Here is a 57120-nt window from a genome sequence, read left to right as displayed (position 1 = left end):
ACTGCTGCTGCTGATTGCCGCGATTATTGGCTGGATTGCCGCATGGTTAGCGACTGTACAACATTTACGCCGATTTACGCCGCAGTAACCAACAGCAACGTTTTTTGATATACTCTTCCTCTGCTGCCGACGACCTGGGAGCAGAGGAATCTTCCTATTTTCCCCGCCGTCATCTGTGTGTAAAATATTCACTGCTAATATTGAACTTGTGGATAACTTTGTCGTCCAAGTAGCACAGATTGCTTTTGGTTTTTTGGCGACGTTGACATAATGTAACGTCTGCGCCAGGAAACTGTGCAGCAAGTCCATTGAATTTGTGAGGGTTTGAATGACCAAAGAAATGCAAACTTTAGCGATTGCGCCTCTGGGTAACCTGGAATCTTACGTCCGGGCTGCCAACAACTGGCCGGTATTGACGGCAGAAGAGGAGAAGGCATTAGCGGAGAAACTGCATTACCAGGGCGATCTGGATGCAGCTAAGACGCTGATCCTGTCTCACCTGCGCTTTGTTGTTCATATTGCTCGTAACTACTCCGGTTACGGCCTGCCACAGGCGGACCTGATTCAGGAAGGTAACATCGGCCTGATGAAGGCAGTGCGTCGCTTCAACCCTGAAGTTGGCGTGCGTCTGGTGTCATTTGCCGTGCACTGGATTAAAGCAGAAATTCACGAATACGTGCTGCGTAACTGGCGTATCGTGAAAGTCGCGACCACGAAAGCCCAGCGCAAGCTGTTCTTTAATCTGCGTAAAAGCAAACAGCGTCTTGGTTGGTTTAATCAGGATGAAGTGGAGATGGTTGCGCGCGAGTTAGGCGTGAGCAGCAAAGATGTCCTCGAGATGGAATCTCGTATGGCCGCGCAGGATATGACTTTCGACATGTCTTCGGATGACGAAGCTGGCGAAGGTAAGCCGATGGCACCGGTACTCTATCTGCAGGATAAAACCTCAGACTTTGCCGACGGCATTGAAGAGGATAACTGGGATGCGCACGCTGCTGATAAGCTGAGCGATGCCATGCTGAGCCTTGATGAGCGTAGCCAGCACATCATCCGCGCCCGTTGGCTGGATGATGAGAACAAAACCACGTTGCAGGAACTGGCCGACAAATATGGCGTCTCTGCAGAGCGTGTGCGTCAGCTGGAAAAGAACGCCATGAAGAAACTGCGTATGGCGATTGAAGCCTGATAAAGCATCAGGTCAAAACGGGGCGACTTTTATAGTCGCCCTTTTTATTTGCTCAAAATCCGAAGCCGCGCAATTTATGGCGCATCGGTCACCAACCCAGGCGCTTCAGGCCAGCGCGATAAATCGCGCCGCTATGTGTTCGAAATCATTAGCGCACCCAGCCATCGGCCTGCGCGCGAAAACCACAGGCCTGCATAAAGGCGGCGCGCACACTCTGATCGTCGTCGCCGTCATCGGCTACCCACCAATCCGCCAGCGCGCGATTCTGCGCCATGGTCTCTTCCAGCAGATATTGCCCGACGCCGCGCCGCCGCGTCACTTCGCGCACGGTGAGGTGCGAAATCTTCCCCTGCGTGCCACGAATTTCCAGCTGTAACCCACCCAACAGACGATTGTTAAACCTTGCCGCATACAAGCGCTGCGTCTCGCTTAATACAGCTTCAAGTTGCGAAATATCGATCTGCGGCCAGACTTTAGCTAAATCCAAACGATCCTGCGGCGTGAGTGCGGTGATTCGCTGAATAGTGAGCTTCATTACCCTTACCTGTACTGCCAGAAAGGCCATAGTGTAGCGAATTTAGACAGTCAGCGTGCTGTCACTTTTTTGCGATGAAAATAGGTCAAATGCCAGCCAGTTTGCCAGGATTGTGGAGGAAGTCATCAATGTTAGCTGAAATAGCCAGCATAACACGCTGGCATTTTGGCTAAAAACCGGCCATAAAAACCAGATGATTCTGCTGTGCAACGCGACTAATACTGAATATGTCAGTTGATTTACAGAAGAAAGTTCCTGTTTAATAACCTGAAAAATAAAGCCTTATTACCAATAAATGCCAGAAAAGAGCGCTAACTCATTATTCTTGAATCAGTTTTCCTCATTGACTGGCAGAAAATAAACCAAACACAACGACACACGACACAACAGATGGGGAAGTTCGCATGAAAATGAGTAAAGGACGCGCATTACTGGCGGGTTGCGTTGCGCTGGCGCTGAGCCACGCGGCACTGGCGAAAGATATCAAGATTGCCATCGTTGGCGCAGCAACCGGTCCGGTTGCGCAATACGGTGATATGCAGTTTACCGGTGCAGCGCAAGCCATTAAGGACATCAACGCCAAAGGTGGCGTGAACGGTGACAAACTGGTTGGCGTGGAATATGACGACGCCTGTGACCCGAAACAAGCGGTTGCAGTGGCCAACAAAGTAGTTAACGACGGCATCAAGTATGTAATCGGCCACCTGTGCTCCTCTTCTACTCAGCCTGCTTCCGACATTTATAACGATGAAGGTATTCTGATGATCACCCCAGCGGCAACCGCACCAGAGTTGACCGCTCGTGGCTATGCGGATGTGCTGCGTACTACCGGTCTGGATTCCGATCAGGGCCCAACCGCTGCAATTTACATTCTCAATGAGATCAAACCAAAACGTATCGCTGTGGTGCATGACAAGCAGCAGTACGGTCAGGGACTGGCCGAATCGGTGCAGAAAACCCTGAAAGCCAAAGGCGGCAACGTGGTGCTGTTCGAAGGTATCACCGCGGGCGATAAAGATTTCTCTACGCTGATTGCGCGTTTGAAGAAAGAAAACGTCGATTTCGTTTACTACGGTGGCTACTACCCAGAGCTGGGCCAGATTCTGCGTCAGGCAAAAGCAGCCGGTCTGACTGCTGGCTTCATGGGACCAGAAGGTGTGGGCAACGCCTCACTGTCTAACATCGCCGGTGATGCATCTGAAGGCCTGTATGTCACCTTGCCGAAACGTTATGACCAGTTGCCAGAGAACAAGGCGATTGTTGAAGCCATCAAAGCCAATACCGCGTCTAACCGTAAAGACCCAACCGGTCCGTTCGTCTGGACCACCTATGCGGCCATTCAGTCGCTGGTGGCCGGTATCGAACGTAGCAAGAGCGCTGAGCCAGATGCCATTGCTAAAAACCTGAAAGAGGGCGCAGCGGTTCCAACGGTGATGGGCAACCTGAACTGGGATCAGAAAGGCGACCTGAAGGGCTTCGAATTTGGTGTCTTCAAATGGCACAAAGACGGTTCCTCTACCGCTGTTAAGTAATTCCCAACCTTAAATAGATTGGCCCTCTCTTTTGCCGGAGAGGGCTGGGGGAGGGACAGCGCGTACCATCTTGATGAGATCCCGCGCGCCTGTTCCCTCACCCTAACCCTCTGCCAAAAGGGAGAGGGGATTTTTAGTCCACATGCAGGTCCTCACTATGTCCGAGCAGTTTCTCTATTTCATTCAGCAGATGTTCAACGGGGTTACCCTCGGGAGCACTTACGCGCTGATCGCCATTGGTTACACCATGGTTTACGGCATCATCGGCATGATCAACTTCGCCCATGGCGAGGTGTATATGATCGGCAGTTATGTCTCCTTTATTGTGATTGCCGCCCTGATGATGATGGGTATCGATACCACGTGGCTGATGATTGCCGCCGGGTTCGTGATGGCGGTGATCATCTCCAGCGCCTACGGCTGGAGCATTGAGCGCGTGGCGTATAAACCCGTGCGCTCCTCTAAGCGCTTAATCGCGCTGATTTCGGCTATTGGGATGTCGATCTTCCTGCAGAACTACGTCAGTCTGACGCAAGGTTCGCGCGATCTGGCGTTGCCAAGCCTGATCACCGGCCAGTGGACGCTGGGCGAGAGCAACGGCTTTGCTGCCACGCTCTCCACCATGCAGCTGGTGATTTGGGTGGTGACCTTCCTCTCGATGCTCGCCCTGACGCTGTTTATTCGTTATTCACGTATGGGCCGCGCCTGCCGCGCCTGTGCGGAAGACCTGAAAATGGCCAGTCTGCTGGGGATTAACACTGACCGCGTGATTTCACTGACCTTTATCATTGGTGCCGCGATGGCAGCGGTGGCGGGCGTGTTGCTGGGCCAGTTCTACGGCTCGATCAACCCGTTCATCGGCTTTATGGCTGGGATGAAGGCGTTTACCGCTGCGGTATTAGGCGGCATCGGCAGTATTCCGGGCGCGATGATTGGTGGTCTGGTGCTCGGTATCGCTGAAGCGCTGACCTCGGCGTATCTGTCGACCGAATACAAAGATGTGGTGTCTTTCGCGCTGCTGATTGTGGTGCTGCTGGTGATGCCTACCGGCATTCTGGGCCGTCCGGAGGTAGAGAAAGTATGAAACGCCTCGGTCTGGTCAACGCCGTGATTTCAACGGTGATGTTACTGATTCTCGCCACTTTCTTTATGGGCGTCCGTCTCGATCTTGATGGCACCAAACTGGTGGTGGCTAACGCTGGCGCGGCGCGCTGGAACTGGATTTTCATCGGCTGTGCGGTGGTTTTTGTCTTTCAGCTGCTGCGTCCGCTGTTCCATGGCAAGTTCAAACGCAGCGGTAAAGGCTTTGTGCTGCCTGGCTTCGATGGTTCGACGCCAAAGCAAAAGCTGGTGATGGCGCTGTTGATTGTTGCTGCGGTGCTGTGGCCGTTTCTGGTGTCGCGCGGCAGTATCGATATCGCCACATTAACGCTGATCTACGTGATGCTCGGTCTCGGCCTCAACGTGGTGGTCGGCCTGTCTGGTTTGCTGGTGCTGGGTTACGGTGGTTTCTATGCCATCGGCGCTTACACCTTTGCGTTGCTCAATCACTATTACGGTTTTGGTTTCTGGGAAAGCCTGCCGCTGGCGGGGATTGTCGCGGGTGCGTTTGGCCTGATGCTCGGCTTCCCGGTACTGCGCCTGCGCGGTGACTATCTGGCGATTGTGACGCTCGGCTTCGGTGAGATCGTGCGTATTCTGCTGCTGAACAGCACCTCTATTACCGGCGGTCCAAACGGTATCGCGCAGATTCCTAAACCGAGCCTGTTTGGCATTGAGTTTGGACGTCGTGTCAGTGAAGGCGGCTGGACCACTTTCCATGAGCTGACGGGGCTACAATACGATCCGAATCATCGTGTGATTTTCCTCTATCTGGTGGCGCTGCTGCTGGTGGTGCTGACGCTGTTCGTTATCAACCGCTTGCTGCGCATGCCATTGGGCCGTGCGTGGGAAGCGCTGCGTGAAGACGAGATCGCCTGCCGCTCGCTGGGTCTGAGCCCAACGCGTATTAAGCTGACCGCCTTCACGATTAGTGCCGTGTTCGCGGGTTTTGCCGGCACGTTGTTCGCTGCACGTCAGGGCTTTGTCAGCCCGGAATCCTTCACCTTTGTCGAGTCTGCCTTTGTGCTGGCGATTGTGGTGCTGGGCGGCATGGGATCGCAGTTCGCGGTGATCCTCGCGGCGATACTATTGGTGGTGTCGCGCGAATTGATGCGTGATTTGAACGAGTACAGCATGCTGGTGCTCGGTGGTTTGATGGTGCTGATGATGATCTGGCGTCCGCAAGGGCTGCTGCCGATGAAGCGTCCACACCTGAAGTTGAAAAGCAGTAAACAAGGAGAGCAGGCATGAGTCAGCCTTTGTTAGCCGTTGAAGGCTTGATGATGCGCTTTGGCGGGCTGTTGGCCGTCAACAATGTGGCGCTGGAACTGCATCCCCAGGAAATCGTGTCACTGATCGGGCCAAACGGTGCCGGTAAAACCACGGTGTTCAACTGCCTGACCGGTTTTTACAAGCCGACCGGCGGTACCATCAAACTGCGCGATCAAGAGTTGCAGGGGCAGCCTGGCCAGAAAATTGCGCGCATGGGTATCGTGCGTACTTTCCAGCACGTGCGTCTGTTCCGTGAGATGACAGTGATTGAGAACCTGCTGGTGGCGCAGCATCAGCACCTGAAAAGCGGCGTGTTCTCCGGCCTGTTTAAGACCCCGGCATTCCGTCGCGGTGAGAGTGAAGCGCTGGATCGTGCTGCCACCTGGCTGGATCGCATCGGCTTGCTGGAGCTGGCCAACCGCCAGGCGGGTAACCTGGCTTATGGTCAACAGCGCCGTCTGGAGATTGCACGCTGCATGGTGACGCGTCCGGAAATCCTGATGCTGGATGAGCCTGCCGCAGGACTTAACCCGCGCGAAACCCACGAACTGGACGAGCTGATTGCCGAACTGCGCGGTGAGCATAAGGTCTCGGTACTGTTGATCGAACACGATATGAAGTTGGTGATGGGCATTTCTGACCGCATTTATGTGGTGAACCAGGGGACACCGCTGGCTAACGGTACGCCGGAAGAAGTGCGTAACAATCCGGATGTGATCCGTGCTTATTTAGGTGAGGCGTAAGATGGCAAACCCAATTTTAACGTTGCAAGGGGTGAGTGCCCATTACGGCCCGATTCAGGCACTGCACAACATTAATCTGCACATCAGCCAGGGTGAAATCGTCACGTTGATTGGTGCTAACGGCGCAGGTAAAACCACGCTGCTCGGCACTTTGTGCGGAGAACCGCGTGCCACCAGTGGCACAATCGTGTTCGATGGCAAAGAGATAACCGACTGGCAAACCGCCAAAATCATGCGTGAAGCGATTGCGATTGTGCCGGAAGGCCGCCGTGTGTTTTCCCGCATGACGGTGGAAGAGAACCTGGCGATGGGCGGTTTCTTTGCCACGCGTCAGCAGTATCAGGAGCGCATTGAGCGGGTTTATCAGCTGTTCCCGCGTCTGGCTGAACGTAAAGTGCAGCGCGCGGGCACCATGTCCGGTGGTGAACAGCAGATGCTGGCGATCGGTCGTGCGTTAATGAGTCAGCCGCGTTTGCTGTTGCTCGACGAGCCTTCTTTAGGTTTAGCGCCGATTATTATTCAGCAGATTTTCGATACGATTGAACAGCTGCGTAAAGAGGGCATGACCATCTTCCTGGTGGAGCAAAACGCCAACCAGGCGCTGAAGCTGGCCGATCGCGGCTACGTGTTGGAGAACGGTCACGTGGTACTTGAAGACAGTGGTGAAGCGCTGTTATCCAACGAAGCAGTCCGCAGCGCTTACCTCGGTGCCTGATCTGGCTAACTTGCCAGATTGCGGTTGGGCAGTGCTCGCCATCCTCACGTACTAAGAGTACGCTCCGGTGGCTACGCGCTGCCTCGGCGTCTGACCTGTCTAACTTGCCAGCTTGCGGTTGGGCAGTGTCGCCATCCTCACGTACTACGTGTACGTTCCGGTGGCTGTGCGCTGTCCGCCCGCAATCTGACTGCGCCGCCGACGGTCTGATAAAAGGTCATCTTTAACTAATCCGCACCACTTTAAACTTTCTAATACGCGCAATCTCCGTCACATTCCCGTCATAAACCTGTTATTAATCCGTCATTTCCCCGTGTCATGTTACTTCGCGAACAAAAAAATGCGTGATATCGCGCGTACCTAACAGCACAGGAAAAAACTTATGTCCGCTTTTACGCTTCGTCCCCGCCTGATGAGTGTTTTGCTTGGTCTGGCGCTCAGCGGTAATGCGCTGGCTGCCACTGACATTCCTTTCTGGCACTCAATGGAAGGCGAGTTAGGCAAAGAAGTCGATTCTCTGGCACAACGTTTTAACCAGGCTCACCCAGAATACAAAATCGTACCGACTTACAAAGGTAACTATGAGCAGAGCCTGGCAGCGGGTATTGCTGCTGTACGTACCGGTAAAGCACCGGCGATTCTGCAGGTTTACGAAGTGGGTACGGCGACCATGATGGCCTCGAAAGCTATCGTGCCTGTGCATGACGTGTTCAAAGACGCCGGCGTGCAGATGGACCCGAAACAGTTCGTGCCAGCGGTTGCAGGTTACTACAGCGACAGCAAGGGCCAGCTGATTTCTCAGCCGTTCAACAGCTCTACACCTGTGCTGTACTACAACAAAGATGCATTCAAGAAAGCCGGTCTGAACCCAGATCAGCCACCTAAAACCTGGCAGGAGCTGGCGAAAGACGCCGACGCACTGCGTAAAGCGGGCATGACCTGTGGTTACGCCAGCGGCTGGCAGGGTTGGATTCAAATCGAAAACTTCAGCGCCTGGCATGCACTGCCGGTTGCCACCAAAAACAACGGCTTTGACGGTACCGACGCGGTATTGGAATTCAACAAGCCCGTTCAGGTGCGCCACATCCAGATGCTGGAAGACATGAACAAAAAGGGCGATTTCACCTACTTCGGTCGTAAAGATGAATCAACCGCGAAGTTCTACAACGGCGATTGTGGCATCACCACGGCTTCTTCCGGTTCTCTGGCGGATATCAAGCATTACGCTAAATTCAACTTCGGCGTCGGCATGATGCCATACGACTCAACGGTGCCAAACGCACCGCAGAACGCCATCATTGGCGGCGCAAGCCTGTGGGTGATGAAAGGCAAAGATGCTGACACCTACAAAGGCGTAGCGGAGTTCATGAAGTTCCTGGCACAACCAGAAATCGCAGCGGAATGGCACCAGAAGACCGGTTACCTGCCCATCACCACCGCGGCATATGAGCTGACCAAGCAGCAGGGCTTCTATGACAAGAACCCAGGCGCAGACATTGCCACGCGTCAGATGCTGAACAAAGATCCTCTGCCATTCACCAAAGGCATGCGTCTGGGCAATATGCCACAGATTCGTACCATCGTGGACGAAGAGCTGGAAGGCGTGTGGACGGGCAAACAGGCTCCACAGGCTGCACTGGATAACGCTGTGAAGCGCGGAAACGAACTGCTGCGTCGTTTTGAACAGCAAGTGAAGTAATTCCGTTGTCTCGGGGCTGGCGCATGGCGTCAGCCCCGATTTCTCTTTTGGCGAGTCTGCTATGTCCTCATCACGCCCCGTATTTCGCTCCCGATTTTTGCCCTATTTGCTGGTGGCACCGCAACTGGTGATCACCGCCATTTTCTTCTTATGGCCTGCCGGTGAAGCGCTGTGGTATTCGCTGCAAAGCATCGATCCTTTTGGTATTTCCAGCACCTTTGTCGGGTTGGAGAACTTTAAACGTCTGTTCAGCGATGAGTATTACCTCGCTTCGTTCTGGACCACCATTGAGTTCAGCGCACTGGTCACCGTGTGTGGCATGACCTTCTCGCTACTGCTGGCGGCGCTGGTCGATTACGTCATACGGCTAAAAAAACTGTATCAAACCTTGCTGCTGCTGCCTTATGCCGTTGCGCCCGTGATTGCCGCGGTACTGTGGATGTTCCTGTTCAATCCCGGCCTCGGCCTGTTTAGCCATCTGCTGAACCAGATCGGTTACAACTGGAACTACGCACAAAACAGCGGTCAGGCGATGTTCCTGATTGTGCTGGCGTCCATCTGGCAGCAGATGAGTTACAACTTCCTGTTCTTCTTCGCCGCGCTGCAATCGATCCCCAAATCGCTGGTGGAAGCGGCGGCGATTGACGGGGCTGGACCGGTGCGCCGCTTCTTCAATCTGTCACTGCCGCTGATCACCCCGGTGAGTTTCTTCCTGCTGGTGGTCAATCTGGTGTATGCCTTCTTCGATACTTTCCCGGTGATCGATGCCGCGACCGGCGGTGGCCCCGTGCAGGCCACTACCACGCTGATCTACAAAATTTATCGCGAAGGCTTTACCGGTTTGGATCTCTCATCCTCTGCCGCGCAGTCGGTGGTGCTGATGCTGCTGGTGATTGGACTGACGATCCTGCAATTCCGCTTTGTCGAGCGTAAGGTGCAATACCAATGATTGAGAATCGACGCGGGCTGGATATCTTCAGCCATACCCTGCTGGTGCTCGGTGTACTGACCATTCTGTTCCCGCTGTACGTGGCGATAGTCGCCGCGACGCTGGATAACGAAGCGGTGTATCAGGTGCCGATGACCTTAGTGCCCGGCACGCATCTGTGGGACAACATTTCACGCATCTGGACCCAGGGCGTCAACGGCAGTGGCCCGGCATTCGGCATGATGATGATGAACAGCCTGATCATGGCGCTGGGCATCACGGTGGGCAAAATCGCGGTATCGATGCTCTCCGCGTTTGCACTGGTGTGGTTCCGCTTCCCGTTGCGCTCACTGTTCTTCTGGCTGATCTTCATCACCCTGATGCTGCCGGTGGAAGTGCGTATCTTCCCGACGGTGGAAGTGATTTCAAACCTGAACATGCTCGACAGCTACAGTGGCTTAACCCTGCCGCTAATGGCTTCGGCAACCGCAACTTTCCTGTTCCGACAGTTCTTTATGTCGCTGCCGGATGAGCTGATTGAAGCGGCGCGTATTGATGGTGCCAGCCCGATGCGTTTCTTCTGGGATATCGTCTTACCTTTGTCAAAAACCAACCTTGCCGCACTGTTCGTGATCACCTTTATCTACGGCTGGAACCAGTATTTATGGCCGCTGTTGATCATTAACGATCCGATTCTGAGCACGGCGGTTGCCGGGGTGAAAAGTATGATCAACACCAGCGGCGGCCCGACGCAGTGGAACGAAGTGATGGCGGCAATGTTATTAACCCTGATCCCACCGGTGGTGGTGGTACTCGTGATGCAACGTGCCTTTGTGCGTGGCCTGGTGGAGAGTGATAAATAAATGGCAGGCGTAACCCTTCAGACCGTCACCAAATCGTATGACGGCAAAAATCAGATCATTCAGCCGCTGAATATCACCATCAACGATGGCGAGTTTATGGTGATGGTCGGCCCTTCGGGCTGTGGTAAATCGACACTGCTGCGCATGGTTGCAGGCCTGGAACGTGTGACCTCGGGCGATATCTACATCGACGATAAGCGTGTCACTAACATGGAACCGAAAGATCGTGGCATCGCCATGGTGTTCCAGAACTATGCGCTTTACCCGCACATGACCGTGGGCGAAAACATGGCTTATGGCCTGAAAATTCGCGGTATGGGCAAAGAGCAGATCGATCAACGCGTAATGGAAGCCGCGCGCAGCCTGGAACTGGATCACCTGCTGGCTCGTCGTCCACGTGAGCTGTCGGGCGGTCAACGTCAGCGTGTGGCGATGGGCCGTGCGATTGTACGTGAACCGGCGGTATTCCTGTTTGATGAGCCATTATCGAACCTCGATGCGCGTCTGCGTGTGCAGATGCGTCTTGAACTGCAACAACTGCACCGCCGCCTGAAAACCACCAGTCTGTATGTGACACACGATCAGGTGGAAGCGATGACGTTGGCCCAGCGTGTGATGGTGATGAACAAAGGGGTGGTCGAGCAAGTGGGCACCCCGGTGGAAGTTTATGAGCGTCCGGCAAGCCAGTTTGTGGCATCGTTTATCGGTGCGCCCGCAATGAACCTGCTGCCAGGCCAAATCAACAGCGACGGCACGCGCTTTACCCTCGATGCGCTTAATAGCCTGCCATTGGGTGAAAGCAAAGCGAAGTGGGCGAATCGTCCCCTTACGTTGGGTATTCGCCCTGAGCATCTGGTGCTCAGCTCGCAAGCCGGGGGCGGCATTCCATTAGTGGTGGATACGCTGGAGATGCTGGGTGCGGATAATCTCGCGCACGGCCGCATCGGCAACACTCGCCTGGTCGTACGTTTGCCGCACAGTGAGCGTCCGCAATCGGGCAGCACCTTGTGGCTGCATCTGCCGCCAGATGCGTTACACTTCTTCGATTCAACCCATGGAAAGCGTCTGGAATGAGTGTAGAAAATTGGCCATACCCACCGATCGTCGCCCATCGCGGCGGCGGTAAGCTGGCACCGGAAAATACCCTGGCGGCGATTGATGTTGGCGCGCAGTACGGTCATACCATGATCGAGTTTGATGCCAAGCTGTCGGATGATAAACAGGTGTTCCTGTTGCATGACGATACGCTGGATCGCACCAGCAACGGCTGGGGTGTGGCGGGCGATCTCTCATGGAGTAAGCTATCGCAGCTGGATGCGGGCGGTTGGTACAGCCGTGAGTATGAAGGCGAGCCGCTGGCGCTGCTGCGTGACGTGGCCGATCGCTGTCGCCAGCATCAGATGATGGCGAACATTGAGATCAAACCGACCACCGGCAAAGAGGTGGAGACCGGACGCGATGTGGCGTTGGCCGCGCGCGAACTGTGGCAAGGCCAAACGGCGCCACTGTTGTCTTCCTTCTCTTATGCAGCATTGGAAGCAGCGATGCAGGCAGCGCCTGAGTTGCCACGCGGATTATTGCTGGATGAGTGGCACGATGACTGGCAGGCGCTGACCCAAGCACTGGGTTGCGTTTCCATCCATCTGAACCATAAATTATTGGATGCTGAACGCACCGCGCAGCTGAAAGCCGCCGGATTGCACATTCTGGTGTACACAGTAAACCAGCCCGCGCGGGCGCGCGAGCTGCTGAATTGGGGCGTCGATGCCATCTGTACTGACCGCATCGACATTATCGGTCCCGACTTCCGTTAATTCTGGTTTTGCTGCTGGCCCGGCTGTTGCTGAATCACGCGCTGCTGGGCGCTATCCCTTCGCTCCTGCATTTTCCGCTGTAATTCCTGATTCTGCTGCTGCTGATCCTGACGCAGTTTTTGCTGCTGCTGTTGCTGCTGGACCTGCATTTGCGTTTGCATGCGCTGCTGGCTCGGGTTATAGCCGGGTTTATTCGGGTCATTTGTGCTGTTCAGCATATTTGCCATGCTGCTTAAGGGTAGCAACGCAGCGATAACGATAAGCCATTTTTTCATGGTCTTCCTCCATTAATGCAGCCTGCTGTGTGCTGTTGTCATCAGTATGGCAACAAGGGCTGCTGTCATAAGTTTATGCGATGTCACAAAGTCCTGAACCAGGAGTGCGCCGAATTTGGCTTACTGCTACGCTTTTTATCGTGTTTGCAAACACTTGCATCAAAAAATAACAAATGTAAATAACCGCAAAGGAAGATCGCAAATGAGACTAAAGGGCAGCGTGCGTCAGGTTGGCTGGGCATTATTGATGAGTTTTACCGTAGTACAGGGGGCGTTTGCCGCGCCTGCCAGCGCGCCACCGGTGTCATACGGCGTGGACAGTGACACCTTCCATCCGGTGAAGGCGCAGCACGGTATGGTGGCGTCGGTGGATGCGATGGCCACCCAGGTTGGCGTCGATATTCTGAAGCAGGGCGGTAATGCCGTGGATGCGGCCGTTGCAGTGGGCTTCGCATTAGCCGTCACTCATCCACAAGCCGGTAATCTCGGCGGTGGTGGCTTTATGATGCTGCGAACCGCATCGGGACGCACCACGGCAATCGATTTTCGTGAAATGGCGCCGGCGCGTGCCTCACGCGATATGTTCCTCGATAAGCAGGGCAATGCTGACCCTAAACTGTCGCTCACATCCCATTTAGCCTCGGGCACGCCGGGTACAGTTGCTGGTTTTGCGCTGGCGGCACAAAAATACGGTACGCTGCCGCTGAGTAAACTGCTGGCTCCAGCGATTAAACTGGCGCGTGAGGGCATCATCGTTAACGATGCGCTGGCGGACGATTTGGCCACCTACGGCAAAGAGACGTTGATCAATCACGACAACAGCCGGGCGATTTTCTACAAGGCAGACGGCAAGCCGTATCAAAAAGGTGAGCGTCTGGTGCAGAAAAACCTCGCGCACAGCCTGCAACTGATTGCTCAACAAGGGCCGGATGCCTTCTACAAAGGCAAGATTGCCGATGAGATCGCCGGAGAAATGGCACAGCATGGCGGATTGATTGGCAAACCGGATTTGGCCGCCTATCGTGCGGTAGAGCGCAAACCGGTCAGCGGCACCTATCGCGGCTATGAAGTATTCTCAATGCCGCCACCGTCTTCAGGTGGGATTCACATCGTGCAGATCCTCAACATCCTGGAGAACTTCGATCTGGCGAAGTGGGGCTTTGGCAGCGCCGATGCGATGCAGGTGATGGCGGAAGCGGAAAAATACGCTTATGCCGATCGTTCGGAATACCTTGGCGATCCGGATTTCGTCAAAGTGCCGCAGCAAGCATTGACCAGCAAAGCCTACGCCAAAACCCTGGCGCAGCAGATTGACGTCAACAAAGCGCGTCCTTCCAGCGAAATCAAACCGGGTAAGCTTGAGCCGTACGAAAGCAACCAGACTACGCACTTCTCGGTGGTGGATAAAGACGGTAATGCGGTCGCCGTGACCTACACGCTGAACACCTATTTCGGTAGCGGTATTGTGGCTGGACAGAGCGGTATCCTGATGAACAACGAAATGGATGATTTCTCCGCTAAGCCGGGCACACCAAACGTGTATGGTTTAGTGGGCGGTGAGGCGAATGCAGTGCAACCGGCTAAACGTCCATTGTCATCGATGTCACCGACTATCATCGCCAAAGACGGCAAAACCTGGCTGGTGACAGGCAGCCCAGGTGGCAGCCGTATTATCACCACTGTGCTGCAAATGGTGGTGAACAGCATCGATTTTGGTATGAATGTAGCGGAAGCGGCCAATGCGCCGCGTTTCCACCATCAATGGTTACCGGATCAGCTGCGTGTGGAGAAAGGCTTTAGCCCGGATACGCTGCGTTTGCTGGAAGCCAAAGGTCAGCATGTGAAAGTGATGCCCGCAATGGGCAGCACGCAGAGCATTATGATTGGGCCGGATGGCATGCGTTATGGCGCTTCGGATCCGCGTTCGGTGGATGATTTGAGTGCTGGGTATTAAGTTCGAATAAAAAGGCGCCGCGACGAGTCTTATTGTCCGTCGTGGCGCTTTAATATGCTTGAGGGCGCTTCTACTGATTAGCGGTTATTTCAGTCGCGCCATGTAGTGCGTATCAATCATCTCGCCGTCGCGCATCGCAAAACGCTTCGCGGTGCCTTCAATCTCAAAGCCAAACTTCTGATACAGCCCAATCGCTTTATGGTTATCGGCAAACACAGTCAGCTCAATACGCGTCACCTGTAGCCAGTTGTCGCACAGATCAATCATCGCGGCCATGAGCGCCGAGCCTACGCCGCGACGGTGAAAGGCGGGATCGACGCCCATGCCAAAGGTAGCGGCGTGGCGACGTCGTGCGACAGATTGCACTTCTAGCGTGATTTGCCCAGCCAGTTGATCGTCAATCATTGCCACTAGCATATGCACACCCGGACGCGTATTACTAAGGCGCTCCTGCCATAGCTTTGGCGATTGATGTGGTAGCTGTAACGTGTTCGCCTGCGTCTCTGGTTGGCTATAGAGACGTGTTAGTGCCGCAGCATCTTCAGGGATTACGTGGCGAATGATGATCTGACTCATAAAGCGACTCCTTGTGCAAAGTGAATAAAATCCCCTTTAACATCAAGGAATTCTCACGAATCGTCAATGGAAAATAATTCTCAAAAGGGGTTTACAGACGCGAATGATAATGATTATTATTGTCATGCGGACCGGGAACGTCTCCTGACATACCGGGTAAGCACGACATTGCTCACATTGCTTCCAGTGTTTCTTAGCCAGCTCGGGTGCTGGCTTTTTTTTTTGTCTACGATTTACCTCCTTCATCTCTCCTGTGCAATCCTCCTTAAAACATTCAGTTTTTTTGAAAAGAGGCGTGAAGTTTTTCAGCTATCAATAGATCTACCTCAGGTCCACACTGTAAAAAACATTGAGGAGAATTGAACATGATCTACGTACGCAAAGCTGAAGAACGCGGTCACGCCAATCACGGTTGGCTCGATAGCTGGCACACCTTTTCCTTCGCGGATTATTACGATGCCAACTTTATGGGCTTCTCCGCGTTGCGCGTTATCAATGAAGATGTGATTGATGGCGGCCAGGGTTTTGGTACCCATCCGCATAAAGACATGGAAATCCTGACCTATGTGCTGTCTGGCACCGTGGAACATCAGGACAGCATGGGCAACAAAGAGCAGATCCCAGCAGGCGAGTTCCAGATTATGAGCGCCGGTACCGGTGTGCGCCATTCGGAATACAACGCCAGTGACAAAGATCCGCTGCATCTGTATCAGATCTGGATCATTCCAGAGCGCAAAGGCATTGAGCCACGCTATGCGCAGCGCCGCTTCGAAGATGTGAAAGGTCGCCAGTTTGTTCTGTCACCGGATGAGCGTGAAGGATCGCTGAAAGTGTTCCAGGACATGACTTTGTCGCGCTGGGTGTTTGCCGAAGGTGAATCCGACGCGGTGACTGTCGAAGCGGGCCGTCGTGTGTGGATTCAGGTGGTGAAAGGCCTGGTGAGCGTCAATGGCGAACAGGTTGGGACCAGCGATGCGCTGGCGATCTGGGATGAGAGTGCGCTGACCATCAACGCTGACAGCGATGCAGAGATTCTGCTGTTTGATCTGCCGCCGGTGTAACAGCTTGTCAATAAAACGTGCAAGGTTGCCCTCTATGGCGACCTTGCATTTTTTTGCCCACTTTTTCGTCAGGTGCGTATCGATGTGCACAAAGTCAGAGCGAGAATCCATGGTTTTCCGCAAAGCCTGAAATTGACAAAAAAATGATAGACTCATCGTATCTCTGACCTCAGGCGCATACGATGAAGAAGAAAAGGCCGGTACTACAGGACGTTGCCGATCGCGTCGGCATTACAAAAATGACCGTCAGTCGCTACCTGCGAAACCCCGATCAGGTCTCTGCGGCGCTGCGCGATAAGATCGCCGTAGCACTGGATGAACTCGGTTATATCCCCAATCGTGCCCCCGATATGCTCTCTAATGCGACCAGTCGCGCTATCGGCGTACTGTTGCCCTCGCTCACCAACCAGGTGTTCGCCGATGTGTTACGCGGCATTGAAACCGTGACGGATGAGGCCGGTTATCAAACGTTGGTGGCGCACTTTGGCTATAACGCGGACAAAGAAGAGCTACAGCTGCGATCGCTGCTCGGCTGGAACATCGATGGCGTCATTCTCACCGAACGCACCCACACGCCCGGCACGCTGCGCATGCTGGAAGTGGCCGGTATTCCGGTGATTGAGATGATGGATTCGGTGACGCCGTGCCTCGATATGGCGGTGGGCTTCGATAACGTCGAAGCGGCGCGCCAGATGACGCATGCTATTCTGAAAAAAGGCCACCGCCACACCGTTTACCTTGGCGCGCGTCTTGATGAGCGTACCCTGCAAAAACAGCAGGGCTACGAAAAGGCGATGCGTGAAGCCGGGCTCACCCCGCACAGTGTGATGATGGAAGATGCTTCCTCCTTCAGTGCCGGCGCGCAGCTGCTGCGTGAGGCGCAGAAACGCTATCCCGAAACCGACAGCCTGTTTTGTACCAACGATGACCTGGCGGTCGGCGCGATGTTTGAGTGTCAGCGTCAGGGCTTACATGTCCCTGCACAGATGGCGATTGCCGGATTTCACGGCCACGACATTACGCAAGTGGTCACGCCGCGTCTGGCCACAGTGCTTACGCCGCGTGAGCGCATGGGACGTGAATCAGCCGCGATGCTGCTGGCGCGTATCGGTGGTGATCGCAGCGTGATTAAGCCGCTGGATGTCGGGTTTGAAATTGCTGAAGGTGGCAGCATCTGATTTTGGCGATTATTTGAGTCAGTTCACACTTTCGTGCTTTTCCACCTAACAAGGGTTGCCAGTCCCGCAGTGGGCTCCGACAATGATAATCAAATTTGTTATCGGTAACATTGGCAGGCAAACTGCCGGAGCGCAAAACCATGACCACGCCATCTCCATCGCACCACGTCTTTATCCTGATGGGCGTTTCCGGCAGCGGAAAGTCTGCCGTCGCTAATCAGGTTTCTCATCAGTTGAGCACGGCATTTCTGGATGGCGATTTCCTCCATCCGCGCAGCAACATCATGAAAATGGCCGACGGTCATCCGCTGGATGATAACGATCGCCAGCCGTGGCTGCAGGCGCTGAATGATGCCGCGTTCGCCATGCAGCGCACCCAGGCTATTTCGATTATCGTCTGCTCGGCGCTGAAAAAGTCCTACCGCGACATCCTGCGTCAGGGCAACCAAAACCTGAAATTCATCTATCTGAAGGGCGATTTCGAAACCATCGAATCGCGTCTGAAAGCACGTAAAGGTCACTTCTTTAAGCCGCAGATGCTGGTGACGCAGTTTGAGACCTTGCAAGAGCCTGGGGCTGACGAGCCCGATGTACTGGTGGTTGATATTAATCATTCACTGGATGAAGTCGTTGCGGCCACGGTTGCGACCATCGAGGAAGCAATCAACAAGGGTTAGTGATGAGTACCGCAACGCTGGTGTTAACTGCAGCAGGCTCCGTCCTGCTGCTGCTGTTTTTGGTGATGAAGGCGCGTATGCACGCCTTTGTCGCCCTGATGTTAGTCTCAATTGGTGCCGGTCTGTTCTCTGGCATGCCGCTGGATAAAATTGCTGACACCATGCAAAAAGGCATGGGCGGAACGCTCGGATTTCTCGCCATCGTGGTGGCATTGGGCGCGATGTTCGGCAAAATCCTGCATGAAACCGGCGCAGTCGATCAAATCGCTATCCGCATGCTGAAAGCCTTTGGTGAAAACCGGGCGCACTACGCGATGGGGATTGCCGGATTGATCTGCGCGCTGCCGCTGTTCTTTGAAGTGGCGGTGGTCTTGCTGATTAGCATCGCTTTTGCCGTGGCGCGTCGCACCCATGGCAACTTAGTGAAGTTGGTCATTCCACTGTTTGCCGGTGTGGCGGCCTCAGCGGCGTTTCTGCTGCCGGGACCGGCCCCGATGCTGCTGGCTTCCCAGATGCACGCTGATTTTGGCTGGATGATCCTGCTTGGCCTGTGTGCGGCGATTCCCGGTATGCTGATTGCGGGACCGCTGTTTGGTAACTTTATTGCCCGTCACGTCAGCTTCAGTGCGCCGCCAGAAGACCATCAGCCTGAAATTGAAGAGGGTAAACTGCCATCGTTTGGCTTCAGCCTGGCGTTGATCCTGTTCCCGCTGCTGCTGGTGGGTCTGAAAACCATCGGTGCGCGCTTCACCACACCGGATTCACGCCTCTACGAGTGGCTGGAGTTTATCGGCCATCCGTTTACGGCGATCCTGCTGGCGTGTCTGGTGGCGATTTACGGTCTGGCCTATCGCCAGGGGATGGACAAAGAGAAGGTGATGCAAGTGTGCGGCAGCGCACTGCAACCGGCCGGCATTATTTTGCTGGTGATCGGTGCGGGCGGTGTGTTCAAGCAGGTGCTGGTGGATTCTGGCGTCGGTCCGGTATTGGGCCATGCGCTCACTGGCGCCGGGATGCCGATTGCGCTGGCGTGCTTTATCCTCTCTGGTGCGATCCGTGTGATTCAGGGCTCGGCGACCGTGGCCTGTCTGACGACTGTGGGCCTGGTCATGCCGGTGATTGAACCGCTGCACTACAGCGGCGCGCAGCTGGCGGCGCTGTCGATCTGCATCGGGGGTGGCTCCATCATTATTAGTCACGTCAACGATGCCGGTTTCTGGCTGTTTGGCCGTTTCACGGGCGCCACTGAAGGTGAAACGCTGAAAACCTGGACGCTGATGGAAACCATTCTTGGTACCACCGGTGCCATTGTCGGGATGATCGCGTTCACTTTGCTGTCGTAAGATTTTTCAGGTGCGCCGCAATGCGCACCCTATTAAATCCCCCTATCCGCACGGAAGGTTGCCATTGATGGCGACCTGACCGAATAGCACAGCCGGTTGGTCGCGCCTGTATGACGATGTGGCTGAATCCCGCAGCCGTTGATCATCGCAGTCATGCCAGGCTGTTGGTTAATCCTCATCCCGCTCATCATCCGGCTGATCCAGCACCGTATACGCCACCGCACAGAATAGCGAGTTCAGACGCTTCATATCCCCCAGCAGCCCTAAATGCAGGGAACTGGTTTCGATGCTCTGCACGTTCTGTTGATGTAAGCGCTCAACGTGTGCATGAGAGAAGCGGCGAATCAGGATGCGGAAGCGGTGTTTGGAACGGCGCAGGCGTTTGGCGCTGGTGAGGTCTTTAGACAAAAATACCGACAGACTCAGGCGTAAATTATTCAGCACCTGCTCCTGCAAAGTATTTAACTCTCCTAATCCTTCGGCGGAGAATGCGCGCCGGGCCTGCAATGACTTATCGGCCACATCGGCGCACATGCGCTCGATGATATCGCCCGCTTGCTCCAGGTTGAGCGCCATCTCAATAATCTCTGCCCAGCGACGTGAATCCTCTTCTGGCAAATCTTCTTTCGGCATGCGTGCCAGATAGAGTTTGATAGCGGTATACAGCACGTCAACATCATCATCCAACCGCCGCACCACACGCTCTTCTCGTAGCTCACCGTGAACCACTTTGTTGAAAGACTCCATCATCTGTTCAACCACATCGCCTATACGGAGCGTTTCCCGCGATGCGTTCGCCAGTGCCAATGCCGGTGTATCCAGTGCGCTGCTATCAAGATGCCTGGGCTTTAAGTGAACCTGGTTTTCTGGGTCATCGGCAATCATGCGTCGGCACAAGCTCGCCATGGGACCGGTAAATGGCACCATCACCAGACAACGAAGCAGGTTGTAAAACACGTGGAAGAAGATCACCAACTCCTCGTCATTCACCGGCAACTTATCGAGCACATCAGCGATGAAATCGACGAAAGGCAAAATAACCAGGCTACCGATCAATTTGAACAGCAAGCTGCCGAGTGCCACGCGTTTACCTGCAGCATTGGAACCGCTGGCATTGATCATCGCCAGTAAACCACTGCCGAGATTGGCGCCAATCACCAGGCACAGCGCGACTTTGAACGAGATGACCCCGGTGGCCGTGAGCGTGGCGGTGATCAGTACAGCAGCAAGACTGGAGTAGCTGATGATCGCGAATACGGCACCCAGCAGTGCATCTAACATGACATCGCCAGTCAGCGTGGAGAATAAAACCTGCACACCTGCCGCTTGAGTGATGGGTTTGGCGGCGGCGACAATCAGTTGCAAGGCCAGCAGAATCAATCCAAGGCCAATCGCGGCGCGCCCCATTTGTCCGGCCCGCGTCTGCTTACGGCTGAGGAAGAACACCACACCAAAGAAGATGAAGAGCGGCGATAGCCAGGAGAGGTCGAAGGTCAGGATACGCGCCATGATGGCGGTACCGACATCGGCACCGAGCACCACCACCAGCGCAGGCGTCAGGCTCACCAGATTCTGTGCGACAAACGAGGTGACGAGCAGGGTGGTGGCATTGCTGCTCTGCACCAGCGCGGTGACGCCAATCCCGGCGAGAAACGCCATCGGCTTCTTTTCCACGCTGCGGCTGAGCACCCGCCGCAAATCGGCGCCGTACACGCGCATGATGCCGGTGCGCACAATGTGCGTGCCCCACACCAGCAGGGCCACGGCAGATAATAGATTGAGCAGGGTCAACACGTCGGGCGGTTCCTTATCCTCAGACTTTCATTGCACCAACTGCAAGCCTGTGGGTGAGCACCGAAGTGGCGGGCGCACCGTAGCGCGACCACGGGCAGCCTACAGGCCGCCTCGACAACGATTAACAGGCTGCGTTAATGCTGAATACTGCCGCGTTGCCTTGCCAATTTTTCGTTAAATTTAAGCAACCTGGCGCAACGTCGACATCTCTAACTGTAGACCAATTTGCATGCCAGATGGGTGCAAATCTGCCACGCTGCGGTTCAGCACATCGACGGATAACTCCACGCTATTCGCCACTACGCGATAGCGAATGACATTACCCAGCAGGCTGTAACTGAGAATAGTGGCTGGAATGCCATCCTGCGGTGCACTCAAGCGGATTGACTCAGGTCGAATCGCTACCTGACCCGTGAATGTCTGGCCGGTGAGCTGCGTTGCCTGCTCCGCACTCAGCAGGTTGTAGTTGCCGATAAACCCGGCGGCAAACAGGTCGGCTGGTTGCGTGTAGAGTGCTTCAGCGTTGCCGTTTTGCACGATCTTGCCACGGTTCATCAGCACGATGCGATCCGACAGCGTCAGCGCCTCTTCCTGATCGTGGGTAACGAAAATCGTGGTGAGCTTTAACTCCTGCTGAATGTTGCGGATCTGTTCGCGCAGATGGCGGCGGATACGCGCATCCAGTGCGGAGAGCGGCTCATCCAGCAACAGCAAACGAGGGCGCGTGACCAGGGAGCGCGCTAAGGCAACACGCTGGCATTGTCCGCCAGAAAGCTGGTGCGGATAACGGCGGGCAAAATCGGTCAGTTCGACCAGTGCCAGCGCTTCCATAACGCGTTTCTGAATATCGCCGCCTGGCAGTTTCTGCATTTTCAGGCCAAACGCCACGTTCTTCTCCACCGTCATGTTGGGGAACAGTGCGTAGCTCTGAAACACCATGCCGATAGTACGTTTTTGCGGTGGCAGCGGCACGATATCCTGACCCTGCAGCAGAATTTTGCCGCTATCGACATCGGTCAAACCGGCGATGCAGCGCAGCAGCGTCGATTTGCCGCAACCGCTCGGGCCGAGCAGGGTGACAAACTCGCCTTCATCGGCGCTGAAATCGATATTTTCAAAGATGCTGGTGGGGCCGTAGCTTTTGTTCAGCTGGGTGACATTCAGATAACTCATGGTCAGCCTCGTTCAGGATTGAGGGCATTCGCCAGCCAGGTGACCAGCAGGACGACAGCAAAATAGGAGATCACCAGCGCACTGGTAAAGTGGCCGCTGCCGTTACGCATATTGTAGAGATACACCTGTAAGGTTTCATAGCGGGTGCCGACTAACAGGTTAGCGAACACAAACTCACCTATCAGGAAAGAGAAAGAGAGCAACACCGCGATAAACACGCCTTTGCGCAGGTTGGGCAATACCACAAACAGTGCTGCCTGCCAGGTGCTGGCACCCAGCAGATGAGACGCATCGATCAGCTCTTTCAGGTTGATCGCCTGCATATTGTTGGCAATGGCGCGGTAGATAAACGGCAGCGCGATGGTGAAATAACAGCCGACCAGAATCCACGGCGTGCCGGTGATCATCAGCGGCGATGACGAGTAAAGCTGCAGCAGGCCAACGGATGACACCACCGGCGGTACGGCAAACGGCATCAGAATCAGCACGTTCATCACCGCGTCCAGCTTCGGATAGTAGTAAGCGATTACAAACATCGCAGGCAGCACCAGCACCAGCGAGAACAACAGCGCACCAAAGCAAATCAGCAGCGAATGGCCGAGCGCGGTCAGAAAACGCGGATCGCTCCACAGTTCAATAAGCCACTTCAGTGTGAAGCCCTGCGGCAGAATAGTGTCACTCCAGTCGGTGGATATGCCGTACAGCAGTGTCGCCAGCAACGGGGCGGCGAGGATGATCAGCAGCAGCCAGATAATCAGGCGATGATAAATTTTTTCCGCGCGAGACACGTTCTACTCCTGTGATTTCGCGTTGAGATAACTGCGGCGCACCAGATACTGCTGCACCACGGTAATCAGCGCCATAATGAACACCAGCAACATTGCCAGCGCACCGCCGGTATTCGGATCGAGCGAGATATCACCCGACACCAGCGCAGCAATTCGCACTGGCACCACGTTAAAGTTACCGGTGGTCAGCGCATAAATGGTGGCGTAAGCGCCCAGGGCATTGGCCAGCAGGATGACGAAAGTCCCTAACAGCGCCGGGAACAGGATGGGCAAACCAATATGCCACCAGTAACGCCAGCGGCTGGCACCGAGCAGCGCGGCTGACTCTTCCCAATCTTTGCGTAAGCCATCAAACGCCGGATAGAGCAGCAGAATGCCAAGTGGGATCTGGAACCAGGTGTAAACCAGCACCATGCCGTCACGCGAGAACAGTTTGAATCCTTCCAGCATGCCGAAGTGGCGCAGCAGCAGCGTCAGACAGCCATTCATGCCCAGCAGAATCACGAAGGCAAACGCCAGCGGCACGCCGGCGAAGTTACTGGTCATGTTGGTGAAGGACATCAGGAAGCGCTGAAAACGACCGCTGCCCAACTGATGCAGGGAATAGCCGGCAAACAGCGAAATCAGCAGGCCGTAAATGCTCGACCAGATGGAGATATCCAGCGACAGGCGAAATGCCTGCAGATAAAACGGCGAAGTGAGGATATCGGTGTAATTGTCGATACCCCAGCGCTCGTTCATGTCGCTCCAGAAGCTGTTAATGGCAATCCACAACAGCGGCGCGAGCTGGAAGGCGACCCAGAAAAAGGCGAACGGCAGCAGTAACAGTGTGGCGAGGGTTTTGCCCTTCATTAACGCGGCCCCGCCAGCAAACCGTGACACACGGGTTTGTCGTGTTCAATGCCGAGCAGCGTGCAGACAATACCGCACAGTTCGATCTGCTGCGGTTCGAGATCGGGCTGACGTGAGAAGCCTGCACCAAACACAAACAGCGGCACCTGCGTCTCTTCCGGTAAAATACCGCCGTGTGAACGGTCATCGTTCATGCCGTGGTCGGCGGTGACGATCACCTGATAGCCCGCGGCGAGCCAGCCGGGCATCCACTGTGACAAATAGCCATCAGCCATTCGTGCGCGGTTGCGGTATTGCGGCGATGACAGGCTATGTTTATGCCCGGCATCGTCAATATTCATCGGGTGGATCAGTAAAAAGTCCGGATCGTGGTTCAGACGCAGGCTCTCAGCATCTTCAAACAAGTGGGAATCCGGATAACTGTCGTCCCAGTAAAAGTGGCCATATTGGATCGGCAAATCGGGGGCGACGGTGTGGCGATCACGCGCATTGTTGAACGGGGATTGGTTATACAGCTCACTGACCCAGTGATAGGCGGCAGCGGCCGTGGTTAAACCGGCGGCGCGGGCGTAATGGAAGATGCTGCGCTGATTGCTCAGGCGATTGACGCCGTTATGTATAATGCCGCTCTCTACCGGCGGAATACCGGTCAAAATGCACTCGTATAGCGGGCGCGATAGCGAAGGCAGCTCGCAGGTGAGCGTGTAGTATTGGCCATTACCCTGTTTGCATTCGGCAAACAGATAGCCCATAGCATGCTGTGCCACCTGATTGCTCAGGCCATCCAGTACCACCAGGATTGTCTTCATTCCCGTTCCTTACATCATTCAAATTGCGAGCACTGTGCATAGCGGCGCAACGTATTGCGTGTCGATGCGCAGCGTTGTCGCTACAGATCGATGCGCGACATCGCGCCGCCAGGGGAGTGCAAATTACTGCTTCATATTGATAATCACGTTCTCTTGCCACAGGCGCGGCAGCATTTTTGACGTCTTATCCCATGCGGCCTGGTCTTTGATTGGGCGGGCATTTTTGTACTCAGACTGCGGCAGCAGTTTGGCCTGTACGTCAGCTGGCAGGGTCAAATGTTCAGCACGAATTGGACGCGCATAACCTTTCGCCAGGTTGATCTGACCTTCATCAGACAGGATGTATTCGCGCGTCAGTTTGGCGGCGTTCGGGTGCTTAGCGTATTTGTTGATAATGGTGGTATAGCCTGAAATCACGGAGCCATCAGACGGGATCACCACTTCATAGCGGTTTTTGTCGATCTGATCGCGGTAATTCAGACCGTTGAAGTCCCATACCACGGCAACCTGAATTTCGCCTTTCTCGATGTTGGCAATCACCGGATCGGTCACGCCCAGACGGCCCTCTTTGGCCAGTTCGCCAAAGAAGTTCAACGCTGGCTTCAGGTTCTTCTCATCACCACCCAGTGCGTAGTTCGCGGCCAGAACGCCGTTAGCAGCCTGAGCAGCCACGCCGACATCACCGATAGTGACCACATACTTACCTTTCTTCAGATCGGCCCAGCTGTGTGGCGCATCTTTCACCTGCTGTTTGTCGATTAGGAAGGCGATGGTGCCGGTGTAAGCCAGCATCCAGTTGCCTTCGCTATCTTTTGCCCAGCTCGGAATCTGATCCCAATGCGTCGGTTTGTACGGTTGTGCCAGACCTTTGGTCACAGCGACCGGACCGAACGCGGCGCCCACATCACCGATATCGGCGCTGGCGTTTTCTTTCTCTGCATCAAATTTAGCCAGCTCCTGCGCCGATGACATATCGGTATCGCTGTGCTTCAGGCCATATTTGCTGTTGATGTCATTCCATGTGTCTTTCCAGTTCGCCCAGCTGTCTGGCATACCGACGCTGTTGACCTGGCCCTCAGCACGCGCGGCTTTTTCCAGCGCGGCAAGGTCGTTATCGGCAGCGTGCGCGGCGGGCAGCGCAAGCAGTACGGCACTGGCTACTACAGAGGAGATAAACGCTTTCATCTCGATTGCTCCGGGTGTAAGTTGTGGGACGTCTTGGTCTAGTCCAGCAAGAACCGAGCCAATGTAGCCCGATCAGATGAAGGTTTTATGACCATGGTGGTGAAATGTGGTGTGACGCGCAGCTCCACATGCGGATACAGCGCGCGAAAGCGTGGGATATGCCTGTCATATTGTAGTCATCGAACTGTCATAGTGCAGAATTGCCCCAAAATGAGGCTAAAAAATGTCGTCAAAAACGGTGGATGTGATTGCTACGGCGCTGAGTGAACGCATTGAAAACGGTGAATTTGCCAGCGGGCGTTTACCGGCAGAACGCAGTTTGAGTGAATTCTATTCCACCACGCGCATTACCTTGCGTGAGGCGCTGGGCTTGCTGGAAGCGCAGGGCATTATTTACCGTGAACTGCGTCGAGGCTGGTTTCTCGCACCGCCAAGGCTGGTGTATAACCCGGCCCATCACAGCCACTTTCATGCCATGGCGGCCGAACAAGGGCGTATCGCCCTCACTGAAGTGATTGAGGCGCGGGAAGTCCCGGCACAGTTGGTGATTGCGCGGCACTTACAGCTATTAGAAAGCGATAGCGTTTTTCGCATTCGCCGCCTGCGACGTATCGATGGCCGCGCGGTGTTGTATGTCGAGCATTACCTCAATCCGGCTTTTTTTCCTGGCCTGCTGGAAGAAGACCTGACCCGCTCGCTCACCGACCTCTACGATCAGCGTTATGGCATTCGTTACGGCGGCGCACGCTTTACCATTCTTCCTGGCCCATTACCGGCGCGCGCTGCACCGGCACTTAATGTCGCCAGCGGCACTCCCGGATTACTGATTACCCGTATCAACCGCGATCAACATAAACGGGTGATCGACTGTGACTGTGAATACTGGCGTTATGACACGCTCTGTGTGGATGTTGATGTGTAGCATATTGTGATTTCGATCACACTACAGCATGATAGCCTCAGAGAGTTTCCGTACTTTGAGGCGCATAAAAATGACAACAAAATCAGCGATGGGGCAGCTTATTGCTTCAGTTTTACAATGGGTTCTGAATATTGGTTTGGTGACGCTGGCTGTCATCCTGGTGGTCTTCCTTGGCAAAGAGACAATCCATTTAGCCAATGTGCTGTTCAGCACCGGTGAGCAGGCGTCGTCCTACCTGCTGATCGAAGGCATTGTGATCTATTTTCTTTATTTTGAATTTATTGCGCTGATCGTGAAGTACTTCCAGTCCGGCTATCACTTTCCGCTGCGTTATTTCATCTATATCGGCATCACCGCAATCATTCGTCTGATAATCGTTGACCACAAAAACCCGTTCGACACGCTCTATTATTCAGCGGCGATTTTAATTCTGGTGGTCACGCTGTGGTTAGCCAATAGCAATCGCTTAAAGCGCGAATAATTCCCCTTCTGTCGGGTGTGGCACAACCAGCAGTGCCACGCCCGATTCTCTGCGTTAAACTAGGGCAACTTTTTCTCCGGAGATGTCCTGATGTCGCATCACGCGCTGCGCCAGTTACTCGCACTGCATTGGCTGCCAGCCACTTCCCCCTTGCTTTCACCCCCTCTGCTTGACTGGTTGCTGGAGGAAGACTCCATGACGCGTCGCTTCGAGCAGCATTGCCAGCAGGTGACGGTGGAACTGATCCGCGAAAGCTTTATTACCGCTGACGAGATGGCGCCAGAAGCGGAATTCCTGCCCGCCGATGAGCGCTTTTGGTTACGTGAAATCGTGCTGTGCGGCGATGGCGAACCCTGGTTGATTGGGCGAACCGTGGTGCCAGAAAGCACGTTGAACGGCCCGGAGCAGATGTTGCAAAATCTTGGCACCCGTCCGCTGGGGCGCTATCTTTTCGCCTCCTCGACACTGAGCCGCGATTTTATCGATCCCGGTCAGGTGGATGATCTGTGGGGACGTCGCTCGCGCCTGCGTTTATCAGGCAAACCGCTGCTGCTAACTGAACTGTTTTTACCAGCGTCGCCGTTGTACCGCGTGCTGAATCAAGGATAAAGGATTGTGGAAAAAACCTTAACCATGACCAAATGGCAGGCTTATCGGCGCCTGATGCGCATTGATAAACCGATTGGCACGCTGTTGCTGCTGTGGCCCACAATGTGGGCACTGTGGTTATCAGGCATGGCGGTGCCGCCTTTGTCTGTGCTGGTGGTATTTGTGCTCGGCGTCATTGTGATGCGTGCCGCGGGTTGCGTGATCAATGATTATGCGGACCGTAAGGTGGATGGTCATGTCAAACGGACCGCATCGCGTCCGCTGGCGAGCGGCGTGGTGACGGAGAAAGAGGCCAAAATCCTGTTTGTCGTGCTCGGGTTACTGGCATTTGCGCTCGTGCTGACCATGAACCGTATGACGATTTTGCTGTCATTTGGTGGCCTGGCACTGGCATGGGTCTATCCGTTTATGAAGCGCTACACCCATTTACCCCAGGTGGTATTGGGAGCGGCATTCGGCTGGGCGATTCCAATGGGTTGGGCGGCAGTTAGTGAGTCCTTACCTCTTGTTTGCTGGCTGGTGTTCTTCGCGAATATCTGCTGGACGGTGGCTTATGACACGCAATACGCGATGGTTGATCGTGATGACGACCTGAAGATTGGCGTGAAATCCACGGCGATTCTGTTCGGTCGTTTCGATAAGTTGATCATCGGCTTATTGCAGTTGGCCACGCTGGGGCTGATGGCGCTAGTTGGATTGATGTTGCATCTGAACGGTGCGTTTTACTGGTCACTGCTGGTGGCGGGCGGCTTCTTTGTGTATCAACAAAAGCTGATTGCTCAACGTGAACGCGATCCTTGCTTCCAGGCCTTTCTGAATAATAACTATGTTGGTCTGGTGCTGTTTATCGGCGTACTTCTCAATACTCAGCCATTTATTGACCTGTTTTAAGTGGTTGATGCCATAAAAAAGGCGACCCGTTGAGGGTCGCCTTTCTGTTTTTTATGCCCGATGTTATTCGTGAGCTACCGCACTTTCAATGGTCAGACGGACATCACTGGTCACCAGCTCTGCCAGCATCTGCCACATAATGTGGGTGCGTTCCGCATCGGCATCGCCTGAATCACTGATGTAGCCTTCATCACGCAGTGACAGCACCAGCGCGGTAAACACCGCTTTGTCGAAGAACTCTGGCGCGTTAATGCCATGCAACACAGACAAACGCTGCGCCAGCGTGCGGCTCTCTTTCTCCAGCGTGCCGCGGTTGATCGTCGGCTTGGCACTCAGAATGGCGAAGGTGATGGCAAAACGCTGCAGCGTTTCACGGATACCGGCAGCCAGCAGTTGTAATGAACGATGGCGGGCCGGATTCATGCGTAACTGCCCATCATGCTCGGTAATCAGGCCTTGTCGTGCCATCTCAGCACAGAGGGCATTCAGCACGCCTGGCAGCTCTGCGTTATCCCAGCGCAGGAACAGCTCACTCTTCAGCATCGGGTAAACCAGACTCACCTGACGCAGCAACTCCGCCTCACTGATCTCACGATGCTGCTGCACAATAGCGGCAATCAGCGATGGCATGACCAGCATGTGGTGAATGTTATTGCGATAATAGGTCATCAGGACGGCCTGCTCGCGCGGCAGAATGATGATGTCACCAATGCTGTCTTTTTCCGTCTCGAACTTATTCATGCCCATGGCGTGATCAAGCAGCGCTTCGGCAGTCATATCCGGCACGGTGGCTTCCGGCGAATAAGGCACGTTACGCAGCAGCTGGGTATAGCATTCCAGTTGCTCAATCAACTGTTCACGCGTCAAAGAGCGCTGACGTGAAGCCAGCAACGCGGTGACGCACAGGTTCATGGCATTGGCGGCACCGGCTTCGTTGATACGCACCATCAGACGTGCCGCGATGTCATTCACAGTCGGCGTCATCCATGCCGGACGCAGTGGCTCAATCGGATCGATCGCATCGCGCCATTCCGGCACGTTTTTGTTCAGGTAGTTCATCAGCGGCAAGGGTTCGCCGAAGTTGACGTAGCCCTGACCAAGATTGCGCAGTTTACGTAAGCCACGCACCATCTGCAGGAAGCTTTCTTTCTCTTTGGCCGCACCACGTAACTCTTTGGCGTAAGTACCCACTTCCATGACGTGTTCATAGCCGATGTAGATTGGAACGAACGTAATCGGGCGGCTACCGCCACGCAGCATGGCTTGCAACGTCATCGACAGCGTGCCGGTTTTAGGATCCAGCAGTCGGCCCGTGCGTGAGCGCCCGCCCTCAACGAAATACTCGACTGAATATCCGCGGCTGAACAACTCGCCCAGGTATTCACGGAACACCGTGGAATAGAGTTTGTTGCCCTTAAAGGTACGGCGGATAAAGAAAGCACCCAAACGACGGAAAATCGGACCTGCTGGCCAGAAGTTCAGGTTGATGCCGGCCGCGATGTGTGGCGGCACCAGGCCCTGATGGTAGAGCACGTAAGAGAGCAATAAATAGTCCATGTGACTGCGATGGCAGGGCACATACACAATTTCGTGACCATCTTGCGCCAGCTGACGCACACGCTCGCCACCGTTGACGTTGATGCCCTGATAAAGACGGCTCCACAGCCAGCCCATCACGCGGTCTGTGACGCGAATGGCCTCATACGAGAAGTTCGCTGCGACCTCTTCCATCATCTCAACGGCATTCTGCTGGGCTTTCTCGTGCGAGATTTTTTTGCTGCGCGCTTCATCTTCAACCGCTTTTTCAATCGCTTTGGATTGCAACAGCTTGTTGAACAGATCCTGACGTGCGGGCAGACGTGGCCCGACTGCAGCCAGACGCTGACGCGCGAAGTGAATGCGTGCCACACGTGCCAGCTTCTGGGCAATCGACTTATCAGTGCCGTGCTCGGTCGCCATCTGGCGCAGGGAAACGGTCGGTGAGAAGCGCACAAAGCTGTCACGTCCATGCCACAAAATGGCGAAGAATTTCTCTACACCATTAAGGATGCGCAGATGCGGCGTATCTTCACCCTGGATTTCACGTCCTGGCGCGCGGCCAAACATGACCGCAACCGGTAACATCTGGACGTCGAGATCCGGATTACTGCGGTGCAAATCGAGGTAGTCGTGGAATAGCTTCACCGACTCAGGATTGGCAACGAAATAGGGGAATACGCGTGGGCCATCGTGAATAAACACGTGACGCGGCAATAGCGTGCCGTCGATCTCCAGCGGAGCCAGCGGATCGGGCAGATCATGTTTCAGGCACTGCGCCCGGAGAGTGAGCAGGTCAGCCTTTGAATCATAAGGCAAAACATACATCACTGGACGCGTCGGATCGATCCCGTGTTCTGAGACAGGATCGGTCGGAATGACCTTACTCTTTACCAAAAAAGAGAGTGGTAAATTCAATAGTTTGTAATAAAGTTTACGCCAACCTGACATAGACAACTTAAAGCCTCTTGTTAGCAAAGCGCGGCAAGCATACCAGAAAGTGCAACGAAGATCTGTGGCTTACACGACCTCAGACAGCCCACATATTGACGCCAAATCACATCAAGGGTTCCAAAGCATGGCAAATAACGTCACCGGTATTCAAAGAATAGTGAATGCAGCCGGTTATTCCTGGCAGGGCTTGCGCGCCGCCTGGCAACATGAAGCCGCATTTCGTCAGGAAGCCATTGCCGCACTGGTGGCGATTGTGGTGGCCTGCTGGCTGGATGTTGATGCGATTTCCCGTGTGCTGATGATTGGCTCCGTGGTGCTGGTGATCATCGTTGAAATCCTGAATAGCGCCATCGAAGCGGTGGTGGATCGCATTGGGCAAGAGCGCCATCCTTTAGCCGGACGAGCAAAAGATATGGGCTCAGCGGCGGTATTGCTGGCTATCTTACTGGCTCTGTTTGTCTGGATCGCGCTGCTCTGGTCGCATTTGCGATAGGTATTCCAGAATCTTCAAACCGCTGATTTTTCCCTCTGTTTTGGTTTTCATTTCGCCAATACCTGTATATACTCACAGCGACTGTATAAACAACCAGGGGGCGGGATGAAAGCGTTAACCACCAGGCAGCAACAGGTCTATGATCTGATTCGCGACCACATTAACCAGACCGGCATGCCGCCAACGCGTGCGGAAATTGCTGCGCAACTGGGTTTTCGCTCGCCCAATGCTGCGGAAGAACACCTAAAAGCACTGGCGCGTAAAGGCGTCATCGAGATTGTATCCGGCGCATCTCGCGGCATCCGCCTGCTAATGGAAGAAGAAGTCTCCGAAGGGTTACCGCTGATCGGTCGCGTGGCCGCCGGTGAGCCGCTGCTGGCGCAAGAGCACATCGAAGCGCACTATCAGGTTGATGCCAATCTGTTTAAACCTACCGCCGATTTTCTGCTGCGCGTGAGTGGTATGTCGATGAAAGATATCGGGATTATGGATGGCGACTTGCTTGCAGTGCATAAAACCCAGGAAGTCCGTAATGGTCAGGTTGTGGTGGCGCGTATTGATGATGAAGTGACCGTCAAGCGCTGGAAAAAGCAGGGTGCCATTGTGCATTTGCTGCCAGAAAACACCGAATTTCAGCCGATTGTGGTCGATACCCGTGAGCAGGCTCTGACCGTTGAAGGTCTGGCTGTGGGCATCGTACGTAACGGCGAATGGCTTTAATCTCTCGTTGAATTCCCCCGCTGCGGTTGGTCACTGTACTGACCGCAGTCTGATACACTGATTTTCCTCCTCAGGCTGATTGCCGGTTAATGGTCCGATTGGCCAGCGCAACAATGGAACGGGCGAATGCGGCTGTTTTCCTCTTCAGATAAAGCATTGTGGCGGCTGGCGCTGCCGATGATTCTCTCCAATATTACCGTTCCGCTGCTCGGTGTCGTCGATACGGCAGTGATTGGCCATCTCGATAGTCCTATTTACCTCGGTGGCGTGGCGGTAGGTGCAACGGCGACCAGTTTCATCTTTATGTTGTTGCTGTTCCTGCGCATGAGCACCACGGGTTTGACTGCGCAGGCGTATGGCGCGAACGATAAAACCGCCCTGGCGCGGGCGTTGACGCAACCTCTGTTGATCGCCCTGGTGGCGGGCGTGCTGTTTTTATTACTGCGCGCGCCCTTCAGTTTGGTCGCAGCCTCATTAATGGGCGGCAGCCCGGAAGTGCAGCACCAGGCACAAATTTTTATCAACATTCGCTGGCTTAGCGCACCGGCGACCTTAGCCAATCTGGTGATTTTAGGCTGGTTGCTCGGCGTGCAATATGCGCGAGCGCCGATGGTGCTGCTCATTGTCGGTAACCTGGTGAATATCCTGCTCGATCTCCTGTTTGTGCTGAAGCTTCACTGGGGCGTTGCGGGTGCGGCGGCGGCAACGGCGGTGGCAGAGTACGTCACGCTGGGAGTGGGGTTATGGATGGTGGTACGTGTGCTTAAGTTGCGTGGCATTTCTTTCAATCTGCTAAAACAGAGTTGGCGTGGTGATGCGGCACGCCTGTTCCGGCTCAACCGCGACATCATGCTGCGTTCGCTTATGGTGCAAATCTGTTTCGCGTCACTCACCTTGCTGGGCGCGCGTTTAGGGCCAGATGTTGTTGCGGTGAATGCCGTACTGCTGATGTTCCTGACGTTTACGGCCTATGCGCTGGATGGTTTTGCCTATGCCGTGGAGGCCTGCTCCGGTGAAGCGGTGGGAGCGCGAGATCGAAGTCGCTTATTACTGATTTGGCATGCTGCCTGCCGTCAGGCCGGTATCGTTGCCCTGGCGTTCGCCGCCATCTATGCGGTAACCGGCCCTCAAATTGTGGCGTTGCTCACCTCGCTTGAGCCACTGCGAGAGATGGCCGATCGTTATCTTGGCTGGCAGGTGATTCTGCCGCTGATCGGTGTCTGGTGTTATCTGCTGGACGGTATGTTTATCGGCGCCACGCGTGGGCGTGAAATGCGCAACAGCATGGTGATGGCGGCAGTGGGTTATGGGCTTGCCTTACTGACACTCCCGTGGCTCGGCAATCACGGCTTATGGCTGGCGGTGACGGTGTTTCTTGCCTTGCGTGGCTTGACGCTCTGGTGGATGTGGCGACGTCACTGGCGACACGACAGCTGGTTCACTGTTTGAATAAGCGAAGCGTAAACTACAGATTATTCTGTATTTTTTTGCGCAATCCTATCTGGCTACTATAATTATCTCAAACGGCGCAATTGAGTAGCGCGTTGTGTGGGTGATTTCCTGATTTATTAGGTAATCATCGCATCTCACTCAGGATGATGTGGAGGATTATGATGAACAAAGACGAAGCGAGCGGTAACTGGAAGCAGTTTAAAGGGAAAATGAAAGAGAAGTGGGGCAAGCTGACAGATGACGATATGACGGTCATCGAAGGTAAACGCGATCAGCTTGTGGGTAAAATTCAGGAACGCTACGGCTATGCGAAAGACCAGGCCGAAAGTGAAGTGAAAGACTGGGAAAGTCACAATAAAGATTACCGCTGGTAACCGAAATTAAGGAAGATGCTCCTACCCCGCCGATCACCCGTCGGCAAGGCACAAGGAAGTGCCACTCACCCTTTTCTCACTCTCTTTTTCGTATCAACCTCATGATCGTGATCGCAGCTATCGTGATGATTGCACGCTGCGACCTCTGCGCAGTTCTCGCACAAACCATGGGCTTCAATAACCGTGTGGCGCAGTGAGAATCCGGCCTGATCGGCCAATCCCGAAATAATCTTTTCTACGCCGTGTGCGTGTTTTTCACTGACTGCCGCACAACCATCACACACCAGCATCACCGAAGTATGCGCAGGCTCATCGAAATGATGGCAAACCACATAGCTGTTATTCGATTCAACACGATGAATAAAACCCTGCTCCAACAGAAAATCCAACGCGCGGTAAATGGTCGGAGGTTTAGCCTGTGGCTCGCTGATGCGGAGTTGATCCAGCAGATCGTAAGCACTGATCGAACCATTCTGCTCAGCCATTAAACGCAGCACTTCAGCGCGTTGAGTGGTCAGGCGCACGCCGCGTTCAAGGCAAAGGGATTCTGCCTGAGTAAGCAGTTGGGCGGGCGTGAGGTTTGACATAAGTGTTCTCCAGATTGCAGGCGATGTTATTTTATCACACAAACTTTTACCCTGCTGTGATTGCTTTTTACCCGGTTAAAGTCCAGGAAAAATCTCGTTAATCAATAAATTAACTTAACCTTCCTGTTGTGCTGATAAAACTGCTCATTTCAGACCCTCCAACAGATCAGTCATATAGCGTAATTATCACGCTATTTTTGCTTTGCAACTCACCGGGTTAGCGTCTAAGGTTCAAAAGGCCTTAAGTAATATCTGGCATCAATTTAGGCTTTGTTCATTTTTCTGCATAATTAAACAGCAGAATGGTGTGGTTGTATCCAATTCTGCGAACAGCAGTGCTATTTCCTTTTAATTCACAGCAATGATGCGTTAGCCAGGGTTCAGAATAGCGGCTAACTAAACTGTTTCGTTTCTGAGTTATTCAGCGACATTTCAAAGGTGATGGCAGGCTCATGGTGAAGACATTATTCAGGCACAAAAAAGTAGCTTATCTTGTTGGTTTGAATGCAGTATTTCTTTCTTCTTCAGCTCTGGCAGCAGGTACATGGTATGACGCGCGTAACGATGCCATGGGTGGCACCGGCGTCGCTTCGTCAACCTGGAGTTCAGCGGTGCTGGCTAACCCGGCATTGATGACCAAAGCCAAACCTGAAGATAACGTCAGCGTCATATTCCCTTCAGCCGGTGTACAGGTTACCGACAAAGACAAATTAATTAACAAAGTTGATGACATCACGGACAGTGTTGATCGTTATAAACAACTGATTGATGATTTCGATTTTGCTGATTATCTCAGAGGTTACCCGGAGCTGAAGGCTGCGGCAGGCGATATGGCCAATCAGCTTCAAGATTTGAAAGGTAATAAAGCTAACGGCACTGCGGGAGTCGCTTTTGCCGTCACTGTTCCAAACGATACGCTGCCCTTTGCCTTTATTACTAAAGCCTACGGCACGGCACATGTGCGCGCCAATGTGGTTGATAGCGACATCACCTATCTGCGTGGTGTCGCGGATGGGAGCATCACGCCAAGGCCGGGCGATCAGGATAACCTGCGTTCGAGCGGCAATGGCCTTGCGGCGTTAGTCACCGATTATGGCGTCTCCGTTGCACATGAATTTGATGTCGCTGGCCATCCGGTCTCTGTGGGCGTGACACCAAAGCTGCAAAAAACCTGGCTGTATAACTACACCGCCAGTATTTATAACTTTGATAAAAGTAATATCAACAACAGCCAATACCGCAGTTCCGATACCGGCTTCAACATTGATGCAGGCATCGCGACCGACTTTGGTGAGCATTGGACGTTGGGTGTGACAGGGCAGAACCTGATCTCACGCGACATCGACACCAAAACAGTGGAAGGCTACCGCGATACCTATCAAATCCGTCCGCTGGTCACGTCAGGTCTGGCCTGGAACTACGGCGCGTTCACCCTGGCAGGCGATGTTGATTTGACGCAAACCAAGCGTTTCAAATCGGAAGAAAGCAGCCAATATGCGGGAGTGGGTGCCGAGTATCGCGTGCTGGATTGGTTAGCATTGCGCGCGGGTTATCGTGCGGATATGAAATCAAATGATGCCAATGTGTTTACCGCAGGTCTGGGCGTTTCACCGTTTAACAACACGGTGCATCTGGATCTTGCTGGTTCAGTGGGTGACGATAATACCTGGGGCGGCATGCTGCAGCTCGGATTTAACTTCTAATTGCGTCATTTCACATCACGCTAACATTCACCCTGAAATGGCGTGAACATGCTCACAAAAACAGGTCGCCATTGGCGGCCTGTTTCATTATTGGGCGCGGAATTTGTGATCGTTATCAATCAGCGAAGCTGTGCCAGATTCAACTGGGAAAGTAGCCAATCTTTAAAGCTATCTAACGCGAAGTGGCGATGCTGATGCCGTGGGAACACCAGGTAATGGCCGATATAGTGAATCTCCTGGGTGGTCTCAATCAGCGGACAAACTAAGCGCCCACTGGCAAGCTCTCGTTCTGCTAATAATTTGGATTCCAGCACCACCCCCAGACCATCAACGGCAGCGGCAATCGCCATAAAACTGCGGTCAAAGCGCAAACCATAATGGCGCGGGGGCGTCAGGTGATTGGCTTCAAACCAGCCCTTCCATTGGTAGAGCTGCACATCGCACTGAATCAACGATTGGTGATAGAGGTCCTCCGGGCAGCGAATGCGTGCGGCAATCTCTGGTGAGCAAAGCGGTGTTAACTCCTCCACGGCCAGCGGGATTTTCTCGTAAGGCGAAGGACGTGGCTCGCCATAAACAATATCTAAATCATAGTCATCCTGCTCAAAGCGCGCATATTCGGTGCTGGCTGAAAGACGCAGATCAATATGTGGATGCGCGGCAATAAAGCTTCCGAGACGGGGTAATAGCCACTGATGGGCAAAGCTTGGCGCGGTGTGCAGACGCAGTGGTCGCGATTCATCAGCGGTGACCAGCGAAAGCCCACGCTGCATCTCATCAAATCCCCGCTGGATGTGTTCCAGCAAGATTGCCCCTTCTTTGGTTAGCATGATTTCGCGCGTACTGCGCTGAAACAGGCGCGTGTCGAGCGTCTCCTCCAGCTTACGAATCGCATGACTAATGGCGCTAGGCGACAAATCTAACTCTTGCGCTGCGGTGGTAAATGCTCCTGTACGGCCTGCGGCTTCAAACGCGCGCAACAGCGAAAGTGGGGCTTTTTTTAATAATGTCATTTGTGAATCCCATTCAACAGTTGATGCATTTTTTGCTTTTGTCGGCAGAGGTCAAGGCTGAGTAATCTGCTGCTAAACGGCAAGCAGGTGAAAATGGCACGTGAATCCGCTGCAGCTTTCACCATTACAGATCGCTCTTCTGCTTGCCAACTCTGCTGATTTTCTCTTCTTTCAGGAACAGATATGACGACTCTTGCAGAACCGGAATTGAGCCTTACACAGCGGCTGTCACAGCACGCTTATCGTATTCGTCGCTACGCGTTGCAAATGGGCGAAGTACAGGGGCAAGGCTATATCGGCCAGGCTCTGGGACTGGCTGATATGCTGGCTGTGGCATGGTGCCATGCGATGAATTACCGCGCGGATGAACCCGAATGGGAAGGCCGCGATCGTTTCCTGCTGTCCCACGGTCACTATGCGATTGCACTTTATGCGGCGCTGATTGAAGCGGGCGTGATTCCTGTGGAGGAGCTGGAAACGTATGGATCTGATGATAGTCGCTTACCGATGTCGGGCATGGCTACCTACACGCCAGGCATGGAAATTTCAGGTGGATCGCTCGGACAGGGGCTGACGATTGGTGTCGGTATGGCATTGGCATTGCGTCATAAAGGAAATCCGGCTTTTGTTTACAACTCGATGTCTGATGGCGAACTGGATGAAGGGGCAACCTGGGAAGCCGCGATGGGAGCGGCACATCATCAACTGAGTAATTTGATCGTCTTGGTGGATATCAACCAGCAACAGGCAGATGGCCCCTCTGGCAAGGTCATGGGGTTTGAACCGCTGGCAGATAAGTGGCAGGCGTTTGGCTGGCATGTACAGCGTGTGGATGGCAATGACATTGCTGCTGTGAAGCAGGCATTTGATCGGGCACGCGCGTTAAACGAACCCAAGCCGCGCGTCATTCTGCTGGACACGCTAATGGGTAAAGGGGTGCCATTCCTGGAAGCGCGTGAAAAGAATCATTTTATTCGTGTGGATGCTGACGAGTGGCAACAGGCCATCGCCATCCTCGATCAGGCTCAGGAGGCCACGCAATGAGCAGCATCACCACAGAGAAAAAGCCACGCCTGACAACGTCGGCGATGATTGCCTCCATTGCCGCAGAAGGACAAGCCACGGTTGCTGCGCCCTTTGGTCATGCGCTGGTCAAAGCCGCTGCGACCCGGCCGTCAATCGTTGGGTTGACTGCCGACCTGTCAAAATACACCGATTTGCATATCTTCGCCCAGGCCTATCCAGAACGTCATTTCCAGATGGGCATGGCGGAGCAGCTGTTGATGGGCGCAGCCGGTGGCATGGCGAAGGAGGGCATGACGCCATTTGCTACCACCTATGCGGTGTTTGCCACGCGTCGTGCCTACGACTTTATCCATCAGGTGATCGCGGAAGAGCAGCTAAATGTGAAAATCTGCGCTGCGCTGCCGGGGTTAACCACCGGCTACGGCCCAAGCCATCAGGCCACTGAAGATATCGCGCTGATGCGGGGTATTCCGGGCATGACCATTGTTGATCCTTGTGATGCGCTGGACACGGAACAAGCCGTTGCCGCAATAGCCGATCATCAGGGGCCGGTTTATATGCGTCTGTTGCGCGGTAAGGTGCCGCTGGTGCTGAACGAATACGATTATCAATTCGAACTGGGCAAAGCCAAATTGCTGCGTGATGGCCGTGATGTGCTGCTGATTTCCAGTGGGATTATGACAATGCGCGCACTGGAGACAGCAAAAGCGCTGGCAGCCGATAACGTCGATGTTGCGGTATTGCACGTGCCGACCATTAAGCCTCTGGACACTGAAACCATTATCACCCAGTGCCGGCGTGCCGGGCGTTTAGTGGTAGTGGTTGAGAACCATAGCGTGGTCGGCGGTTTAGGTGAGGCGGTGGCGACCACGTTAATGCATGCGCAGGTCATGCCCGTGTTTCGTCAAATCGGCTTGCCAGATCAGTTCCTGGATGCGGGCGCGCTGCCCACTTTGCACGACCGCTACGGCATTTCCACAGAAGCGATGGTCAGCGCGATTCGCGTCTGGCTGGCATAACGACGCGAAAGGAGAACAGCATGAAGGTGATATTTGTCGGCACCGGGGCAATTGGCGTTCCTATGGCTTGCCAGATTCAGCGTGCGGGGCATGCGGTAATTGGGGTGGATGTGTTTGAAGCGTCGCGTCAGCGTGCTCAGGCGCAGGGGATTGAGGCGGTTAGTCGCATTGCAGAAGCACCTGAAGCGGATGTGGTCGTGGTGATGGTCGCCACGCCACAGCAGTTGCAGGCGCTCGTGGCGGAAGCGCTGCCGCAGGTGGCTGGTCAGCACTGGGTCATCATGTCCACTGTCGGGCCGCAGGCGGTACGTGAGGCGGCCTCTTCATTGATTGCTGCCGGTGCGCAGGTCGTGGATGCACCGGTCACGGGCGGAACCGCCCGCGCCAGCACCGGTGAGTTAGTGATTTTTGCTTCCGGCGCACCTGCCGCCATAGCCTTTGTTGAGCCGGTACTCACAGCCATGGGATCGGTGTCGATCGTGGGTGACGAGGTTGGCGAGGGGCAGGGGATCAAAGTGATCAATCAGCACCTTTGCTCGGTGCATATTGTGGCAGCCGCGGAGGCGCTGAGTCTGGCACAGTCGCTGGGGTTATTACCCGCTCAGGTATTGAAACTGGTCGAGCGCGGCGCGGCGGGATCGTGGATGCTGTCAGATCGTGGTCCGCGCATGCTGGAGGGGACTGATGTGTCGGTCTCCAGCGCCATCAACATCTTTGTCAAAGATAGCGGGTTAGTGGCAGAGGCGGCGACCGCCTGCCACGCTGAGGTTCCGCTGTTACAGGTCGCTCATGCTCGTTATCTGGCGGCAGCAGAAGCCGGATTGGGGCAACGTGATGACAGCAGAGTGATTGAGACCTGGAGCAAACCTGCAAATTAACCGCTCCATCACTGCTGCCCGAAAAATATGATAATACCGGGGTAACACATGAACACGACTTCTGTACCTGCAAACACCCGCGACAATGCGGCGAAAGTCTCTTTCGCCTCAATGATTGGCTCAGCGGTGGAGAGCTATGATTTCTTTATCTATGGCACCGCCGCTGCAGCCTGGTTCGGTAAGATTTTTTTCCACACGCAAGAGCCCATCGTCGGCATTCTGGCGGCATTCGCCACCTTGGCGGTCGGCTTCCTGATGCGCCCGTTTGGCGGTTACCTCGCCGGCCATTTCGGCGATCGCTATGGCCGAAAAACCGTGCTGTTCTGGTCATTACTGGCAATGGGCGGTGCCACCGTACTGATCGGTGCGTTGCCAACCTATGAGCAGGCTGGCGTGCTGGCACCGATCTTGTTGATCTTATTACGCATGATCCAGGGGATCGGATTCGGCGCCGAGTGGGGCGGCGCGGTGTTAATGGCATTTGAGCATGCGCCCGTGAAAAAGCGCGGTTTCTATGGCGCGGTGCCGCAGCTCGGGATCCCGCTCGGCCTGCTGCTGGCGAATGGCTCTTTCCTGCTCTCTGCGGCACTGTTTGAAGGTGATTGGGTGTGGCGCATGCCGTTCCTGATCTCTTTTGTGATGGTGGCCATCGGCATCTTTATTCGAATGCAGGTCGCGGAATCGCCGGAATTCGAGAAAGCCAAAGCAGATAAGCAGATTGTGCAACAACCCGCGCTGGAGGTCATTCGTCGCGACTGGCGTACCATCGTCAAAATTATGGGGCTACGCCTGGCAGAGACGGGTGGCTACTACATCACCACCAGTTTTATGTTGTCCTATGTGGTGCTGGCGGAAATCACAGATACGCGCCATGTGTTATGGGGCACGCTGATTGGTTCAGCGCTGGGGCTCGGCAGCCATCTGCTGTATGGCGCGCTAAGTGATAAGGTGGGACGTCGCCCAATATTCCTCATTGGCGCCATCTTCACCATTCTGTTTGGCATCCCCATGTTTATGCTGATCAATACCGGTGCAGTGATGATGGTGATTGTCGCTGTCGCCCTGTCCCTGCTCTTCAGCCATGACCCGATATTTGCCGTAGAGTCGAGTTGGTTCTCCGAACAGTTTCCGGCTAACGTCCGTTCCTCGGGGATTTCATTGGGCTACAACGGCGCTTCCGTGGTGGCGGGGCTGTTACCGTTCATCGCAACAGGCGTGTATGGCATGGTCGGCTGGATCGGACCGGCGGTGATGTTCTCGTTACTGGGCGTCATTTCAACCTGGGTCGCCTTCAACACACGGGAAACCGCGCCGGTGAAAGTGGGCGAGCCCTCTCTGCCGGCCTCATCAACCTCAACAGCCCCGACGGTGTGAGTGAAATAACGGGCGGCTGTGTCGCCCGTTATTGCTGTGGTATCATTGCGCAGTTTCTCGTCACTCACCTAACTCCGGATTTACTGCGTTTCATGACCGATACTTTCTCTTCGCAACGTTTTTCTATCGCTCCGATGCTGGACTGGACCGATCGCCACTGCCGTTATTTTCACCGTAAGCTGAGCGGCGATACGCTGCTGTATACCGAAATGGTGACCACGGGCGCCATCATTCACGGCAAAGGCGATTATCTGGCTTACAGCGAAGAGGAGCATCCGCTGGCGCTGCAGTTGGGCGGCAGCGATCCGGCAGCCCTGGCGCAATGTGCGAAGCTGGCGGAAGCGCGCGGTTACGACGAGATTAACCTTAACGTCGGTTGCCCATCCGATCGCGTGCAGAATGGGCGCTTTGGTGCCTGTCTGATGGCTGACGCCGGGCTGGTCGCAGATTGCATTAAAGCGATGCGCGATGTGGTCAGTATTCCGGTGACGGTGAAAACCCGTATCGGAATTGATGAGCAGGACAGCTACGCATTTCTGTGTGATTTCATTGGTACGGTGGCCAATAAGGGCAACTGCGATACCTTTATTATCCATGCGCGTAAGGCATGGCTTTCTGGTTTAAGCCCGAAAGAGAACCGTGAGATTCCGCCGCTGGATTATCCGCGTGTCTATCAGCTGAAGCGTGATTTTCCGGCGCTGACCATGGCGATTAACGGCGGCATCAAGACGCTGGAAGAGGCGAAAGTGCATTTGCAGCATATGGATGGCGTGATGATGGGGCGCGAAGCGTATCAAAATCCCGGCATTCTGGCACAGGTCGATCGTGAACTGTTTGGTCGTGATACGCCGTCTGTCGATCCGGTCGCAGTGGTTCGTGCGATGTACCCGTACATCGAAGCGGAGCTGAGTAAAGGCACTTATCTGGGACACGTTACACGCCATATGCTGGGCCTGTTCCAGGGCATTCCTGGCGCGCGCCAGTGGCGTCGTCATTTAAGTGAGAATGCCCATAAGCCGGGTGCCGATGTACGAGTGCTGGAAGCGGCACTGTCGCTGGTCGCGGATAAGATTCCACAGGAAGCCTGATTGTAGGTGAGTCGCGGTGGGCCGGTGTGCCCGGCCATAAAAGGGCAGTCCGATCGCAAAGGAAAATGCCGATCTGCCGCGCAAACATTCGCCCCATTTTTGTGAAACGGCCCGATGCTGCGTATGGCTGAAAAACGCGCGCAGCGTATTTATCTCTGGCGCGGAAGCTTTGCTTTTCTGGCGGGCCTTTTCTGTCCTTCATAGGAGCATCGCTGCCGTTAATACGGTTTAAAATGCGCCAATAATTAGTGAATTTCATCACTGCTGAAATACCCCTCTGAATAGAAAATATTATTTTTCAACGCATTAACTGTTTATCTATATTGGCACGTATCTTGTAAAGCACTCTGTGTTACTTACACAGGAGAGCCTTCGTGGAAATTTTATTTGTTATCGGCTTTTTTCTGATGCTGTTGCTGACTGGCGTTTCACTGCTGGGCGTTATCGCTGCATTGGTTGTTGCCACCGTTGTGATGTTCCTCGGCGGGTTATTCGCGCTTGTTATCAAATTGTTACCGTGGCTGGTGTTGGCGGTGGTAGCCGTGTGGCTTTATCGCGCCTTTACGACACCGAGCGGTGAAGTGAAATTGAACAGACTGAAAAGAAAAATCAGTAAGTTAGAGCGGCGTGGTTGGCGCTAAATGCGGGAGCGATCACAGAGTCGGTAATTGCTTAGTACGAATCTGCAATTAAACATATTTTTTACTTATGTTTTCTGTCAGGATGCGTAAAGTAATTCAAAACGAATTCATCGCCGCTGACCCTACACCAGCGCGAACTATAAAAAGAAAGAAAAAAGGGCTTCCTTCGGGAAGCCCTTAACTTTTTAGGGAATCAGCAAGCTGGAACCTTGCGTGGCGCGGCTTTCAAGAACCTGATGCGCGCGCACCGCATCGCTCAAGGCAAACTTCTGCTCTTCTGGCACCTTCAACTGAATCGCACGACTGGCGATTAACGAGAACAACTCGTTGCTGGCGTTATCCAGTTCCTGACGATTGGTAATGTAACCAAACAGCGAAGGGCGTGTGACAAACAGCGAACCTTTCTTGTTCAGAATTCCAAGATCGACGCCGGTGACGGGGCCCGAGGCATTACCAAAACTCACCATTAAGCCATGACGACGCAGGCTATCGAGAGATGATTCCCAGGTATCTTTCCCCACCGAGTCATACACCACCGCGACCTTTTCACCGTCAGTCAATTCACTGACGCGCTGTGCAATATTCTCTTCGCGATAGTTAATGGTTGCCCAGGCACCGGCATTTTTTGCAATCTGCGCTTTTTCGGCCGAGCCCACGGTACCAATCAGATGTGCACCCAGCGCTTTAGCCCACTGACAGGCAATCAGTCCCACGCCGCCCGCTGCGGCATGGAACAGGAAGATTTCATCGGCTTTCACTTTGTAGGTCTGACGCAGCAAATACTGCACGGTTAAGCCTTTCAAAAACGAGGCTGCACCTTGTTCAAAGCTGATGCTCTCCGGCAGGATCACCAGACGCTCTTCCGCCACGTTATGCATTTCGCTATAGGCACCCAGCGCGGCCTGACAATAGACCACGCGATCGCCGGGCTTAAAGCGCGTCACGCCTGAGCCAACGCGTTTCACCACGCCAGCGGCTTCTGTGCCCAGCCCGGACGGGAAAGCCGCCACCGGATAGAGCCCGCTGCGCACATAGGTGTCGATATAGTTGATGCCAATCGCCTTGTTTTCGACCTGAACCTCATGTTCAGCGGGATCGGCCAGCTCAAAATCGACCCATTGCAGTACCTCCGGGCCACCGTGTTGGTTGAACTGAATACGCTTTGCCATTCTGACTCCTGTGATTGTTCATCCTGGGACGGTATACTTGCGCGTCCCTTTCACGATCGGTAATGCATTCACTATGGCAGGAAATAAACCCACCAACAAATCCAACGAACCCCGCGATCGTCAGCTGGAAGGCGTGAAAATGCCGCCGCACTCTATTGAAGCGGAGCAGTCGGTGCTCGGTGGGTTGATGCTGGATAACGAACGCTGGGATAACGTCTCCGAGCGCGTGGTGGCGGATGATTTCTTCAACCGTTCGCACCGCATGATCTTCTCTGAGATGCAGCGTCTGCTGGAAATGGGCCAGCCGATTGACCTCATTACGCTGTCTGAATCGCTGGAAACACTGGGCGAGCTGGAGATGGCCGGTGGCTTTGCTTATCTGGCAGAGCTGGCGAAAAACACGCCAAGCGCGGCAAACATCGGCGCTTATGCGGATATCGTGCGTGAACGTGCCGTTGTGCGCCAAATGATCTCGGTAGCGAATCAAATTGCTGATGCCGGTTACGATCCGCAGGGGCGCAGCAGTGAAGATTTGCTCGATTTCGCAGAATCCAACGTCTTCAAGATTGCTGAACAGCGCGCCAATAAGGCGGAAGGCCCGCAGAACATCGAGCAAATTCTGGAAGCCACGGTCTCGCGTATTGAAGCGCTGGTGTCGACCCCGCACGATGGTGTCACCGGAGTGGATACGGGCTATCAGGATCTGAACAAAAAGACCGCCGGTTTGCAGGGTTCAGATTTGATCATCGTGGCGGCGCGTCCGTCGATGGGTAAAACCACCTTCGCCATGAACCTGTGTGAAAACGCCGCGATGCTGCAAGACAAACCGGTGCTGATATTCAGTCTGGAGATGCCCAGCGAGCAGCTAATGATGCGTATGCTGGCGTCATTATCACGCGTTGACCAAACGCGCATTCGTACCGGCCAGCTGGAAGATGAAGATTGGGCGCGCATCTCTGCCACCATGGGCATCTTGCTGGAGAAGAAGAACATGTTCATCGATGATTCTTCTGGCCTGACGCCAACGGAAGTGCGTTCGCGCGCGCGCCGCGTGTTTCGTGAGAATGGCGGCTTAAGCCTGATCATGATCGACTATCTCCAGTTGATGCGCGTGCCGGCGCTGTCGGATAACCGTACGCTGGAGATCGCGGAGATCTCGCGCTCGCTCAAAGCGCTGGCGAAAGAGCTCAATGTGCCGGTGGTGGCGCTGTCGCAGCTTAACCGCTCACTGGAGCAGCGCGCCGATAAACGTCCGGTGAACTCGGATCTGCGTGAATCGGGATCGATCGAGCAGGATGCTGACTTGATCATGTTCATCTATCGCGATGAGGTGTATCACGAAAACAGCGATCTTAAAGGCATCGCCGAGATCATCCTCGGTAAGCAGCGTAACGGCCCAATCGGTACAGTACGATTGACCTTCAATGGCCAGTGGTCGCGCTTTGATAACTACGCAGGTCCGTCCTACGACGACGAATAATCCTTTCCCGCTGGATGCATGCACGATTTGTGCATGCATTTCACGTCATCAGAAAATAGTGTTGGACAACCCCGGCTTTAATCAGGTTATCTGTACCAAAGCGCACCCTATAACGCTGTGGAAGCAGAATGACTCAGGTAGATGATTACGACCTTAAGATATTGACACTATTACAATCTAACGGCCGCCTTACCAATCAGGAACTCAGTGATTTAGTCGGTCTTTCGGCGTCTCAATGTTCACGCCGCCGCATCAATCTTGAACAGGCAAACCTCATCCTCGGCTATCACGCACGGCTCTCGCCGGACGCGGTGGGTCTCGGCATGGTGGGCTTGATTGAAGTGCGTTTAAAGAATCACACGCCAGATTATGAAGAGAGTTTCCATCGCATGGTGGCAGAGGAGGACGCGATTGTTGATGCCTTTAAAACCACCGGTGATGCTGATTATCTGCTGAAAGTGGCCGTGGCTGATTTAGCCTCGCTGAGTGCGTTGATCAGTCAGCTGGTGGCTGGCCATCAGAGTGTGGCCCATGTGAAAACCTCCGTGGTGTTGAGCCGTTTAAAAGAGAACGGCTTGATGATTATCCCCGAGCACAAAACGCGCCAAAAAAGTGCATGATGTGCTAATCTGGTGCAATTAACGCACAGTAAATGCAAATAACGCGCGCCAGAAAACAGATTTGTGCATGAATCAACGGTTAAAGTTTGGGTTGATGCACAAAAACCTGCAATAAAAGCGCCTTAGATATCAATTGGATAATCGCTGGCACCCCATAGGTGGCGACTTAACGCCGCCTATGTGGTGCGTTTTTTGCATTTGAACCGCATCAATTGCACTGAGATGACTCCATGGATAACGTTGTTCAACCCACTAAAATTCCTCATTCACGTATTGAAGATGCGCTGGCGATAGTGCTCGGCACCTTAATGGTTTCCTTTGGCGTGATGATGCTGAAACAGGCGGGCGCGCTGACTGGCAGCACAGCAGGTATCGCGTTTTTAATCAGCTATCTGACACACCTCTCTTTTGGTACCGCATTTTTCCTGATTAACCTGCCGTTTTACTGGCTGGCAGTGCGCCGCATGGGCTGGGAATTCACGGTTAAAACGTTCTGCGCAGTGGGGCTGGTTTCACTGTTCACGCACTTGCATCCGATGTTCATCCATTTTTCTGCGCTAAATCCGTTTTATGCGACATTGTTCGGTAACGTGGTGATGGGGATTGGGTTTATAGTGTTGTTTCGTCACAAAGCCAGCCTCGGCGGTATCAACATTTTGGCGCTCTGGCTGCAGGACCGTATCGGTCTGCGTGCCGGCAAACTGCAAATGGCGGTGGATACCTGCGTGGTACTCGCATCCCTGTTCGTGGTGTCGCTGCCGATACTTTTGGCCTCTATCGCGGGCGCGGTGATCCTTAATCTCATCATCGCTATGAATCATCGTCCCGGCCGCTACATGGTTTGATGACGCCTCTTTACCGACTATTTATGACCAATCATGGAGATCTGCACCGTGTTTCAAAACGTTGATGCTTATGCTGGCGATCCAATTCTGTCGCTGATGGAAACCTTCAAACAGGACCCACGTGACAATAAAGTGAATCTGAGCATTGGCCTCTATTACAACGAGGCGGGTATCATTCCTCAGTTGCAAGCCGTGGCTGCGGCAGAAGAACGCCTGCAGGCGCAGCCGCATCAGGCGTCGCTTTACCTGCCGATGGAAGGCCTGGGCCCATACCGTAATGCGATTGCACCGCTGCTGTTTGGCAAAGAACACCCGATGCTGAAGGCCGGTCGCATTGCTTCCATCCAGACGCTGGGTGGCTCCGGTGCACTGAAAGTCGGGGCGGATTTCCTCAAGCGTTACTTCCCGCACTCAAATGTCTGGGTGAGCGATCCGACGTGGGAAAACCACATCGCAATTTTCAACGGTGCGGGTTTCGACGCACAGACTTATCCGTGGTACGACGAAGAGACCAACGGCGTGAAGTTTGATGCGTTTATTGCCAAGCTGAAAACGCTGCCGAAGCAATCTATCGTGTTGTTGCACCCATGCTGCCACAACCCAACTGGCGCGGATCTGACGAACGCGCAGTGGGATGAAACCACCGAAGTATTGAAAGCGCAGGAACTGATTCCGTTCCTCGATATCGCTTATCAGGGCTTTGGTGCGGGCATGGAGCAGGATGCTTATGCGATTCGCGCGATTGCTGCTGCGGGCTTGCCGGCTCTGGTCAGCAACTCATTCTCGAAAATCTTCTCGTTGTATGGCGAGCGTGTTGGTGGCCTCTCCATCGTGTGTGAGAGCGCAGAAGAGTCTGCTCGCGTGTTGGGTCAGCTGAAAGCGACCGTCCGTCGCAACTACTCCAGCCCACCAAACTTTGGCGCGCAGGTGGTTTCTTGCGTACTGAACGATGAGGCGCTGCTGAACAACTGGCTGGCCGAGGTGGAAGCCATGCGCCTGCGCATCATCGAAATGCGCCAGACGCTGGTCAACGTATTGAGCACCAAGCTGCCGGGCAAAAACTTCGATTACCTGCTGAAGCAGCGCGGCATGTTCAGTTACACCGGTTTAAGCGCGCAGCAGGTTGATCGCCTGCGTGATGAGTTCGGCGTATATCTGATCGCCAGCGGCCGTATGTGTGTGGCTGGCCTCAACAGCCGCAACGTTAATCAGGTGGCCGAGGCCTTTGCTGCCGTGATGTAACGCACTTCGCAGCACGAGAAAACCGCCATGCCTCCGGGCTGGCGGTTTTTTTATGTGCGTTATCTGGTGCCACCGCCTTTACCTTTGGCTGACTTGCTGCACACTTAAACGGTGTCATGACGTCTGTAATGAAGCCGATGGCAGGCGTCATCGGGCCTCAAATCGGCCTCTACCAAGGAGAATACCGCATGAACATTTCGGATCTCCTCACCTACTGCATGAGCAAATCGGGTGCGGAGCAGAGCTATAAAAATGAATGGGATGCCACACAGGTAAAAAGCGAAGGCGTACTGTTTGCCATGGTGCATGAGGTGAAAGGGCGTCCGGCGCTATCGTTGAAAACCTCGCCTGCGCTGGCTGATTTATTGCGCGAAGAGCACAGTGACGTATTCCCGAGCGAGCATCTCAATAAGTCGCACTGGAGCACGCTGTGGCTGGATGGATCCCTAAAGGATTCGCAGATTTATTATCTGGTGGAGGCTTCCTGGCAACAGGCTGACGCCACGCGCGCGGCGGGCGTCAGCCATGATGAAGACTCGCGCTAATTAAGCCGCTGACTCTTCTCGCAGGGTGTTGATATCAATCACGAAGCGGTATTTCACGTCGCTTTTCAGCATACGTTCATAGGCTTCGTTAATCTGGTTCATGGCGATCAGTTCGATATCGGAAGTGATACCGTGCTTGCCACAGAAATCCAGCATCTCCTGGGTCTCAGCAATACCACCGATCAGTGAACCGGCGATGCTGCGACGTTTGAAGATCAGGTTAAACACTTGCGGGGCCGGGTGATCGTGCTCTGGCGCGCCCACCAACGTCATATTGCCATCCAGCTTCAACAGGGTGATGAACGGGTTGAGATCGTGTTGAGCCGCAACGGTATTCAAGATGAAATCAAAGCTGTTGGCATGCTGCGCCATTTGATCGGCATCTTTCGAAATGACGACTTCATCAGCACCAAGGCGCTTACCGTCTTCAATTTTCGAAGGTGAAGTGGTGAACAACACCACATGCGCGCCCATCGCATGCGCGATTTTCACACCCATATGACCGAGGCCACCCAAACCAACGATGCCCACTTTCTTACCTGGGCCAACGTTCCAGTGACGCAGCGGGGAATAGGTGGTGATACCCGCACACAGCAGCGGCGCCACGCCGGCCAGATCGAGATTTTCCGGCACGCGCAGCACATAGTTCTCATCCACGACCATCGCTGTGGAGTACCCGCCGTAAGTGATGGCGCCAGTTTCACGGTCTTCACCGTTATAGGTGCCCACAAAGCCGTTTTCGCAATATTGCTCCAATCCTCTCTGGCAGCTTGGACAGCTGCGGCAGGAATCAACTAAACAGCCGACACCGACCAGGTCGCCCACTTTGTATTTGTGGGTGTGTGCGCCTACGGCAGTGACGCGACCAACGATTTCGTGGCCTGGCACCACCGGGAAAAGGGTGTTTTTCCATTCGTTGCGCGCCTGGTGTAGGTCAGAGTGGCAAACGCCACAGTACAACACTTCAATCTGCACATCATGAGCGCGAAGCTCGCGCGGCTTATAGTCGAACGGGGCGAGCTTGGATTTCGCGTCCTGTGCGGCATAGGCATGCGTAATATTCATGGTGTCTCCAATCGGGTGTGTCGTGAGTGTATTGCGGGATCCCGTTCAGCGATCTGAAGGGACAAAGGCGTAACGAGCTACGCCAAAAAGGAACTGTGTAAGGATAGTCAGCGAGATGAGATGCGTATATGCCTGAAGTTGTCTGATTCTTGCCTGTTTCTGCATTTTGCTGCGGAATCTGACAGCCAGATAACAGGCTCGAATAGCTGCAATATTAAGCTGTTAAACTCGCGTGAGTCGCGCCTGCGCATTGAAAGAAATGAGAAGGCCCGCAGTGCGGGCCTTCAATTTTACTTCTTCTTCAGCATCGGCTTGAGGAAGCGGGCAGTGTGGGATTTTTCACACTCTGCCACGGTTTCTGGCGTGCCTGAAATCAGGATTTCGCCGCCGCCGCTGCCGCCTTCCGGACCCAAGTCGACAATCCAGTCAGCCGTTTTGATCACGTCGAGGTTATGCTCAATCACCACGATGGTATTGCCCTGATCGCGCAACTGATGCAGCACTTCCAGCAACTGCTGAATATCAGCAAAGTGCAGACCCGTGGTTGGCTCATCAAGGATATAGAGTGTTTGCCCGGTGCCACGTTTCGACAGCTCGCGCGCCAGTTTTACACGTTGCGCTTCACCGCCTGACAGCGTGGTTGCAGACTGACCGAGGCGAATATAAGACAGACCCACGTCGATCAGCGTTTGCAGTTTACGCGCCAGCGCGGGTACGGCATCAAAGAACTCACGCGCTTCTTCGATGGTCATATCCAGCACTTCGTGAATCCCTTTGCCTTTGTATTTAATCTCCAGCGTTTCACGGTTATAGCGTTTGCCTTTGCATTGATCGCAAGGCACATACACATCCGGCAGGAAGTGCATTTCGACTTTAATTACGCCGTCGCCCTGGCAGGCTTCGCAACGTCCACCGCGCACGTTAAAGCTGAAGCGCCCCGGATTGTACCCACGGGAACGTGCTTCAGGTACACCGGCAAACAGCTCACGCACCGGGGTGAAAATACCGGTGTAAGTGGCCGGGTTCGAGCGCGGCGTGCGGCCGATGGGACTCTGGTCGATATCGATGACTTTATCGAAATGCTCCAGACCCGCGATCTCGCGATAGGGAGCAACCTCCGTCGTGGTGGCCCCGTTCAGCTGCCGCTGTGCAATCGGGAACAGCGTGTCGTTGATTAACGTAGACTTACCGGAACCCGAAACGCCGGTGATACAGGTGAACAGGCCAACCGGAATCGTCAGCGTGACATCCTTCAGGTTGTTACCGCGTGCGCCGGTGAGTTTCAGCACTTTCGCCGGGTCGCCTTTCACGCGCTGTTGCGGAATGGCAATTTCGCGTTTGCCGCTCAGGTATTGTCCGGTCAGCGATGCTTCGTTAGCCATAATGGCATTCACATCACCCTCAGCCACGACCTGGCCACCGTGCACGCCTGCGCCAGGACCAATATCAATTACGTGGTCAGCGGCGCGAATCGCATCTTCATCGTGCTCGACCACAATCACGGTGTTGCCGAGGTCGCGCAGGTGAATCAAGGTGCCCAGCAGACGTTCGTTATCGCGCTGATGCAGACCAATTGAGGGCTCATCAAGCACATACATCACGCCCACCAGACCCGCACCGATCTGGCTTGCCAGACGAATACGCTGCGCTTCGCCGCCAGAGAGCGTTTCTGCGGAACGTGACATCGACAGATAATTCAACCCGACGTTAACCAGGAAGCTCAGACGATCGCCGATCTCTTTCAGGATTTTTTCGGCGATCTGCGCGCGCTGTCCGCTCAGTTTCAGATTGCGGAAAAAGTCGGTGGCATGGCCGATGCTCATCTCAGAGATGGTCGGCAGGTTGGTATTCTCAACAAATACATGGCGTGCTTCACGGCGCAGGCGTGTGCCTTCGCAGCTGGTGCAGGAGCGATTGCTGATGAATTTCGCCAGCTCTTCACGCACCGCATTGGACTCCGTCTCTTTATAACGGCGTTCCATGTTGTGCAGCACACCTTCAAACGGATGGCGACGCACCGAAGTGTCACCGCGATCGTTGATGTATTTGAATTCGATATTCTCTTTGCCGGAACCGTACAGAATCACTTCGCGCGCTTTGTCGCTCAGGCTGTTAAACGGCGCTTCGACATCGAAATCCAGATGCTCTGCCAGCGAACGCAACATCTGGAAGTAATAGAAGTTGCGGCGATCCCAACCACGAATCGCACCGCCCGCCAGTGATAGCTCAGGGTTTTGCACCACGCGATCGGGATCGAAATACTGCTGCACGCCCAGACCATCGCAGGTTGGGCAGGCACCGGCCGGGTTGTTGAACGAGAACAGGCGCGGTTCCAGCTCACTCATGCTGTAGCCACAAATCGGGCAGGCAAAGTTGGCGGAGAACAGCAGCTCCTCGGCCTCGCTGTCATCCATATCGGCGACGATGGCGGTACCACCACTCAGCGCCAACGTGGTTTCAAAGGATTCTGCTAAGCGCGTCGCCAGGTCATCGCGCACGCGGAAGCGGTCCACGACGACTTCAATGGTGTGCTTTTTCTGCAGTTCCAGCTTGGGGGGATCTGACAGATCACAGACTTCGCCATCAACACGGGCGCGGATGTAGCCTTGAGCCGCAAGGTTTTCCAGTGTTTTGGTGTGCTCGCCTTTGCGATCTTTCACCACGGGTGCCAGCAGCATCAGACGACGGCCTTCCTCCTGCGCCATCACCTGATCCACCATCTGGCTCACGGTCTGTGCCGCCAGCGGAACATCGTGATCCGGGCAGCGTGGTTCACCCACACGGGCAAACAGCAGACGCAGATAGTCATGGATTTCAGTAATCGTGCCGACCGTCGAGCGCGGGTTATGCGATGTGGATTTCTGCTCAATAGAAATGGCGGGCGAGAGACCTTCAATATGGTCCACGTCCGGTTTCTCCATTAATGAAAGAAACTGGCGCGCATAGGCCGAGAGCGATTCAACATAGCGACGCTGCCCTTCGGCATACAACGTATCAAACGCCAGCGAAGACTTACCGGAACCCGACAGACCGGTGACCACAATCAGCTTATCTCGAGGGATGATCAGGTTGATATTCTTCAAATTATGGGTGCGAGCACCGCGGACTTCGATCTTATCCATTCACCTTTCCCGGATTGAACAACACTCGCCATGCCTTGCCAGCACGACCAGCAGAAACGCGTTAGTATGGCACAAAAAATAAACTGAATAAATATCCAGTGCTTTTGCTATTCTGTGTGCCAAATAAAAATTGCGAGCCTGCTCTGAAGTGGGCACCGTCATTGTGACGTGATACAATTTTTGGCTTAGACTTTTAGCATCAACTCATCGGGAGACAGCAACATGGCCAGTCGTGGCGTAAACAAAGTGATTCTTGTCGGGAATCTGGGTCAGGATCCGGAAGTGCGCTACATGCCAAATGGTGGCGCGGTAGCCAACATTACGCTGGCCACGTCGGAAAGCTGGCGCGACAAGCAAACCGGTGAAAACAAAGAGATTACTGAATGGCACCGTGTTGTGCTGTTCGGCAAACTGGCTGAAGTGGCGGGTGAATACCTGCGTAAAGGCTCTCAGGTTTACATCGAAGGCCAGCTGCGTACCCGTAAATGGCAGGATCAAAGCGGCCAGGAAAAATACACCACCGAAGTGGTTGTTAACGTTGGCGGCACCATGCAGATGCTCGGTGGACGTCAGCAGGGCGCGAACGCAGGTGGCGCACCGATGGGCGGCCAGGGCGGCGGCAATAACAACGGCTGGGGCCAGCCACAGCAACCTCAGCAGCAGCCTCAGGGCGGCAACCAGTTCAGCGGCGGCGCACAACAGCGTCCGCAGCAGCAGAGCGCACCGGCGAACAACGAACCGCCAATGGACTTTGACGACGACATCCCGTTCTAAGACCACGCGCACGCATAATTACACGCTAAGGCCTCGTTTTACGGGGCTTTTTTGTATCTGACTCTCAGGTTTCTCAATCAAAAGAAGGGACGCATTTCCCATCAAGGAGTGATAATGAAACAGCAACAGGCAGAAGCATTATTAAAAGTCGCACTGGCAAATGATCATGCCCAGTTTCGTCGTGGGCAGTGGGAAGCGATAGATGCACTAGTGAATAAACAGCAAAAATTATTGGTGGTGCAGCGGACTGGCTGGGGTAAAAGCTCCGTCTATTTCATCAGCGCCAAAATTTTTCGCGATCGCGGTATGGGCCCAACCATTATCGTTTCACCGCTACTGGCGCTGATGCGTAACCAAATTGAGTCTGCCCGTCGATTAGGCATTGTGGCTGAAACCCTCAATTCTTCGAACAGCAGTGACTGGCAGTCGGTGACACAGCGCGTGCTGGATAATCAGGTTGATTGTTTACTCATCTCTCCAGAACGTCTCGCGAATGATCAATTTATCGAAACCGTACTGCAGCCGATTGCCAACCGCATCGCGCTCATGGTGATTGACGAAGCGCACTGTATCTCCGATTGGGGGCACGATTTCCGTCCCGATTATCGCCGTATCGTCAGCATTCTAAGGCAATTACCCGCAAACACGCCGGTGCTTGGCACCACCGCTACTGCCAATAATCGTGTTGTTGCAGATATACAGCAACAGATGGGCGACATAGTGATTCAACGCGGTGAGCTGATCCGTAAGAGTCTGGCGCTTCAAACACTCATTCTACCGAATCAGGCGTCACGTCTTGCCTGGCTGGCGCAAGTCATTCCGACTCTTGAGGGAACCGGGATCGTCTACACGCTTACCGTTCGTGATGCCGAACAGGTAGCGGCCTGGTTACGCACGCAGCACATTGATGCGCGCGCCTATCATGGCAGCGTTGAGAACGCGGGTTTCGACAGCAGCAATGACTATCGCCAACATCTTGAGAACTTGCTGCTGACTAACCAATTGAAAGTCCTGGTGGCGACCACCGCACTGGGAATGGGATATGACAAACCTGATTTAAGTTTTGTGCTGCACTATCAGGCGCCTGCTTCGATTGTCGCTTACTACCAACAGGTAGGACGCGCGGGTCGTGGCATCGATCATGCGGTTGGCGTGCTGATGTCTGGGGGGGAAGATCGTGATATTCATCAGTTCTTCCGGCAGTCAGCTTTTCCGGCAGAAGCACAGGTGCATGATATTTTGCAGGTGCTGGAGGAGAGCGATGGTTTGTCGATTCGCGATATCGAGCAGCAAACCAATCTGCGTCAGGGGCAAATTGAAAAAGTACTGAAATTACTGAGCGTTGAAAATCCTGCCCCGGTGATTAAAGTAAAAAGGCAGTGGCGGAGAACGCCGGTTTTCTATCAGTTGGATCGCAAACGTATCGTGCATCTTACGCAGCAGCGCGAACAAGAGTGGCAGGAAGTACAGGCTTATATCTCACAGCGCGGCTGCCTGATGACGTTTCTGCGATTATCGCTGGATGATGCCGACCCGATATCCTGTGGCAAATGTGCATATTGTCTCGGCCGGCCCTTGATTGACCCGAAGGTGGATGCAATGTTGGCTCATCAGGCTGCGACTTTTCTACAGCGCGCCGAAACGGTGCTTTCGCCCAAAATTCAGGTGGCTGCTCAGGCATTTGAAGAATACGGTTTTCGCGGCAATTTACCTGCTACCCTGCGTGCGCAGGAAGGTCGGGTGCTTTCGCGCTGGGGAGATGCCGGGTGGGGATCTCGGGTAGTGGCCGAGAAAGCCGCAGGCCATTTCAGCGATGAACTTGTTTCTGCTCTGGCTGAATTGATTGAACAGCGCTGGCAGCCGGTGCCTGCGCCAAAGTGGGTTTGTTGCGTACCGTCGTTGCGCCAACCTCAACTGGTGGCGGATTTTGCCCGCCGGTTGGCACTGCGACTCGACTTACCCTTTATAGATGCACTTCAGAAAGTGAAAGATAACCCTCGACAACGTCTGCAAAATAATCGCTTCCATCAATGTCGTAATCTGGATGGCGCGTTTTCCACTTGCGCTAATCTGCCTGCCACGGCTGTGTTACTGGTAGACGATATTGTCGATTCAGGTTGGACAATGGCAGTGGCTGCCGCTCTGCTTCAGCAGGCGGGTAGCGGCATTGTCTACCCACTGGCGCTGGCAACCTCAACGGTGAAAGAGTCATGAATTTATCTCCTGTTGCACAAGCAACACTTTTGTTAACCAGTGACTTCTCGCGCCAGAGCGAGGATGAGGTGAAGCCGCTAAGTAATGCGGAATGGGGACGATTTGCCCTGTGGTTAAAACAGCAATCCGCTTCACCCGCCGATCTGCTCAGCTCTGGTGCTGATGTCATGTTAGCCACCTGGGTAGAACCCCATATCACACGCGAGCGAATTGAAACGCTACTCAGTCGT

55 protein-coding genes (2 of these 55 running past the window's edge) are annotated in these 57120 nt (G+C 54.2%); 40 read left to right on the top strand and 15 right to left on the bottom strand.

The features are described from left to right. Together ftsX and rpoH are read left to right on the top strand one after the other, a co-directional pair. On the top strand, positions 1-88 hold the final stretch of the coding sequence (ftsX, locus tag VH86_RS07310; protein ID WP_045832406.1) for a permease-like cell division protein FtsX. Its footprint begins 899 nt before the window's first position; the window shows 88 of its 987 coding nt (coding positions 900-987); its start codon lies beyond the left edge, outside the window; the stop codon is at positions 86-88. Positions 89-328: 240 nt separating this feature from the next. Continuing rightward, the gene (gene rpoH, locus VH86_RS07305; RefSeq protein ID WP_034827057.1) at positions 329-1186 is read left to right on the top strand and encodes an RNA polymerase sigma factor RpoH; all 858 of its coding nucleotides are present in this window, start codon (positions 329-331) and stop codon (positions 1184-1186) included. A gap of 148 nt (positions 1187-1334) precedes the next feature. Here rpoH and panM read toward each other — a convergent pair whose 3' ends face one another. Further along, positions 1335-1721, bottom strand: a complete 387-nt coding sequence (gene panM / locus VH86_RS07300; protein WP_045832405.1) for an aspartate 1-decarboxylase autocleavage activator PanM — start codon at positions 1719-1721, stop codon at positions 1335-1337. Positions 1722-2125: 404 nt separating this feature from the next. On the opposite strand from panM, the gene VH86_RS07295 reads away from it, so the two are divergent. The 10 genes from VH86_RS07295 to ugpQ all read left to right on the top strand — a co-directional run bounded on the left by VH86_RS07295 (position 2126) and on the right by ugpQ (position 12388). Continuing rightward, positions 2126-3253, top strand: coding sequence for a branched-chain amino acid ABC transporter substrate-binding protein (locus VH86_RS07295; protein WP_045832404.1), 1128 nt, complete (start codon positions 2126-2128; stop codon positions 3251-3253). A gap of 157 nt (positions 3254-3410) precedes the next feature. Then, complete coding sequence (gene livH / locus VH86_RS07290; protein ID WP_034827036.1) at positions 3411-4337, top strand: high-affinity branched-chain amino acid ABC transporter permease LivH; 927 nt, start codon at positions 3411-3413, stop codon at positions 4335-4337. Next, positions 4334-5605, top strand: a complete 1272-nt coding sequence (locus tag VH86_RS07285; RefSeq protein ID WP_045832403.1) for a high-affinity branched-chain amino acid ABC transporter permease LivM — start codon at positions 4334-4336, stop codon at positions 5603-5605. Before livH ends, VH86_RS07285 begins: the two co-directional genes overlap by 4 nt. Further along, positions 5602-6369, top strand: a complete 768-nt coding sequence (livG, locus tag VH86_RS07280; protein ID WP_034827032.1) for a high-affinity branched-chain amino acid ABC transporter ATP-binding protein LivG — start codon at positions 5602-5604, stop codon at positions 6367-6369. Before VH86_RS07285 ends, livG begins: the two co-directional genes overlap by 4 nt. Before the next feature lies 1 nt (position 6370). Beyond that, on the top strand, positions 6371-7084 hold the full coding sequence (gene livF, locus VH86_RS07275) for a high-affinity branched-chain amino acid ABC transporter ATP-binding protein LivF (protein WP_038643683.1): 714 nt from the start codon (positions 6371-6373) through the stop codon (positions 7082-7084). 382 nt (positions 7085-7466) lie between these two features. Then, positions 7467-8783, top strand: coding sequence for a sn-glycerol-3-phosphate ABC transporter substrate-binding protein UgpB (ugpB, locus tag VH86_RS07270; RefSeq protein WP_045815773.1), 1317 nt, complete (start codon positions 7467-7469; stop codon positions 8781-8783). A 61-nt stretch (positions 8784-8844) separates the two neighbouring features. After that, positions 8845-9732 (top strand): sn-glycerol-3-phosphate ABC transporter permease UgpA, encoded by an 888-nt coding sequence (gene ugpA, locus VH86_RS07265; RefSeq protein ID WP_045832402.1) that lies wholly within the window; start codon positions 8845-8847, stop codon positions 9730-9732. Next, the gene (gene ugpE, locus VH86_RS07260; RefSeq protein ID WP_045832401.1) at positions 9729-10574 is read left to right on the top strand and encodes a sn-glycerol-3-phosphate ABC transporter permease UgpE; all 846 of its coding nucleotides are present in this window, start codon (positions 9729-9731) and stop codon (positions 10572-10574) included. The genes ugpA and ugpE overlap by 4 nt, the downstream gene beginning before the upstream one ends. After that, on the top strand, positions 10575-11648 hold the full coding sequence (locus VH86_RS07255) for a sn-glycerol-3-phosphate import ATP-binding protein UgpC (RefSeq protein ID WP_045832400.1): 1074 nt from the start codon (positions 10575-10577) through the stop codon (positions 11646-11648). Further along, positions 11645-12388 carry a glycerophosphodiester phosphodiesterase gene (gene ugpQ / locus VH86_RS07250; protein WP_045832399.1) on the top strand — a complete coding sequence of 248 codons (744 nt, stop codon included), beginning with the start codon at positions 11645-11647 and terminating at the stop codon, positions 12386-12388. Before VH86_RS07255 ends, ugpQ begins: the two co-directional genes overlap by 4 nt. On the opposite strand, the gene VH86_RS07245 is transcribed toward ugpQ, so the two are convergent. Beyond that, entirely contained in the window at positions 12385-12663 is a 279-nt protein-coding gene (locus tag VH86_RS07245) for a DUF2756 domain-containing protein (RefSeq protein ID WP_038643672.1), read from the bottom strand. The two genes, ugpQ and VH86_RS07245, sit on opposite strands and share 4 nt — an antisense overlap. 202 nt (positions 12664-12865) lie before the next feature. Here VH86_RS07245 and ggt point away from each other — a divergent pair, with 202 nt between their 5' ends. After that, the gene (ggt, locus tag VH86_RS07240) at positions 12866-14617 is read left to right on the top strand and encodes a gamma-glutamyltransferase (RefSeq protein WP_045832398.1); all 1752 of its coding nucleotides are present in this window, start codon (positions 12866-12868) and stop codon (positions 14615-14617) included. Between the two features lie 84 nt (positions 14618-14701). On the opposite strand, the gene VH86_RS07235 is transcribed toward ggt, so the two are convergent. Continuing rightward, on the bottom strand, positions 14702-15193 hold the full coding sequence (locus VH86_RS07235; RefSeq protein WP_045832397.1) for a GNAT family N-acetyltransferase: 492 nt from the start codon (positions 15191-15193) through the stop codon (positions 14702-14704). A gap of 365 nt (positions 15194-15558) precedes the next feature. Here VH86_RS07235 and VH86_RS07225 point away from each other — a divergent pair, with 365 nt between their 5' ends. From VH86_RS07225 to gntU, 4 genes are all read left to right on the top strand, one after another. Then, a complete protein-coding gene (locus tag VH86_RS07225) occupies positions 15559-16254 on the top strand; it encodes a pirin family protein (RefSeq protein ID WP_045832395.1) in 696 nt (231 codons plus the stop codon). A gap of 182 nt (positions 16255-16436) precedes the next feature. Then, a complete protein-coding gene (gene gntR / locus VH86_RS07220; RefSeq protein ID WP_045832394.1) occupies positions 16437-17432 on the top strand; it encodes a gluconate operon transcriptional repressor GntR in 996 nt (331 codons plus the stop codon). Between the two features lie 140 nt (positions 17433-17572). Further along, complete coding sequence (gntK, locus tag VH86_RS07215; RefSeq protein WP_038649722.1) at positions 17573-18109, top strand: gluconokinase; 537 nt, start codon at positions 17573-17575, stop codon at positions 18107-18109. Positions 18110-18111: 2 nt separating this feature from the next. Then, on the top strand, positions 18112-19452 hold the full coding sequence (gene gntU / locus VH86_RS07210) for a gluconate transporter (protein WP_038643662.1): 1341 nt from the start codon (positions 18112-18114) through the stop codon (positions 19450-19452). A 168-nt stretch (positions 19453-19620) separates the two neighbouring features. Here the strand turns inward: gntU and VH86_RS07205 are convergent, their stop codons facing one another. The 6 genes from VH86_RS07205 to VH86_RS07180 all read right to left on the bottom strand — a co-directional run bounded on the left by VH86_RS07205 (position 19621) and on the right by VH86_RS07180 (position 26053). Continuing rightward, positions 19621-21246, bottom strand: coding sequence for a Na/Pi cotransporter family protein (locus tag VH86_RS07205; RefSeq protein WP_038643660.1), 1626 nt, complete (start codon positions 21244-21246; stop codon positions 19621-19623). 180 nt (positions 21247-21426) lie between these two features. Beyond that, complete coding sequence (locus tag VH86_RS07200) at positions 21427-22419, bottom strand: ABC transporter ATP-binding protein (RefSeq protein ID WP_045832393.1); 993 nt, start codon at positions 22417-22419, stop codon at positions 21427-21429. 2 nt (positions 22420-22421) lie between these two features. Next, positions 22422-23207 (bottom strand): ABC transporter permease, encoded by a 786-nt coding sequence (locus tag VH86_RS07195; RefSeq protein WP_034826980.1) that lies wholly within the window; start codon positions 23205-23207, stop codon positions 22422-22424. 3 nt (positions 23208-23210) lie between these two features. Then, positions 23211-24059 (bottom strand): ABC transporter permease subunit, encoded by an 849-nt coding sequence (locus VH86_RS07190; RefSeq protein ID WP_038643654.1) that lies wholly within the window; start codon positions 24057-24059, stop codon positions 23211-23213. Beyond that, positions 24059-24868, bottom strand: coding sequence for an alkaline phosphatase family protein (locus tag VH86_RS07185; RefSeq protein ID WP_038643652.1), 810 nt, complete (start codon positions 24866-24868; stop codon positions 24059-24061). The genes VH86_RS07190 and VH86_RS07185 overlap by 1 nt, the downstream gene beginning before the upstream one ends. A gap of 123 nt (positions 24869-24991) precedes the next feature. Next, the gene (locus VH86_RS07180) at positions 24992-26053 is read right to left on the bottom strand and encodes an ABC transporter substrate-binding protein (RefSeq protein ID WP_045832392.1); all 1062 of its coding nucleotides are present in this window, start codon (positions 26051-26053) and stop codon (positions 24992-24994) included. A 223-nt stretch (positions 26054-26276) separates the two neighbouring features. Here VH86_RS07180 and VH86_RS07175 point away from each other — a divergent pair, with 223 nt between their 5' ends. The 4 genes from VH86_RS07175 (at position 26277) to ubiA (ending at position 28956) form a co-directional block, all read left to right on the top strand. After that, the gene (locus tag VH86_RS07175; RefSeq protein ID WP_045832391.1) at positions 26277-26975 is read left to right on the top strand and encodes a UTRA domain-containing protein; all 699 of its coding nucleotides are present in this window, start codon (positions 26277-26279) and stop codon (positions 26973-26975) included. A 70-nt stretch (positions 26976-27045) separates the two neighbouring features. Next, positions 27046-27456, top strand: coding sequence for a phosphate-starvation-inducible protein PsiE (gene psiE / locus VH86_RS07170; protein WP_034826969.1), 411 nt, complete (start codon positions 27046-27048; stop codon positions 27454-27456). Between the two features lie 90 nt (positions 27457-27546). Beyond that, on the top strand, positions 27547-28065 hold the full coding sequence (gene ubiC, locus VH86_RS07165) for a chorismate lyase (RefSeq protein WP_045832390.1): 519 nt from the start codon (positions 27547-27549) through the stop codon (positions 28063-28065). A 24-nt stretch (positions 28066-28089) separates the two neighbouring features. Then, positions 28090-28956: a 4-hydroxybenzoate octaprenyltransferase gene (gene ubiA / locus VH86_RS07160; RefSeq protein WP_197079598.1), complete on the top strand. Its 867-nt coding sequence runs from the start codon at positions 28090-28092 to the stop codon at positions 28954-28956. 63 nt (positions 28957-29019) lie between these two features. On the opposite strand, the gene plsB is transcribed toward ubiA, so the two are convergent. Beyond that, positions 29020-31443, bottom strand: a complete 2424-nt coding sequence (plsB, locus tag VH86_RS07155) for a glycerol-3-phosphate 1-O-acyltransferase PlsB (RefSeq protein ID WP_045832389.1) — start codon at positions 31441-31443, stop codon at positions 29020-29022. Positions 31444-31570: 127 nt separating this feature from the next. On the opposite strand from plsB, the gene VH86_RS07150 reads away from it, so the two are divergent. From VH86_RS07150 to VH86_RS07135, 4 genes are all read left to right on the top strand, one after another. Then, the gene (locus tag VH86_RS07150) at positions 31571-31939 is read left to right on the top strand and encodes a diacylglycerol kinase (RefSeq protein WP_038643641.1); all 369 of its coding nucleotides are present in this window, start codon (positions 31571-31573) and stop codon (positions 31937-31939) included. Positions 31940-32044: 105 nt separating this feature from the next. Next, positions 32045-32659, top strand: coding sequence for a transcriptional repressor LexA (lexA, locus tag VH86_RS07145; protein WP_034826962.1), 615 nt, complete (start codon positions 32045-32047; stop codon positions 32657-32659). 126 nt (positions 32660-32785) lie between these two features. After that, the gene (dinF, locus tag VH86_RS07140) at positions 32786-34108 is read left to right on the top strand and encodes an MATE family efflux transporter DinF (protein ID WP_045832388.1); all 1323 of its coding nucleotides are present in this window, start codon (positions 32786-32788) and stop codon (positions 34106-34108) included. A 164-nt stretch (positions 34109-34272) separates the two neighbouring features. Beyond that, positions 34273-34485 carry a CsbD family protein gene (locus tag VH86_RS07135; protein ID WP_034826959.1) on the top strand — a complete coding sequence of 71 codons (213 nt, stop codon included), beginning with the start codon at positions 34273-34275 and terminating at the stop codon, positions 34483-34485. 65 nt (positions 34486-34550) lie between these two features. On the opposite strand, the gene zur is transcribed toward VH86_RS07135, so the two are convergent. Then, entirely contained in the window at positions 34551-35072 is a 522-nt protein-coding gene (gene zur, locus VH86_RS07130) for a zinc uptake transcriptional repressor Zur (protein WP_045832387.1), read from the bottom strand. Between the two features lie 452 nt (positions 35073-35524). Here zur and traF point away from each other — a divergent pair, with 452 nt between their 5' ends. Next, complete coding sequence (traF, locus tag VH86_RS07125; protein ID WP_045832386.1) at positions 35525-36775, top strand: conjugal transfer protein TraF; 1251 nt, start codon at positions 35525-35527, stop codon at positions 36773-36775. Between the two features lie 119 nt (positions 36776-36894). Here traF and VH86_RS07120 read toward each other — a convergent pair whose 3' ends face one another. Further along, the gene (locus VH86_RS07120; RefSeq protein WP_038643637.1) at positions 36895-37788 is read right to left on the bottom strand and encodes a LysR substrate-binding domain-containing protein; all 894 of its coding nucleotides are present in this window, start codon (positions 37786-37788) and stop codon (positions 36895-36897) included. A gap of 183 nt (positions 37789-37971) precedes the next feature. On the opposite strand from VH86_RS07120, the gene VH86_RS07115 reads away from it, so the two are divergent. The 6 genes from VH86_RS07115 to pspG all read left to right on the top strand — a co-directional run bounded on the left by VH86_RS07115 (position 37972) and on the right by pspG (position 43814). After that, positions 37972-38832 (top strand): transketolase, encoded by an 861-nt coding sequence (locus VH86_RS07115; RefSeq protein WP_045832385.1) that lies wholly within the window; start codon positions 37972-37974, stop codon positions 38830-38832. Next, a complete protein-coding gene (locus VH86_RS07110) occupies positions 38829-39833 on the top strand; it encodes a transketolase family protein (RefSeq protein ID WP_034826946.1) in 1005 nt (334 codons plus the stop codon). The genes VH86_RS07115 and VH86_RS07110 overlap by 4 nt, the downstream gene beginning before the upstream one ends. Positions 39834-39853: 20 nt before the next feature. Continuing rightward, positions 39854-40711, top strand: coding sequence for an NAD(P)-dependent oxidoreductase (locus tag VH86_RS07105; protein WP_045832384.1), 858 nt, complete (start codon positions 39854-39856; stop codon positions 40709-40711). Between the two features lie 48 nt (positions 40712-40759). After that, positions 40760-42085, top strand: a complete 1326-nt coding sequence (locus VH86_RS07100) for an MFS transporter (protein ID WP_034826943.1) — start codon at positions 40760-40762, stop codon at positions 42083-42085. Between the two features lie 92 nt (positions 42086-42177). After that, entirely contained in the window at positions 42178-43173 is a 996-nt protein-coding gene (gene dusA, locus VH86_RS07095; RefSeq protein ID WP_045832383.1) for a tRNA dihydrouridine(20/20a) synthase DusA, read from the top strand. Positions 43174-43547: 374 nt separating this feature from the next. Further along, positions 43548-43814, top strand: a complete 267-nt coding sequence (gene pspG / locus VH86_RS07090) for an envelope stress response protein PspG (protein WP_034826939.1) — start codon at positions 43548-43550, stop codon at positions 43812-43814. A gap of 185 nt (positions 43815-43999) precedes the next feature. Here pspG and VH86_RS07085 read toward each other — a convergent pair whose 3' ends face one another. Then, on the bottom strand, positions 44000-44983 hold the full coding sequence (locus VH86_RS07085) for a quinone oxidoreductase (RefSeq protein WP_045832382.1): 984 nt from the start codon (positions 44981-44983) through the stop codon (positions 44000-44002). Positions 44984-45056: 73 nt separating this feature from the next. On the opposite strand from VH86_RS07085, the gene dnaB reads away from it, so the two are divergent. From dnaB to VH86_RS07060, 5 genes are all read left to right on the top strand, one after another. Next, a complete protein-coding gene (dnaB, locus tag VH86_RS07080) occupies positions 45057-46463 on the top strand; it encodes a replicative DNA helicase (protein WP_034826934.1) in 1407 nt (468 codons plus the stop codon). A 128-nt stretch (positions 46464-46591) separates the two neighbouring features. Then, entirely contained in the window at positions 46592-47083 is a 492-nt protein-coding gene (locus VH86_RS07075; protein WP_034826932.1) for an Lrp/AsnC family transcriptional regulator, read from the top strand. A gap of 230 nt (positions 47084-47313) precedes the next feature. Continuing rightward, the gene (locus tag VH86_RS07070) at positions 47314-47928 is read left to right on the top strand and encodes a YitT family protein (protein WP_038643629.1); all 615 of its coding nucleotides are present in this window, start codon (positions 47314-47316) and stop codon (positions 47926-47928) included. Positions 47929-47976: 48 nt separating this feature from the next. Then, positions 47977-49170 (top strand): amino acid aminotransferase, encoded by a 1194-nt coding sequence (locus VH86_RS07065; RefSeq protein ID WP_155288004.1) that lies wholly within the window; start codon positions 47977-47979, stop codon positions 49168-49170. A 188-nt stretch (positions 49171-49358) separates the two neighbouring features. Further along, positions 49359-49715 carry an MmcQ/YjbR family DNA-binding protein gene (locus VH86_RS07060; protein ID WP_045815792.1) on the top strand — a complete coding sequence of 119 codons (357 nt, stop codon included), beginning with the start codon at positions 49359-49361 and terminating at the stop codon, positions 49713-49715. Here the strand turns inward: VH86_RS07060 and VH86_RS07055 are convergent, their stop codons facing one another. Both VH86_RS07055 and uvrA read right to left on the bottom strand, forming a co-directional pair. Next, positions 49716-50780: an NAD(P)-dependent alcohol dehydrogenase gene (locus VH86_RS07055; protein ID WP_045832381.1), complete on the bottom strand. Its 1065-nt coding sequence runs from the start codon at positions 50778-50780 to the stop codon at positions 49716-49718. A 290-nt stretch (positions 50781-51070) separates the two neighbouring features. After that, the gene (uvrA, locus tag VH86_RS07050) at positions 51071-53902 is read right to left on the bottom strand and encodes an excinuclease ABC subunit UvrA (RefSeq protein ID WP_045832380.1); all 2832 of its coding nucleotides are present in this window, start codon (positions 53900-53902) and stop codon (positions 51071-51073) included. A gap of 222 nt (positions 53903-54124) precedes the next feature. On the opposite strand from uvrA, the gene ssb1 reads away from it, so the two are divergent. The 3 genes from ssb1 to VH86_RS07035 form a co-directional block, all read left to right on the top strand. Next, entirely contained in the window at positions 54125-54676 is a 552-nt protein-coding gene (gene ssb1 / locus VH86_RS07045) for a single-stranded DNA-binding protein SSB1 (protein WP_034826920.1), read from the top strand. A 114-nt stretch (positions 54677-54790) separates the two neighbouring features. Continuing rightward, positions 54791-56890 carry a RecQ family ATP-dependent DNA helicase gene (locus VH86_RS07040; protein ID WP_045832379.1) on the top strand — a complete coding sequence of 700 codons (2100 nt, stop codon included), beginning with the start codon at positions 54791-54793 and terminating at the stop codon, positions 56888-56890. Beyond that, positions 56887-57120: the beginning of a DNA-processing protein DprA gene (locus VH86_RS07035; RefSeq protein ID WP_045832378.1), read on the top strand. It continues 996 nt past the right edge of the window; the window shows 234 of its 1230 coding nt (coding positions 1-234); its start codon is at positions 56887-56889; the stop codon falls past the right edge of the window. Before VH86_RS07040 ends, VH86_RS07035 begins: the two co-directional genes overlap by 4 nt.

The organism is Pantoea sp. BL1 (assembly GCF_000963985.1).
Taxonomy (GTDB): domain Bacteria; phylum Pseudomonadota; class Gammaproteobacteria; order Enterobacterales; family Enterobacteriaceae; genus Pantoea; species Pantoea rwandensis_B.
This window is presented reverse-complemented; position numbering and strand designations above follow the sequence as displayed.

What these genes read in the sequence shown, in the direction of transcription:
- rpoH (WP_034827057.1), top strand. Translation starts at nt 329, where the DNA reads ATGACCAAAGAAATGCAAACTTTAGCGATTGCGCCTCTGGGTAACCTG.
- panM (WP_045832405.1), bottom strand. Translation starts at nt 1,721, where the DNA reads ATGAAGCTCACTATTCAGCGAATCACCGCACTCACGCCGCAGGATCGT.
- VH86_RS07295 (WP_045832404.1), top strand. Translation starts at nt 2,126, where the DNA reads ATGAAAATGAGTAAAGGACGCGCATTACTGGCGGGTTGCGTTGCGCTG.
- livH (WP_034827036.1), top strand. Translation starts at nt 3,411, where the DNA reads ATGTCCGAGCAGTTTCTCTATTTCATTCAGCAGATGTTCAACGGGGTT.
- VH86_RS07285 (WP_045832403.1), top strand. Translation starts at nt 4,334, where the DNA reads ATGAAACGCCTCGGTCTGGTCAACGCCGTGATTTCAACGGTGATGTTA.
- livG (WP_034827032.1), top strand. Translation starts at nt 5,602, where the DNA reads ATGAGTCAGCCTTTGTTAGCCGTTGAAGGCTTGATGATGCGCTTTGGC.
- livF (WP_038643683.1), top strand. Translation starts at nt 6,371, where the DNA reads ATGGCAAACCCAATTTTAACGTTGCAAGGGGTGAGTGCCCATTACGGC.
- ugpB (WP_045815773.1), top strand. Translation starts at nt 7,467, where the DNA reads ATGTCCGCTTTTACGCTTCGTCCCCGCCTGATGAGTGTTTTGCTTGGT.
- ugpA (WP_045832402.1), top strand. Translation starts at nt 8,845, where the DNA reads ATGTCCTCATCACGCCCCGTATTTCGCTCCCGATTTTTGCCCTATTTG.
- ugpE (WP_045832401.1), top strand. Translation starts at nt 9,729, where the DNA reads ATGATTGAGAATCGACGCGGGCTGGATATCTTCAGCCATACCCTGCTG.
- VH86_RS07255 (WP_045832400.1), top strand. Translation starts at nt 10,575, where the DNA reads ATGGCAGGCGTAACCCTTCAGACCGTCACCAAATCGTATGACGGCAAA.
- ugpQ (WP_045832399.1), top strand. Translation starts at nt 11,645, where the DNA reads ATGAGTGTAGAAAATTGGCCATACCCACCGATCGTCGCCCATCGCGGC.
- VH86_RS07245 (WP_038643672.1), bottom strand. Translation starts at nt 12,663, where the DNA reads ATGAAAAAATGGCTTATCGTTATCGCTGCGTTGCTACCCTTAAGCAGC.
- ggt (WP_045832398.1), top strand. Translation starts at nt 12,866, where the DNA reads ATGAGACTAAAGGGCAGCGTGCGTCAGGTTGGCTGGGCATTATTGATG.
- VH86_RS07235 (WP_045832397.1), bottom strand. Translation starts at nt 15,193, where the DNA reads ATGAGTCAGATCATCATTCGCCACGTAATCCCTGAAGATGCTGCGGCA.
- VH86_RS07225 (WP_045832395.1), top strand. Translation starts at nt 15,559, where the DNA reads ATGATCTACGTACGCAAAGCTGAAGAACGCGGTCACGCCAATCACGGT.
- gntR (WP_045832394.1), top strand. Translation starts at nt 16,437, where the DNA reads ATGAAGAAGAAAAGGCCGGTACTACAGGACGTTGCCGATCGCGTCGGC.
- gntK (WP_038649722.1), top strand. Translation starts at nt 17,573, where the DNA reads ATGACCACGCCATCTCCATCGCACCACGTCTTTATCCTGATGGGCGTT.
- gntU (WP_038643662.1), top strand. Translation starts at nt 18,112, where the DNA reads ATGAGTACCGCAACGCTGGTGTTAACTGCAGCAGGCTCCGTCCTGCTG.
- VH86_RS07200 (WP_045832393.1), bottom strand. Translation starts at nt 22,419, where the DNA reads ATGAGTTATCTGAATGTCACCCAGCTGAACAAAAGCTACGGCCCCACC.
- VH86_RS07190 (WP_038643654.1), bottom strand. Translation starts at nt 24,059, where the DNA reads ATGAAGGGCAAAACCCTCGCCACACTGTTACTGCTGCCGTTCGCCTTT.
- VH86_RS07185 (WP_038643652.1), bottom strand. Translation starts at nt 24,868, where the DNA reads ATGAAGACAATCCTGGTGGTACTGGATGGCCTGAGCAATCAGGTGGCA.
- VH86_RS07180 (WP_045832392.1), bottom strand. Translation starts at nt 26,053, where the DNA reads ATGAAAGCGTTTATCTCCTCTGTAGTAGCCAGTGCCGTACTGCTTGCG.
- VH86_RS07175 (WP_045832391.1), top strand. Translation starts at nt 26,277, where the DNA reads ATGTCGTCAAAAACGGTGGATGTGATTGCTACGGCGCTGAGTGAACGC.
- psiE (WP_034826969.1), top strand. Translation starts at nt 27,046, where the DNA reads ATGACAACAAAATCAGCGATGGGGCAGCTTATTGCTTCAGTTTTACAA.
- ubiC (WP_045832390.1), top strand. Translation starts at nt 27,547, where the DNA reads ATGTCGCATCACGCGCTGCGCCAGTTACTCGCACTGCATTGGCTGCCA.
- ubiA (WP_197079598.1), top strand. Translation starts at nt 28,090, where the DNA reads ATGACCAAATGGCAGGCTTATCGGCGCCTGATGCGCATTGATAAACCG.
- plsB (WP_045832389.1), bottom strand. Translation starts at nt 31,443, where the DNA reads ATGTCAGGTTGGCGTAAACTTTATTACAAACTATTGAATTTACCACTC.
- VH86_RS07150 (WP_038643641.1), top strand. Translation starts at nt 31,571, where the DNA reads ATGGCAAATAACGTCACCGGTATTCAAAGAATAGTGAATGCAGCCGGT.
- lexA (WP_034826962.1), top strand. Translation starts at nt 32,045, where the DNA reads ATGAAAGCGTTAACCACCAGGCAGCAACAGGTCTATGATCTGATTCGC.
- dinF (WP_045832388.1), top strand. Translation starts at nt 32,786, where the DNA reads ATGCGGCTGTTTTCCTCTTCAGATAAAGCATTGTGGCGGCTGGCGCTG.
- VH86_RS07135 (WP_034826959.1), top strand. Translation starts at nt 34,273, where the DNA reads ATGAACAAAGACGAAGCGAGCGGTAACTGGAAGCAGTTTAAAGGGAAA.
- zur (WP_045832387.1), bottom strand. Translation starts at nt 35,072, where the DNA reads ATGTCAAACCTCACGCCCGCCCAACTGCTTACTCAGGCAGAATCCCTT.
- traF (WP_045832386.1), top strand. Translation starts at nt 35,525, where the DNA reads ATGGTGAAGACATTATTCAGGCACAAAAAAGTAGCTTATCTTGTTGGT.
- VH86_RS07120 (WP_038643637.1), bottom strand. Translation starts at nt 37,788, where the DNA reads ATGACATTATTAAAAAAAGCCCCACTTTCGCTGTTGCGCGCGTTTGAA.
- VH86_RS07115 (WP_045832385.1), top strand. Translation starts at nt 37,972, where the DNA reads ATGACGACTCTTGCAGAACCGGAATTGAGCCTTACACAGCGGCTGTCA.
- VH86_RS07110 (WP_034826946.1), top strand. Translation starts at nt 38,829, where the DNA reads ATGAGCAGCATCACCACAGAGAAAAAGCCACGCCTGACAACGTCGGCG.
- VH86_RS07105 (WP_045832384.1), top strand. Translation starts at nt 39,854, where the DNA reads ATGAAGGTGATATTTGTCGGCACCGGGGCAATTGGCGTTCCTATGGCT.
- VH86_RS07100 (WP_034826943.1), top strand. Translation starts at nt 40,760, where the DNA reads ATGAACACGACTTCTGTACCTGCAAACACCCGCGACAATGCGGCGAAA.
- dusA (WP_045832383.1), top strand. Translation starts at nt 42,178, where the DNA reads ATGACCGATACTTTCTCTTCGCAACGTTTTTCTATCGCTCCGATGCTG.
- VH86_RS07085 (WP_045832382.1), bottom strand. Translation starts at nt 44,983, where the DNA reads ATGGCAAAGCGTATTCAGTTCAACCAACACGGTGGCCCGGAGGTACTG.
- dnaB (WP_034826934.1), top strand. Translation starts at nt 45,057, where the DNA reads ATGGCAGGAAATAAACCCACCAACAAATCCAACGAACCCCGCGATCGT.
- VH86_RS07075 (WP_034826932.1), top strand. Translation starts at nt 46,592, where the DNA reads ATGACTCAGGTAGATGATTACGACCTTAAGATATTGACACTATTACAA.
- VH86_RS07070 (WP_038643629.1), top strand. Translation starts at nt 47,314, where the DNA reads ATGGATAACGTTGTTCAACCCACTAAAATTCCTCATTCACGTATTGAA.
- VH86_RS07060 (WP_045815792.1), top strand. Translation starts at nt 49,359, where the DNA reads ATGAACATTTCGGATCTCCTCACCTACTGCATGAGCAAATCGGGTGCG.
- VH86_RS07055 (WP_045832381.1), bottom strand. Translation starts at nt 50,780, where the DNA reads ATGAATATTACGCATGCCTATGCCGCACAGGACGCGAAATCCAAGCTC.
- uvrA (WP_045832380.1), bottom strand. Translation starts at nt 53,902, where the DNA reads ATGGATAAGATCGAAGTCCGCGGTGCTCGCACCCATAATTTGAAGAAT.
- ssb1 (WP_034826920.1), top strand. Translation starts at nt 54,125, where the DNA reads ATGGCCAGTCGTGGCGTAAACAAAGTGATTCTTGTCGGGAATCTGGGT.
- VH86_RS07040 (WP_045832379.1), top strand. Translation starts at nt 54,791, where the DNA reads ATGAAACAGCAACAGGCAGAAGCATTATTAAAAGTCGCACTGGCAAAT.